Consider the following 55,170-nt stretch of genomic DNA (forward strand, 5'->3'; position numbering starts at 1 on the left):
GCTCGCCCTGTCGGTCGAGTTCACGGGGGGCACGGTCATGGAAGTGGCCTACGAGCAACCGGCCGACCTGTCTGCCGTGCGCCAGGTGGTCGAGTCGCTGGGCTACGCCGATGTGCCGGTGCAGAACTTCGGCACCTCGCGCGACGTGTTGCTGCGCCTGCCGGTGCAGGCGGGCAAAAGCTCGGGCCAGCAGAGCGAGGCGGTGCTGGCCGCGCTGAAAGCGCAAAACCCGGCGGTGGAGCTGCGCCGCACCGAGTTTGTGGGCCCGCAGGTGGGACGCGAACTGGTCGAGGACGGCCTGAAAGCCCTGGGCTTCGTGATCGTCGGCATCATGATTTACTTGGCGATGCGCTTCGAATGGAAGTACGCGGTCTCGGCGATCATCGCCAACCTGCACGATGTGATCATCATCCTGGGCTTTTTCGCCTTCTTCCAGTGGGAGTTTTCGCTGGCGGTGCTGGCGGCGGTGCTGGCGGTGCTGGGCTACTCGGTGAACGAATCCGTGGTGATTTTTGACCGGATTCGCGAGAGCTTTCGCCGTTACCGCAAGAAGACCACGCCCGAGATCATTGACAACGCGATCACGTCCACCATCAGCCGCACCATCATCACCCACGGCTCGACCCAGATCATGGTGCTGTCGATGCTGTTGTTTGGTGGTCCGACCTTGCATTATTTTGCGCTGGCCTTGACGATCGGTATCCTGTTTGGTATCTACTCATCGGTTTTCGTCGCAGCGGCCATTGCGATGTGGCTGGGCATCAAGCGCGAAGACCTGATCAAAGGTGGCACCAAGAAAGAAGAAGGCGACCCAGACGACCCGAACGCCGGCGCTATGGTGTGAAGCCAAATATCAGGGCTGATGGCATCGGGTACCGGCCCGGGTATCCCTAAAATCAGGTTCTTTCGTGTCATACTGAGTCCATTGTGGCGTCACCCGATCAGCACGTTTCCTCTCTGGCCAAACAGGCGCGTGAACTCTTCGTGGTTCACGTGGGTCGTGCGCTTCCCGAGTTGATCAAGGCGTGCGACACGCGGTTGACAGCCATCCTGGACCAGGCTGGGCCAGCGCGTGACATGCAGATACGCCGAGATGCATGGACCGCCTTTCAGAAAAACCAGACCACGTGGCTCAACCAGAGCCGCAAAGCCTTGCAGCGCACCCTGCTGCCCCGTTTCTCCACCAGCGGCAACAGCACCTTGAGCATGCCCGGCCGGCTCGAACTGGTGGCCGAGGGCGCTATCGACGACCAGATCATGGCGTCTCGCCTGGCCATGCGGGTGCTCGACGCGGCCTCCACCGAACTCAATGAATTGCGCTTGCGCGTACAGCACCTGGAAAAGCGCCAAGAGCTGCCGCGGGGTGACGTGTTGCTGCCTGACGTGATGGCGCGCATCTTGGTCGATCAATGGCTGGATGCACAAATTCCCCGTGAAGCCTGGCCACTGATCCAGGATGCTTTGGCGCCCGTGCTGGCCAACAAAATGCTGGGGGCTTACAAAGCCGCCAATGAGTTTCTGGTGTCCAGCGGCGTCATGAAGGAAATTGACCTGCAGGCTTTGGTCAAGCGCACGCCAGGCACCCAGACGGGCCGGGCTGCCGATCTCAAACCAGGTCAGACAAGTTCAGGCACAGGTTCAGGCACGGGCACAGGTTCGGGTTCGGGTTCGGGCGGCTCCGAGGGTGGGTCTGCCGGTGGTTCGCGAGCTGGCTTTGGGCAGGGCCACGGTGGCATGGCGTCATCGGTCATGGGTGTGAACGACGAAACCCGGCTTTTGACCAGCTCGACGCCGCTGGCCCGTGCGCGCATGCGCGCTCAGGGTGTGGTCGGTCGTCTCAAGCGCATGCTGATGGAGAAGGTCGGCGGTGACTTTGAAGCCACGCAATTGTTGCCGCCCTCGCCGGCGCTGCAGCAAGCCATGCAGCAATCGATGGCGGTGGTTCGTACCGATGCCGGATTTTCTCTGTCTGGTGGGTCGGGTGCCGGGGTGGTGTATGTCGACGCCTCGCACGTCGACCGGGCCGCCTCCGCGTTGCGCGAGCGCACGGCTGAACTCAAACAGGCCGCTTCCACGCCGACCGAGAAGGCCACGATCGAGGTGGTGGCCCTGATGTTTCAGAGCATTCTGGCCGAGGAGCGCATTCCGCCCAGCGTTCGGGTGTGGTTCGCCCGGCTGCAGATCCCGGTGTTGCGGGTTGCGCTGGCCGAGCCCGAGTTTTTCAGTGCCTTGCAGCACCCAGCGCGGCGCCTGATTGACCGCATGGGTTCCTGCGTGCTGGGCTTCGAGTCCAACGTGAGTTCGGCCGCACTGGAAGCTGAAATCAAGCGCGTGGTGCAGGTGATCGAGCAATACCCCGAGACCGGCCGGCGCGTGTTTCAGCTGGTGTTTGACGAATTCCAGAAATTTTTGTCGACCTACCTCAGCGAACAGGGCAGCGCCAGCCGGTTTGTGACGGTGGCGCAGCAAGTTGAGCAGAAGGAAACGCTGTCGGTTCAGTACACCATCGAGCTGCGCAAGCTGCTCAACGACATGCCTGTGCGCGACGAGGTGCGCGATTTTCTGTTCAAAGTCTGGGTCGATGTGCTGGCGGTGGCCAGCGTCAAGTACGGGCTGAAGCACGAGGAAACCGGCTCGCTGAAGCAGGTCGCGTCGGATTTGCTGTGGGCGGCCAGCGCCAAGCCCAACCGCAACGACCGTGCGCGGGTGATCCAGCAGTTGCCGGGCTTGCTGCAGCGCTTGCGCCAGGGCATGGGTTTGCTGGGCTACCCGCCAGGCATGCAAGACCAGCACATCAAGTCGGTCAGCGACACGCTGGCCGATGCCTTCATGTCGCGCACCGAAGCGATATCGCAAGAGAGCCTGGACAATTTGTCAGAGCGCCTGGCCCATCTGGAAGACTACCTGCCGGAGAGCGGTGTGGGCGATCTGGACCTGGACAACGACAGCATCGAGATGATCACGGGCGTGGACGCCAGCAACATCGAGGTGATCAACCAAGGCGGCAGCCAGCCCAACGAGGCCATGCGCGCCTGGGCTGTGGAGCTACAGATTGGTTCGTGGTTTGGTCTGGACCACAACGGAAAGCTCAACAGCGTGCAGTTTGCCTGGCGCAGCGACCGCGGCCAGCTCTACATGTTTGTGTCCAACACGGGGCGGTGCTTCCTGATCCAGGCCAACCGCGTGGCGTCCTACTTGCAGGCCGGCTTGCTGGTGCCGAGCGAAGAGGAAGCGCTGACCGTGCGCGCCACGCGCGACGCGCTGGCCAAGCTCGACGCCAACCCCGAACGACTTTTGGGCTGACCCCCGCCACGCTGCGCGCGCGCCCCTTGAAGGGGGCCTGCGAGTGGCACGGTGAGCCGGTTACACCGCATCCCTGGTGGGGCCCTTCGTCCGGGATGCCCCAGTTGTGGCCCGATCTTGATCAGCCTTGGCCGAGTCGTTGCAGCAGGCCACCGGGCATGCGGCTCACCCGGCCATCGAGTTCCAGCTCCAGCAAACGCGCCTGCAGGGTGGCGGTGTCCAGGCCCGTGCGTGCTTGCAGGGCATCGAGGCTCACGGGGTCGAAGCCCATGGCGTCGAGCAGGGGGTCGGGCTCTGTGGGTTGGTCTGTGGCTGCGTCTGCTGAACCCCGGTCTGCGCTCGCGCCCGCCGGTGCAACCGTGATACGCAGGTCTTCCAGAATGTCTTGAGCCGACTCCACCAACTTGGCGCCCTGGCGTATCAGGGCGTGGCAGCCCCGGGACTGCGGCGCATGGATGGAGCCTGGAATGGCGAACACGTCACGGCCCTGTTCGGCCGCCAGCCGCGCGGTGATCAGTGAGCCCGACTGCACCGCAGCTTCCACCACCAGCGTGCCCTGCGACAGCCCGGCGATGATGCGGTTGCGCTGGGGGAAGTTGGCGGGCAGTGGCGGTGTGCCCAGGGCGTATTCGCTCACGATGGCGCCGCGCACCACGATGCGGTGGGCCAGTGACAGATGGCGTTTGGGGTACACGCGGTCCAGGCCGGTGCCCACCACCGCGATGGTGGGAGCATCTGCGTCAAGCGAGCCTTCGTGGGCTGCGCCGTCAATGCCCAGTGCCAGCCCCGACACCACGCACACGCCGGCCTCGCCAAGCGCACGGGCGAATTGCCGGGCATTGGCTTCACCTTGCGGGGTGGGGTTGCGGCTGCCCACGATGGCCAGCCTGCGCGGGTGATGCAGCGCCTCCAGCTGCCCCATCACATAGAGCATCAATGGTGGGTCGGCCATTTGCAGCAGCTCGGGGGGAAAGCGGGCGTCGCCCAAGGTGAGCACGTGTCGGTCAGGCGCCGCGGCCAGCCAGGACACCAGGCGGTCCACCGATGCGTCCAGGTCGACCGGGGGGCTCAGCAGGGCCAGCGCCGGTTTGGGACCCACGACCGCCCTCAGTGCGGGCGGGCTTTGCCTGAAAACGTCTTCAGGCAGGCCAAAAGTGGCCAGTAATTTGCGGGCGGACTCGTTGCCCACGCCGGGCGTGAGCAGCAACCGGAGCCAGCTGGCAAGTTCGTCGCTGGCCATGGGCAAATGCAGCGGCTGCGATCAGGGGTTGGTGAAACGGTCGCCGACTTTGACACCGTCGGTGATTTGCAGCACCAGTGCGTAAGACACTTTGTCAAAAGTGCGGAACACCATCATCAAGCCGTTGCGCTCACCGGGCAGACGCATCTGAGGACGTGCGTCGTCGGTTTTGTCGGTCACAAGGTGGCTCTCGCGCTGCAGCGCCAGCACGTGGCCGCGCTCCAGGCCGTGGGCTGTACCCCGGTTGATGGCCACGACCTGATTTTGAGCTGCAAAGGTCACGGCGTTGCCGTACACCGAAACGATTTGCCCCGCTTGGGCGCTGGTGGGCGCACTGGGCACGTAATTCGGCAGTTCGCGGGGCGGCTCCGGCAGCAGACGGTCTCCCACACGCATTTCTTCTTTGGCCACCACGATGTCGATGGTGGCGGGCACCAGTTCGGTTTGTACTTTGCCCTTGGCGTCGGTGACCTCGCGGGTGCTTTCGCCGCGTTCCAGCAGCGCCTTGCCGACGTACTGCGCTTCGAAGCCCAGGATCTCACCGGTGGTGGGATCTTTCAGTGGCACGGCATTGCGGAACACGCGGAAATCGCGGGACTTGCCCGGGCTGTCGGTGAGCGCCTCACCGGCTGCGCCCGAGCTGTACTGACCACGAGCGTAGGCACGGTCACCGCGGCTGAGCAGCACGCGGGTTTCCTGCGTGGCCACAATGCGCGGCGCGCGCGCAAAGGTGGCTTCGTCCACGATCATCGGTTCGGTCAGAAACGCTTCAATGGCTTGCAGGGAAATGGGCGGGATGCCGGAGTCGCCGAGGCTCTCAAAGCGGGTGCGCGGTGAAACGCGCACGGTGTCTGGGTCGCCGCCACTGGCGCCCGGTGGGCGGGTGCTCAGGCGGGCGCGGCCGTTGGATTTGTCCAGGTAAAGCACCTGGCCGGGAAAGATCAGGTGCGGGTTGCGAATGTCTTGCAGGTTCATGCCCCACAGCTCGGGCCAGCGCCACGGGCTTTTCAGGAACAGGCCGGAAATGGCCCACAGCGTGTCGCCGCGTTTCACGGTGTAGCTGTCGGGTGCGTTGGGCGCCAGTTCTGACAACGCAACGCCGGCCTGCGCCACTTGGCCCGCCGTGGCGCGCTGTTCAGCGGTGATGGGGAAGTTTTGTGCGCTGGCGTTGCCGGCTGCTAGCACAGCAAGCAATGCGCCGGCGCAAGCCAGCGGACGCAGCGGGAAAGAAGCGGTGGACTTGCAGGTCTTCAATGGCATGTAGGGGCCCCTGGGGCAGGCATGGCTGGTTTCGGGAACCCCAGACCGCAGCGGTCAGAGGCGGGATTGCAGCGCAGCTTTTTCTTGACAATTTGCATTTGATTTTGCGCCCAAGCCATTGATTAGGCAATGTATACGGGGAGGCGCAACCACAGCCGTGGACAAAAGTGGCGAAAATAGCGACAAACGGGCAAGCTTGTCACTGCGGCGCCTCTTTAGGACCGTCGGGCTGCCCCCACTTATTTGATTCTTCTGTGGCTACTCTGACCATGAACACGTCCACCCTGCTCGAAATTTTGTGTTACCCGGACCCCCGCCTGCACACCGTGGCCCGCCCGGTGGCCGCGGTGGACGACCGTATCCGCGGCCTGATTGACCGCATGTTTTCCACCATGTACGACGCCAGCGGCATTGGCCTGGCGGCCACGCAGGTGAATGTGCATGAGCGCCTGGTGGTGATCGACGTCAGCGAAGAGCGCAACCAGCCCATGGTGTTGATCAACCCTGAAATTGAATGGGCCAGCCCGGAAAAGCGCAAGGGCGAAGAGGGCTGCTTGTCGGTGCCGGGGATTTACGACGGCGTTGAGCGTTCGCTGGCGGTTCGCGTGCGCGCGCTGGACGCAGAGGGCAAAGCCCGGGTGATTGAGGCCGAGGGCATGCTGGCGGTGTGCATTCAGCACGAAATGGACCACCTGATGGGCAAGGTGTTTGTGGAATACCTGTCTTCGCTCAAGCAAGGGCGCATCAAGTCCAAACTGGCGAAAGCCCAGCGCGAGGCGATGCGTTCGTGAAACCCGGCTTGCGGTGGGGTCCTCGCGCTTGGGTGTGGGCCGGGTTGCTGGCGCTGGCCGGGTGCACAGGCATGCCGGAGCGCTTGGCGCAAGGCACGCCGCGAAGCGACATTGAAACCCGCCTCGGCCAGCCCACGGCGGTGGTTGCGCTGGCTGACGGCACGCAGCTCCAGTATTCGCGCCAGCCGGCCGGGCAGCAGGTGTACAACCTGACGCTGGATGCCGACGGCCGCTTGCGCCAGGTGGACCAGGTGATGGACCTGGCCTGGTTTCACCGCATCGGCATCGACACCTGGACGCGACGCGAGGTACAGCAACAGTTCGGGCCACCGGCCCTGGTGGAGCGGGTGGCCCTTTTCGATGGCGACATCTGGACCTATCGGTTCCTGGAAAACGGTTGGTCGCGCCAGGCGCACGTGCACCTGGACCCGGCGGGCGTGGTGCGGCGGCTGATGTTCACCGATGAACCCCTGCCCGACGATTCCGCGGACCTGGACCACTGAGAGGCTGAGCGGTAGACCGGCCTTATCCCGCGCGTGAGGCGCGGGGAATTTTGTTCAAATAAGACCCATGAAAATCATCTTTGCGGGCACGCCCGAATTTGCCCGCGTGGCACTGGAGCGCTTGCACGCCGCCGGTTTTGACGTCGCCCTGGTGCTGACCCAGCCGGACCGGCCAGCAGGCCGCGGCATGAAGCTGCAGGCCTCGCCGGTGAAGCAGTTTGCGCTGGACCACCAGATACCGGTAGCGCAGCCGCACAGCCTGCGGCTGGACGGCAAATACCCCGACGAAGCTGCCGCTGCACGAGACACGATTGCCGCAGCCCAGGCCGATGCCATGGTTGTGGCGGCCTACGGGCTGATCTTGCCGCAGTGGGTGCTCGACGCGCCGCGTCTGGGGTGCTTCAACATCCATGCGTCGCTGTTGCCGCGCTGGCGGGGTGCTGCGCCCATTCACCGCGCCATCGAGGCCGGTGACGTGCAAAGCGGCGTCACCATCATGCAGATGGACGCCGGGCTGGATACCGGCGACATGCTGCTGGTGGAGCGCCTGCCGATCGCCACCACCGACACCACCGGGCAGCTGCATGACCGCGTGGCCACCTTGGGCGGGCGGCTGATGGTGGAGGCCCTGGAGCTGGCGGCCTGCGGAGGCCTCAAGCCGGTGAAGCAGCCTCCTGAAGGCGTGACCTACGCCCACAAAATCGACAAGACCGAGGCCGCCATCAACTGGCGGTTGCCCGCCGCTGTGATCGCCCGGCGGGTGCGTGCGTTCAACCCCTTTCCAGGCGCTGCCACGGCGCTGGCGGGCGAAGCGGTCAAGGTGTGGATGGCCGATGCCGAACCCTCTGATGCCGCCCAACCCGGGGCTTTGCCCGGGGTGGTGCTTGCTGTGGCGGCCGACGGCATTCGGGTGCAGACGGGTGATGGCGTGCTGGTGCTCACCGAGCTGCAGCGCGCCGGCGGCAAGCGCTTGCCCGTCGCCGACTTTCTGCGTGGCTTTGTGATCGCGCCGGGTCAGGTGCTGGACAGCGCGCCGGCGCAGAAAGCTGCTGCCTGATGTTCTTTCTGGCTGAACACCGCCGACAAGCGGAATTTTGGGAAGGCGTGCGCGACCAGGCCACCGTGGCCATGGGCATTGCCGCCTGGGGCCTGATGACCGGCGTCGCCATGGTCAAGTCGGGTTTGTCGGTGCTGGAGGCGGTGTTGATGACGCTGATCGTCTACGCCGGCAGCGCGCAGCTGGCTGCCGTGCCCATGATCGCGGCAGGCGCGCCGCTGTGGGTGATTCTGGCCGCTGCGTTTTGCGTCAACCTGCGGTTTGTGGTGTTTTCAGCCCACCTGCGGCCTTACATGATGCACCTGCCGCGCTGGCAGCGCATGGTGTCGGGCTACGTCACCGGTGACCTGAGCTACGTGTTTTTTGCCCGCCGCTTCCCCAAGCCGGGCCACACGCCGGACGAGCTGGCCCGCCAACAGGCTTACCTCATGGGCAATTGCGCGGTGAACTACATCGCCTGGATGATGGCCAGCCTGGTGGGCATTGCGCTGGCCAACGCCATTCCCACCGAGTGGGGCCTGGGCTTTGCGGGCATTCTGGCTCTGTTGGGTGTGCTGAGCTCGCTGGCCAGTTCCAAGCTGCGCATGGTGTCGGCGGGCGTGGCGGGCGCGGCGGCGGTGGTCGCTTTTGCCTTGCCGCTCAAGCTCAACATTCTGGTGGCCATTGCCAGCGCCGTGGCCATCTGTCTGGTGCTGGAAAAAATGCCCCGGAGCCACCCACCGGGGGGAGCCAGCCATGTTTGATGTCGATCCCTGGACCCTGCTCACCATCCTGGCGCTCGGCGTCATCACCGTGGTCACCCGCGGGTTTTTCTTCATGTCCAGCAAACCCTGGACGCTGCCCGGCTGGGCTCAACGCGGCCTGCAGTACGCGCCCATCGCGGCGCTGTCTGCGGTGGTGGTGCCCGAAATTGTGATGACCCAGGGCGCGCTGATCCAGACCTGGCAAGACGCCCGCTTGTTTGCGGTGGTGGCCGGGCTGTGCTGGTTTGCCTGGCAGCGCGGCGTGCTGGGCACCATCGTGGCGGGCATGGTGGTGTATTTGCCGCTGAAGATTGGGCTGGGCTGGTAGGGTTCAGCGGTGCAGTTGTTCCCGGTAGGCCATCTGGGCGTACAGCGCATGAGCCACCGCTTTTTCCAGCAGTGCCGGGTTGCTGCCCGCATCGGGCTGCAGCCGCCCATTGGCGTAGCGCATCAGGCGGGGTGCCTGGTCGGGTTGCAGCAGCACCACCTGCGGGCCTTCCATGTAGGCCTGGATTTTGTCGAACTGCATGATGGCCCGGCCGGGTGCGTTGGGCGCAGCAGGCAGGCTCAGATCGCGGCCGATCAGCGGGTGTTCACCGCTCAATCCCATCAGGGAAATGAGGGTGGGCGCCAGGTCGATCTGGCTGGCCACCGGCTCGATGCGGCGGGGTGCTTTGATGGTGCCACCCAGGATCAAACCGGGAATATGAAAGCGCTCTACCGGTAGCAGCGACGGGCCGTAGACGCGGGAGTTGTGGTCGGCCACGATCAGGAACACCGTGTTGTTCCAGTAGGGTGCGGCCTTGGCCTGTTCGATGAACCGGCCCAGTGCTTGGTCGGCGTATTTCACCGCGTTGTTCACGGTTGACTTGGGCTGGTCGTAGAGCGTGATTTGGCCGTCCGGAAATTCGAATGGCGCGTGGTTGGACGAGGTGAAGATGAGACCGAAAAACGGCTTGTCTGCGGGCTGCGCGCTGAAGTGGCGGTGGGCTTTGTCCATCACGTCGCCGTCTGCTGCGCCCCAGGTGCCCACGAAAGCTTCAGGGCCGAAGTCTTTTTGCTCGATGACGCGGTCAAACCCGTTGCCCATGAAGAAGCCGCGCATGTTGTCGAAGTGGGACTCGCCGCCGTAAAAGAAGGTCGATTCGTAGCCCTTGTTTTTCAGGAAGCTGGCCAGCGTGAAGAAGTCGCGTTGCGACTTGGCCAGCTTCACCGTGCTGACCGCTGAGGTGGGCGGGTAGCCTGCCACCACCGCCTCAATGCCCCGCACCGAGCGGGTGCCGGTGGCGTAGAGCTGCTCGAACCACAGGCCCTCATCCGCCAGGCGGTCCAGGTTGGGCGTGAGCGGCAAGCCGCCCAGGCGCCCTACAAATTCAGCACCCAGACTTTCTTCGAGCACGATCACCAGGTTGAGGGGGCGCGGGCGTGGGTGTGCGCTGACCTGGTGGTGGCGCAGGGGCACCTCGGGGTGCTGAAATGCGTGGGCAGGCAGGCCGGTTTCCTGGCGCACCAGCTCGATCACCCGCTCGCGCGGCAGCCGGGCGTAGGTGATGCCGCCGTCCTCAGACTTGCGCGACAGGTGCACCGCAAACAGCAGCGTGTAGGCCGAGCTCAGCGGCAGTTCGTTCACCAGGTGGTCGGCCGTGACCGCCGCTGAAGAGGGGTTGGCCGGGCGGTGCCCCACCGCACCGCGCGCGCTCAGCGCCAGCAGTGCCAGCAGCAACAGCGACCAGGGCAGCGCATGGCGCAGGCGGACCGACTGGGTGGTTGGCCCGGTGTGGGTCAGGCGCCAGTACAGCGCGGTCAGCGTGGGCAGCAGCAAGGCGGTGGCCAGCAGGTTGGGCCAATGGTCTTTGAGCAGCGTGCCGCCCACTTCTTTGGCGTAACCCAGGTACTCCACAAACAGGTAGTTGGGGCGGCTGTCGTATTGCGCGATGAAGGCCGGGGTGGACAGTTCCATGAAGGCCACGAACACCAGGCCGACCAGTCCATACACACGCAAGACCGCCCGCCAGGGGCGCCAACTGGCCTGGCCCAGTGCCATCCAGGGTGTGAGTGTCGCGGGCAGCACCCACATCAGCCCCAGCAGCACGCCGTCAAACCGCAGGCCTTGCAGCACCACATGGGACCAGGCGGCGGTGTCGTCGATGCGCTGGGACTGCCACAGCGCCAGCCCCAGCCGAGACAGCCACAGCACCGCCAGCATGGCCGCCATGGGCAGCAGCAACGGCTTGAGCAGGGTGAGGCTGTCGGTTTGAAAGCGCGAAGTGAGCGCGCGCGCGTTGGCAGAAGACTTGGGCATGTGCGGCACAGCAACCCAGCCGGGCGCTGGTTGCTCCGTCAAAAAGAGCCCGAGTGTTGGCGCTGAACATTAAGCGCGCCTTATCCCTTGTCGCACCCGGCCGGCGCGGTGCCAGGGTTAAGGCACGCTTAAGACGGCGCCGGATAATCGGCTTCTTTGTTTTTGCGGGCCCTGGGCCTGTTCCCGACATGCGCGCTTTGGTGGTGGAAGACGATCCCGGTATTGCCAGCGGGCTGGCGGCCTCGCTGCGCCGCACGGGTTACGCGGTGGACGTGTGTGGCACTTTGCAGGCGGCCTGGGCGGCGTTGTCGGTGGAACCGTTTGACGTGATGCTGCTGGACCTGGGCCTGCCCGATGGCGACGGGCTGGACCTGCTGGTGCGGCTGCGCCGCCAGGCCGAGCGGCCCGCTGGGCGCGAGCACTTGCCGCATGCCAACATGCCGGTGCTGATCATGACCGCGCGCGACGGCGTGAGCGACCGCATCAGCGGACTGGACGGCGGTGCCGACGACTACATCGTCAAACCTTTTGATGCCAACGAAATGCTGGCGCGCCTGCGTGCCATGCTGCGCCGTGCCAGTGGGCGCAGCAAGCCGGTGATCGAACACGGCGACCTGGTGCTCGACCCGGCCGAACACACCGTGCAGCGGGCCGGCGTGCCGGTGGCGCTGGGCGCCAAAGAGTTTGCGCTGCTGCTCACGCTGCTGCAGGCGCGTCCGCAGGTGTTGTCCAAATCGCGGCTGGAGTCGGCGCTGTACGGTTTTGGTGAGGCGCTGGACAGCAACGCCATTGAAGTGCACGTGCACCACCTGCGCCGCAAGCTCGGCGAATCGCTGATCAAGACGGTGCGGGGCGTGGGCTACTTCATTCCGCGCGAAGCCGATGCGCCAGCGCCCTCGCCATGACGCCCGCGACCGCTGCCCGCCCACGCCAGAAGCTGCTGTGGCGCCACCTCTGGGGCTTGACGCTGAGCGCGCTCACACTGGTCTGGCTGACGCTGATGGCGGCGGCCTGGTACACCGGGCACCACGAAACCGAAGAGCTGAGCGACGGCCACATGGTGGGTGTGGCCCGGCTGTGGCTGGCCGTGTCGCCCACTGAAGTGGGCGCGCTGAGCGAGCCGCTGGCGCGCCAGGGTCTGCGCAGTTATGTGCAGGACCTGGCGGTGATCGAGTGGCAGGGCGACCGGGTGGTGACCGACACGCACCGCCTGGCCGCTGGCCTGGGGCTGACCGCTGCCCCCCTGCCCGGGGCCTCGGTGCGCCAGTACGAGGGGGCCATGGGCAGCGGCCCCTGGCGCATGGTGGTGGAAGAGGCCGCAGACCCGCCAGCCCATGCACCGCGCCGGCGTGTGGCGGTGCTCATGAACATGGACCAGCGGGTGGACCTCGGCGGTGATGTGGCCAAGCATGTGGCGCGTCCGGCGCTGCTGGTGTTGCCGCTGGTGGCGCTGGGTTTGTGGTGGACCATACGGCGCGGTTTGCGCCCGCTGGACCGCCTGTCTCGGGAAGTGGCCGAACTCGATGCGTTTGCAGGCCAGCGGCTGGGTGACCAGCACCGGTTTCGCGAATTCTCCAGCACCGTGCAGGCCATCAACACACTGGTGGACACCTTGCAGACGCGGGCGCAGCGCGAGCGCGCGTTTGCGTCCGACGTGGCCCATGAGCTGCGCACGCCGCTGGCGTCCATCGCGCTGCAGGCGCGGGCTGCGCAGGGTGATGCGTCGGCAGAACAGCTGGCCGCTCTGGAGCAAGAGGCACTGCGCGCGGGGCGCATTTTGGCGCAGCTGCTGGACTTGGCCCGCGCACAGCGCACCGGTGTGGCTGGGCTTGCGGGCGAAGCGGCGGCACCGATCGAACTCGGCGCCCTGGCTGCCGAGCTGATCTCGCGCCACGCACAAATGGGCCACGAAACCGGACACGAGCTTTCGCTGGTGCAGCCCGATGCACCGGTGCAGGTGCACGCCCAACCCATGCTGCTGGAGCTGGCCCTGCGCAACCTGCTGGAAAACGCTTTGCGCCACACGCCGGCAGGCACCCAGGTGTGTGTGCAGGTGTGGCAAACGCCGCAGGCCGTGGGCTTGTCGGTGAGCGACGACGGGCAGCGCGGTGCCGACGCAACGCAGCCCCCACCCGCAGTGCCCGTGGCGTCGGCCGACACCGCCGGCTTGGGCTTGGGGTTGCGACTGGTCGAGCGCATTGCCGAGCAACTGGGCGCCGAATTTCTGCGTGACCAGGGCGACAGCCCCATGACCACGCGCTTCACGCTGCGCTGGCCGCGCTGAATCTGCTGCGCCACGCAGCTGGTTGGCTGGCTGCCCCGGGGTTGGGCTTAAGGCCGGTTTAATCCCGGGTTTTTAAGCTGCCTCAGCCAGGCTGTTCTGGCCTGTGAGGTGCTGGTGTGTTGATCTTTCCTTCGGTTGTATGGGCGCCGCAGCGGGTCGCTGGCGCTGTGCGTCGCACCCCAGCGGCGATGGGCCAAACCCCGTGGCGCGCGGTGTGGCCGCTGGCATGCTGGTTGGCTCTGGCGGGCAACGTGCCCTTGTGGCAGCGGGTGGCTGCGCTTGATGGGTCGATGGGCCAAACGGCTGTGTTGCTGGCCGGTCTGGGTCTGCTGGTGTGGGGCGCCACGGCAGCGCTGCTGTCCTTGATGGTCTGGCCTTTTGCCTACCGGCCGCTGGCCTCGGTGCTGGTGCTGGTGACGGCCTTCAACACCCACTTCATGCTGCAGTACGGTGCCGTGATCGACCCCACCATGCTGGCCAACGTGGTGCAGACCGATGCGCGTGAAGTGCGCGACCTGTTGTCGCCCGCGCTGCCGTTCACCGTGCTGCTGGTGGCCGGTGTGCCGCTGTGGTGGATCTGGCGCCGGCCCCTGCGCTCGCGCCACTGGCTGGCGCAAACCGGACGCAACGCCGGCGGTGCGGCACTGGGCTTGCTGGTGGCCGTGCTGGTGGCACTGCTCACCTACCAAAACCTGGCCTCGCTCATGCGCAACCACAAAGACCTGCGCTACATGATCAACCCGCTCAACAGCGTCTATGCCGCCACGCGCTTGGCCGCTGACCAGTTGCCCCGCCAGGTGAAAGCCCTGCAGCCGGTGGGCGAAGACGCCCACTTGGGAGCCAGCTACGCGCAGCAGGCTCGGCCCCCGCTGCTGGTGCTGGTGGTGGGCGAAACAGCGCGCGCGCAAAACTGGGGCCTCAGCGGTTACGCCCGATCCACCACGCCCGCGCTGGCGCGCTGGCAGGCCCAGGGCGACTTGGTCAATTTCAGCCAGGTGCAATCGTGCGGCACCAACACGCAGGTGTCTGTGCCTTGCCTGTTTTCGCCGCTCACGCGCGCGCACGGTGGCGACCAAACCGCCGAACACGAAAACCTGCTGGACGTGCTGCAGCGTGCCGGCCTGGCCGTGCTGTGGCTCGACAACCAGTCGGGCTGCAAAGGCGTGTGCGACCGCGTGCCCAGTGCCAGCACGCGCGAGCTGAACCTGCCCGGTCTGTGCGAGGGCGGGGAGTGCTACGACGTCGCGATGCTCGACGGACTGGACGAACGCATCGCCGCGCTCGACCCGCAGCGCCGCGCGCGCGGCGTGGTGCTGGTGATGCACCAAATGGGCAGCCACGGCCCCGCGTATTTCAAGCGCACACCGGCCAGCCGCAAGCCGTTTCAGCCCGAATGCGCCAGCAACACACTCTCGGACTGCGCGCCCGACCAGTTGACCAACGCCTACGACAACACGATCGCCTACACCGACCATTTTCTGGACCAGACCCTGAACTGGCTGCAGCAACGCGCGACCGCTCGCACCAACGACACCGGGCTGATCTACCTGTCGGACCACGGCGAGTCGCTGGGCGAAAACGGCCTGTACCTGCACGGCGTGCCCTACGCGTTTGCGCCGCAGCAGCAAACCCATGTGCCCATGGTGACGTGGATGTCGCCCGGGTTGCAGCAGCGCACGGGGGTGCGTTCGGGTTGTCTGCGCGCGCGCGCCGACCAGGCCTTGTCACACGACCACCTGTTTCATTCCGTGCTGGGTCTGATGGATGTGGCCACCCGAGCTTACCAACCCGCCCTGGATGTGTTTGCGCCTTGTGCTGCGCCGCACCAGGCCGAGGGCTTCACGCCGCCGTTGCGGGCAAGCTGAGCTCGGCCCGCAGCCCGCCCAGCGCCGACTTGCCCAGGCTCAGCTGGCCGCCATACAACTGGGCCAGCTCGTCCACGATGGCCAGTCCCAGGCCGGAACCGGGCACGCTTTCGTCCAGCCGCAGGCCGCGCTGCAGCGCGGTGGTGCGGGCCTGTTCGCCAATGCCGGGGCCGTCGTCTTCCACGCACACGTGCAGCCTGCCCAATGCGCCGCTGGCGCTCACGCGCACCGCGCTGCGCGCCCATTTGCAGGCGTTGTCCAGCAGGTTGCCCAGCATCTCCTGCAGGTCTTGCGCTTCGCCCGCAAAGGCCAGCGCCTCGGGCAGCTCGGTGCTGTCCATATCGAGGGCACGCGCCGCATACACCCGCTGCATCACCCGCACCAGGCTCTGTGCCACCGGGGCCACCGGCGTGCGCTGGCCCGGCAGCCGGTGGCTGGCCGCAGCGCGCGAGCGGGCCAGGTGCCAGTCCACCTGGCGCCGTGCGGTGTCCACCTGCTCTTGCACCAGCTGCGCCAGCGGCTGCTCGGGGTGCACTTGCAGCGACTGTGCCGCCGCCTGCCCCAGCACCGCCAGCGGTGTCTTGATGGCATGGGCCAGGTTGCCCGCCTGCGTGCGGGCGCGGGTCACCACCTCGGCGTTGCGGTCGAGCACGCCGTTGAAGTCGTCAATCAGCGGCTGCACCTCGGCGAGGAACGCGCCGCTGAGCCGCGCGTCCTGGCCCTCACGCACCCGGCCCAGCGCGTCTTGCAGCGCGCGCAAGGGCGACAACCCCACCGCCACCTGCGCCAGCGCTGCCAGCACCAGCAGCGTGCCCAGCACCAGCAGCGAGGCCGTGAGCACCCCTTTGAAATCGGCCACCGCCCGCAGGCTGTCTTGCGTGTCGGCGGCCACGATCAGGCGCCAGCGCGCTGCGCTGGGTTCCCCCAGGCGCACGGTGCGTTCCAGTATCAGCACCGGCGCGCCCTGTGGGCCTGTGCCTTCGTGCGCATGCACGGCGCCATCGGCCAGCGCATCGGTGCTGAGCGCCAGGCTGCTGTCCCACAGCGAGCGCGAACGCAGCACGCCGCTGCGCGCCTGTCCGTCGGCGCTGACCCGGTCGAGCTGCCAATACAGGCCGGAATACGGTTTTTGCCAACGGGGATCGGACAGCGCCCGCGCATCAATGGCGGGCTGGCCGGACGCGTCGATGTCCAGCTGCGCGGTCAGCTGATCGAGCTGTTGCGTCAGCGTGGTCTGAAACTGGCTCAGCACATGGGCCCGAAACAGGCTGCTCAGCACCATGCCCGCCAGCAGCAGCGCCAGCGCCAGACCCGCCAGGGTGGCCACCAGCAAACGCCAACGCAACGAATGGCGCCACGACAGCGCCCAGCGGCCAAACAGGTTCATGCACCAAGCTTAGCTGGGTACACCGCTTGGTGGCGCGAGCCGGTAGCCCATGCCGCGCACGGTTTCAATCAGCTCGGGTGGTAGCTTCTTGCGCAGGCGCCCCACAAACACCTCGATGGTGTTGGAATCGCGGTCGTAGTCCTGCGCGTAAATGTGTTCGGTGAGTTCGGTGCGCGAGACCACGGCGCCAGGCCGGTGCATCAGGTAGTCCAGCACCTTGTGTTCGTGGCTGGTGAGCGCCACCGGTTGGCCGTTCAGCGTGACGCGGCCGCTGCGCGTGTCCAGCGCCAGCGCGCCGCACTGCAGCACCGGTGAGGCCTGCCCGTTGGCGCGGCGGATCAGCGCGCGCAGCCGCGCCAGCAGCTCTTCCATGTGGAAGGGTTTGGTCAGGTAGTCGTCGGCGCCTGCGTCAATGCCAGCCACCTTCTCGCTCCAGTTGTCGCGAGCCGTCAGTATCAACACCGGCAGGGTGCGGCCACTCTGGCGCCAGCGCTTGAGCACGCTCAGGCCGTCCAGCACCGGCAGGCCCAAGTCGAGCACCACGGCGTCAAACGCCTCGGTGTCGCCCAGAAAATGCGCGTCCCGGCCGTTGTCGGCATCGTCCACCGCATAGCCCGCAGCGGCCAGCGCCGTGCGCAACTGCGCGCGCAGCGTGGGTTCGTCTTCAACCAGGAGGATCCGCATGGGGTCAGTCTCTCAGCGCTTGGGGTGGCGGTCTTTGCGCTGGATCAGTTCGGCGGTGCGCGCGTCCAGCTTGAGCTTGACCCGCTGGCCACCCGGCTGCAGCAGCTTGACCTCGTAGATCCAGCGCCCGTCGTCCCGCTCCAGCTCCACCTCCAGCACCTGGCCGGGGTGTTCGCGTTCCAGGCGCTCCAGCACGGTCTTGAGCGGCAGCACCTGGCCGGCCTGCACCGCGTCGCGGGCACGGTCGTGGTCGCTGCTGCCCTGGGCACCCGTCGCGGCCATGGCCGCGGCCAGCACCAGGGCAAATGCAGCGGTGCGGAACGTGAAGGGACGGCTCTCTGGGGGCATGGACGGGATTGTGGTGTCCCGATTCTGAACGCCCGATGAACGCGCGCTTCAGGTGGCGTTCAAGCGCCGCTGGCCACACTGACTCCATCGCCTTCCGAAACCCTGTCCAACCACCCCGTTCACGGAGCCCGACCGCCATGAAACCCACCCTCTCCTCGCTGCTGCTGGCCGCCACCCTGATGGGCAGCGGTCTTGGCATCGCCCAGGCCGCCGACACCACACCCGCCGCCCAGCAAGCGCATTGGAGCGCCCAGGCCGGCAGCCCCGGCAACGCCGCACGCGGCCAAAGCTTCTTCAATGCCAAACACGGCGGCGAATGGTCGTGTGCCTCGTGCCACGGCACGCCCCCCACGAAAGGCGGCAAGCACGCCAACACCGGCAAGGTGATCCCGCCGCTGGCGCCCGCCTTCAACGCCAAGGCCTTCACCGACACAGCGAAGGTCGACAAGTGGTTCAAGCGCAATTGCAACGACGTGCTCAGCCGCGAATGCAGCGCCGTTGAGAAGGCCGATGTGCTGGCCTACCTGAACAGCCTGAAGTGAGCGCCGTCCTTTTCATCTGAATCACCTGGAGCAACCCATGACACTTTCTTCCACCTTCCTCCGCTGCCTGCTGGCCGTGGCCGCCGGGCTGTCCCTGGCCTCTGCCGCCCAGGCCGACAGTGGCCGTGTGCTGCTGCGCAACGTACCCGCTGCCTACACCCAGGAATGCGCGGCCTGCCACACCGGCTATCCGCCGGGCATGCTGCCCGCTCGCTCCTGGCAACGCATCATGACCGGGCTGGACAAGCACTACGGCACCGACGCGTCGCTGGACGCCGCCACCGTGCAGCAGATCAGCGGCTGGCTGCTGGCCAACGCCGGCACCTACAAGCGGGTGGCCGAGGCGCCGCCCGAAGACCGCATCACCCGTTCGGCCTGGTTCGTGCGCGAGCACGACGAGGTGGCGCCATCGGTCTGGAAGCTGGCCAGCGTCAAGAGCGCCGCCAACTGCGCCGCCTGCCACACCGGCGCCGACCAGGGTGACTACAGCGAACGCACCCTGCAGGCCCCGGCCGGGCTTGACGCGCGCCAGCGCCGCGCCTGGAACGACTGACACCCAACCCCTTCAGGAGCCGCCACCATGCAAGCCTCACCCACCCTCGACAGCGCCCCCGGCAACGCCGCTGCACCGGCCGCGTCCAGCGCGTCCGCCCCCCGCCGCCTCGTCACCGATGCGCCCACGCGCATGTTCCACGGGCTGTTCGCCCTGAGCTTTCTGGGCGCCTACCTCACCGCGGACGGCGAACACTTCCGCCTGCTGCACGTCACGCTGGGCTACACCATGGCCGGGCTGCTGGTTTTTCGCGTGCTGTACGGCCTGTTCGGCCCGCGTCAGGCCGGACTGGGCCTGCTGTGGCGCAAGCTCACCGGTCTGCCGGCCTGGCTGCGCTCGGTGCGCAGCGCTCCATCGCTGTCGGCCATCAACTGGCGGCAGGCGCAGAACCTGCTCATGGCGCTGGCCGTGTTCGCCCTTCTGGTCATGGTGGTACCGCTCACGCTCAGCGGATACGGCACCTACAACGACTGGGGCGACGTGCTGGGCGGCGACTGGCTGGAGGAGGTGCACGAGTTCTTTGGCGAAGCCTTCCTGTTCGTGGTGCTCGCCCACCTGGCGCTGATCGCGGGGCTGAGCCTGCTGCGCCGCAAGAACCAGGCGGCGCCCATGTGGAACGGCCGGGTCGATGGTCCCGGGCCGGATCTGGTGCAAAACAACCGCGTCTGGCTGGCCGCGCTGCTGTTGATCGCGGTGCTGGCCTACGGCGCCTGGGAGTGGCAGCAGTCGCCCAACGGGCTGGTATCAACCCAATCGCTCAGCGGTATGGCCACGGGCGACGGTGAAGACCGCGACCGCGACGACGATTGACGACCTCGCCGCCAAGGTCAGGACCGGTTTCGGGGTGGCGTCTGTCGCTTCCATGAACGCCAGCTGAACGGCCTGTTCAGGTCGAATTCAGCACCACTTTTCAACAATGCCCACACGGTCGATTTCAACCGTGTTTCTTCAAAAAGGTCTTCATCATGCGCACGTCTCAAATCCTTTCTTCTCTGGTGGTGGCTTCGGTTCTCGCGACCGGTGTTGCAACGCTTCTGCCCGCCGTGGCACAAACCTCGCAGCCGCCTGCCGCGGCCGTGGACGCAGCGCCAAAAGGCAAACCGCTGACGATCGCCCAAGTCCTGGACAAACTGGAAGCTGCCGGCTATCGCAACATCCAGAAGGTCGAAGCCCAGCGCAACGGGTTCGAGGTCTATGCCACGAACCGCGAAGGCCAGCGCGTGGAACTCGATGTGGACAGCATCACCGGGCAGGTGAAGCGCTCCAAGGCGAAGGACCAGGACGACAAAGACCGCAGCAACAAGGGCTCCAGGAGCGAGACCGGCACCGGTCCGCGCTGACCGCGTTGCGGACCCGCAGCGCCTGGCCCTGGCCGATGAATGAAAAGGAAAACGACATGAACTGTTATCTCTGCGTGGTCTGCGGACTGGTGTACGACGAAGCGGCGGGCTGGCCTGAAGAAGGCATTGCGCCCGGTACCCGCTGGGCCGATGTGCCGGCCGGGTGGCGTTGTCCGGAGTGCGGCGTGGGCAAGGCCGACTTCGTGATGGTCCCGGCCTGACGGCGCCTGTCGGGCGGTTTCCTACAATCAGGGGGTTCGATCCCGGCGGCTCGCGCCAGCCGGGTTTGCCTTCCACCGCCCAACCGGACCCGCCATGTCATTCATCCGCTTCTCCGACCTCTGTGCCCAGGGCAAAGCCCGTGGCCAACGCGTCTTCATCCGCGCCGACCTGAACGTGCCGCAGAACGACGCGGGCGAGATCACCGAAGACACCCGCATCCGAGCCAGCATCCCCGCCATCCAGATGGCGCTGGACGCCGGCGCAGCCGTGATGGTGACCAGCCACCTGGGGCGGCCGGTCGAAGGCGAGTTCAAGCCCGAAGACTCGCTCGCCCCGGTGGCCGCCCGCATGGGCCAGCTCATGGGCCGCAGCATCCGCGTGGTCGCCAACTGGGTGGAAGGCGATTTTTCCGTCGCGCCCGGTGAGGTGGTGATGCTGGAGAACTGCCGCCTGAATGTGGGCGAGAAAAAGAACAAGCCCGAACTCGCGGCCAAGCTCGGCAAGCTCTGCGACATCTTCGTGCACGACGCCTTCGGCACCGCGCACCGCGCCGAAGGCACGACCTACGGCATCGCCGAGACCGCGCCGATCGCCTGCGCCGGCCCGCTGCTGGCGGCCGAGATGGACGCGATTTCCAAGGCGCTGGCCAACCCGAAACGCCCGCTGATCGCCATCGTCGCCGGCAGCAAGGTCAGCACCAAGCTGACCATCCTGCAGGCGCTGGCCAAGAACGTCGATGGTCTGATCGTCGGCGGTGGCATCGCCAACACCTTCATGCTCGCCGCGGGCCTGAAGATCGGCAAGAGCCTGGCCGAACCCGATCTGCTGGGCGAAGCCACGGCGGTGATCGCGGCGATGAAAGCGCGCGGCGCCGAGGTACCGATCCCCGAGGACGTGGTCTGCGCCAAGGCCTTCAGCGCCGACGCCGTGGCCACGGTCAAAGCCGCCACCGAGGTGGCCGACGACGACCTGATCCTGGACATCGGCCCCAAGACCGCCGCGAAGCTGGCCGAACAGCTCAAGAAGGCCGGGACGATCGTCTGGAACGGCCCGGTGGGCGTGTTCGAGTTCGCGGCGTTCGAGAACGGCACCAAGGTCATTGCCCAGGCCATCGCCGAGAGCAGCGCCTTCAGCATCGCGGGCGGTGGCGACACGCTGGCCGCCATTGCCAAGTACGGCATCGAAAAGGACGTGGGCTACATCTCCACCGGCGGCGGCGCTTTTCTGGAAGTGCTGGAGGGCAAGACGCTGCCGGCGTTCGAAATCCTGGCCCGGCGCGCGGGCTGATCCAGCTGGGCGAAAAAAAGGGCGGCCAACTGGCCGCCCTTTTTTCATGGTCCCACGCGATCCGTCTTCAGGACGTCTTGGCCTTTTGCAGCAGCGCGCGAGCCTCTTCGCGTCGGCCCTGGTCGGCCAGGGCGCGGCCGGGTCGGTCGGGTGCGGCCAGGGCTTTCTGCAGGAGCGCGGTGGCCTCGGGCGCCTGGCCGTTCTCCAACAGAAATTCGGCGTAGAAGAAGTTCGGGTCGATGCCCTGCGGATTGATCGTCAGTGCTTTTTGCAGCAGCTCGGCGGCCTTCTTCTTGTCTCCAAAACCGATCGGCCAGCCCGGCACCTTGTAGTACAGCACGCCCAGGCTGTTGTAGGCTGAACCGTCCAGAGCCTTGCCGTCGATCTGGATCGCCTGCTCGTACAGAGACTTGGCCTGCTTGACCAGCGGCAGCGCGCCCAGGCCGCCTTTTTCGCCCGCCCACGAGCTGACGATGATGCCTTCCCAGATCAGCGTTTCGGCCTTGCCGGCGTGGGCCTTGCTCAGGGCGCTGGCGCGCGCGGCCAGGGCTTCAAAGCGCTTTTCGCGCTCGGCGGCGGGCGCCTGGTAGCGGATGTTTTCCCAGCCTTGCTGCAATTCCTGCACCGCGTCGTCCACGCCGGCGGCGTGGGCTGGCAGGGTGATGGTCAGGCCCAGGCTGGCGCTGGCCAGCAGGGCGGCGGCGGCGCCGATCCAGCGGCGGCGTTGGAGATGCAAGGTGTTCATGTGGCGTGTCCTTTCAGTGGGGTGATGTCGTTCGGTATCGATGTTGGGGTGGGGGTGGGCAGGCTGTCGCGGTGGCGGCGGAAGCTGCCGTCCAGCCACTGCGGCACCAGGGCGTTCAAGCGCACAGCCAGCTTTTCGGGAAAGCCGAGAAAGCGTTCGGCCGTGCCGTCCTGCAGCAGCCGCAAGATCTCGCTGGCCACCACGTCGGGCGTGTCCTGCGCGGTGCCGGTGGCCTGGTTGTAGTGGCGCACGGCCGGGTCGTTGAAGCCGGTGTCGGTGCTGCGCGGTCCGATGTACTGCACCCGCACCTTCGTGCCCGTGAGTTCTCGGCGCAGCGCCTGCGCAAAACCGTGCAGGCCGAATTTGCTGGCGCTGTAGACGCTGAAACCCGGCAGGCCGATGCTGCCGAGCACCGAGCCCACAAACACCACCTGCGCGGCGGGCAGGCTTTGCAGCCGGGGCAGCAGGGCTTGCGTGAGCAGCATGGGCGCGAGCAGGTTGGTTTGCAGCACGGTGCCGATCGCGTCCGCGTCCTGTGCGTCCAGGCGGCCAAACGCGGGCACGCCGGCGTTGTGGATCACCACGTTGCAGTCCAGCCGCTGGGCTTCGCGGGCCAGCAGGGCGCGGTCATCGGCCCGGTTGATGTCGGCTTGTGTCCAGCGCACGCGGCGGGTGTCCGCGCCGGCCTGCACCAGCTGCTGGGCCTGTTGCTCCAGGCGTTCGGCCGAGCGTCCCACCAGCAGCACGGCCGCGCCGGCGTGCAGCAACGCGCGGGCGGTGGCCTGGCCAATGCCGCCGCTGGCGCCGGTCAGCAGCACCCGGGCTTCGGTGGGCTTCATGCGGGCACTCCCTGGGCGGCCGTGTGTGTGGCGGTGGTGGCCACCTGCGGCAGCGGCAGACCCCGGAACACGTCGGCGTACAAGCGGAAGAACGCGCGCGCCGCGTGCACGATGGCGGCCTGGTCCTGGGGGGCTTCGATGCGCTCCATCAGCATCGCGAAATGGGCCGTGTGTTCCTGGTCCAGCGTGCCGTGCGAGCGCAGGTAGCTGAACGCGGCATCGGGCAGGCCCAGCCCGCTCTGGATGCGGTCGGCCGCCATCAGCGCCAGCGCCACGCTGGTGCCTTCGAGCACATGCACCATGCCAAAAAAGCCCAGCGGGTTGCCGCGCGCGATGGTGTCGTAGGCGTAGGCCACCATCACCTCGGTGGCGTGGCTGGGGCGGCCGTGGCGCACCGACTCGGCGTCCACACCGCAGGCGCGCAGGTCGTCCAGGATCCACTCGTCATGACCCTGTTCTTCTTCCACGTATTCGTCCATCGCGTCGTACAACCACACGTGGTGCGCCGGCAGTGCGGCCTTGCAGGCCTTGAGCAGCGGCACCGTGTGTTTGACGTGGTGGTAGGCCTCGGTGAGGAAGGCGATGTAGCTGGGCAGCGAAACCTGGCCTTGCAGCGCGCCCTGGATGATGGGCACGCTCAGCAGGCCAGCGCGGGCGGCCTCGGTTTGTTGCAGCAGTTGGGTGTGGAAGCTCATGGGTTCTCCTGAAAATCAAGTGGCGGCGGGGGCCGGGCTGTCGCTCGTCAGGGCGTTCAGCGCATCGGCGTGGTGGTCAAAAATGGCGGGGCGCTGCGGCCGCCCATTGGCGGTGGCCAGGCCGGTGGCGGGGCTGAATTCGGCCCGTGCGCGCACCCAGTGGCCCAGGCGGGCGTAGTCGGGCAGCGTGGCGTTGGTGGCTTGCACGGCGGCGTGCAGTTGCGCGTCGGTGGTGTCGGGTCGCAGCGGCCAGAGCACGGCGCTCAGCGCGGGCTGCGCCTCGCCAAACACCACCGCCTGGGCAATGGCCGGGTCGCTGCGCAGCGCGGTTTCCACCCATTCGGGCGACACGTTGCGGCCGTAGGCGGTGATCAGCACATGGCGCAGACGGCCGCGCACCCACAGGTAGCCGTCGGCGTCCAGCTCGCCCACGTCGCCAGTGGCCCACTCGGCTGGCGCGGGTGTGGCGCTGCCCAGGTAGCCGCTCATCAGGCTGCCGGCCACGTGGATCTGGCCGTGTGCGTCCACGCGCAGCCGGGTGTGTGGCAGGGCGCGGCCGGCGCTGCCGGGCCGGTCGGCGCCGGGCAGGTTGAGCGTCTGCACCGAAGCGCCTTCGGACAGGCCGTAGCCCTCATAAGCCGGAATGCCCACCGCCCGCGCGCTGCGCATGAGCCGCTCGCCCACCGCCGCCCCACCCACGGCGACCATGCGCAGGCTGGCCGGTGCGCGCTGGCCGGTGGCCGCCAACCAGCCGGCCCAGGCGCGCAGCATTTGCGGCAGCAAGATCAGGCTGTGGGGTGCGTGCTGCACCACGGCGGCGTGGAAGGTGGCGGGATCAAAGCGCGACGAGCCTTGCAGGCCCAGGCTGGCCAGCGGCAGCACCACGCATTCGGCACCGCGTGCCAGCGGCGCCATCACGCCAGCGATGTTTTCCAGCAGCACCGCCAGCGGCAGCGCGCACAGGTGGCGGCGGATGTCCAGCGGTGCCAGCGCCTGCACCAGGCCCTGGGCCACGCGGTCCATGGCGGCCCCGCTCAGGCACACGCCCTTGGGGTTGCCGGTGGTGCCCGACGTGAACGTGATCTTGCGCGTGCCCGGTGGCATGGGCACCGCGCTGCCGGGCAGGCGCAGCAGCACCAGCGCATCCGGCCCGACCGGCAGCGGCATCGCGGGCGCTGTGGGCCAGTGAGCGGCCAGGGCCGGGGTGGCGACCAGTACGTCAGCGCCGCAGGCCTGCAGCGCGTGGCCCATTTGTTCGGGCGTGAAAAACACCGGCAGCGGCACATGCACCAGGCCGGCCTGGGCCAGCGCCCGGTCCAGCAGCACCCAGGCGGCGCCGTTGTCCAGCAGCGTGGCCACGGTGCGCAGGCCTTGGGCGTGCAGGGTGTCGGCGAGCCGGGTGGTGTGTTCGTGCAGTTCGGTGTGGGTCAGCTGAAAGCCGCCCTCGGTGAGGGCGGGGCTTTGCGATGAAAGCGGCGTGTTCATAACGTGGTTTCCCCGGCGCCAGGTTGGCTGGCGCGGCGGCCCATGAGCCGCAGCGCGGCTTGCAGCCGGCCAGCCAGCACCACCGGGCGGTGTTCGTAGTAGCGGCCCCAGGCGCCTAGGTCGTCGCCTACCGCAGCCGGGTCGGCCTGGCCCAGCGCCAGTGGCGTCACACCCAGTCGCACGAACAGGTGGCGCAGCTCCTGGGTCAGGGTGCTCACCACCCATTCGGTCACGCGGTGGTCCGGTTGCTGTGCCAGGTGCTGGCCCAGCAACAAGATCAGGTGGCGGCCTTCGCCGGCGCGGTCGGCTGCCAGGTGGCCCACTTCCACAACGGAGCGCCGCGCCACCGGCGCGCCGTGTTGTGCGCCCAGCAGGTCTTCGATCGGGGCGCTCAGGTAGCGCTCCAGGAACAGCGGACCGGCGTCTGCAAAGCGGTAGCCTGCCGCAGCTACGATGTCACCGCTGAGCGGGTCATGCAGGCTCACCAGGCAGGGCGCAAACTGCTGCACACAAGCGCCGAAGCGTTGCGCATAGATGCGGGCAATGAAGGCCTGCACCGCGCCGCGCCCGGGGTCGTCTGCACCGTGCACCTGCAATGTATTCACGCCAGCGCGGTGCGTGGGGCATTCGGGCGCCGCGTGGCGCAACAAGGAAAGGGTCATGGCAAACGCTCCAGGGTCGTTTCCCCGTCCTGGCGGGATGGGGTCTGGGAGCGATGGTGGTGACGCTGGCTTAAGGGATCCTTAGGCCGGTTGTTGGGGCGGATCGGTGCATGCGAAGTGGGTGATCACCGGGGGCCAAGCTTGCCTTTGTCAGCCCATCAGCGTTTTCGTGTGGGCATGCGCAGCACCACCCAGGCACCGACCGCGGCTGTGGCCAGCAGCACCAGCTGTATGGCCACGCGCCCGTGAAAACTCCAGATGGACAAGCTCACCATCACCGCCATCGACAGCACCGCCACCGTCTTGCTGCGCCGCGTCAGGCTGCGGTCGCGTTCCCAGTCGCGCAGCATCGGTCCCATCCAGCGGTGGTTCAGCATCCAGCGGTGCAGGCGCGGCGAGGCCTTGGCGTAGCAGGCCGCTGCCAGCAGCATGAAGGGGGTGGTGGGCAGGCCCGGCAGCAGCACCCCCAGCAGCCCCAGAGCGAGTGACAGCGAGCCGGCCAGCCACAGCAGGCCGCGCACCACACGCGAGCGATGCCAGGGATCCGGGTTCAAAGGCGCCACCAGCCGAGCGGATGCCGTGACAGCGCCACCGACGCCATGAAAGCCAGCACCGTGAGCGCCAGCAGGCCAAAGGCGAACTTGTGCCCCCGCGTGCGCCCGCGCTTGAGTGCGAACGTGCCCAGCCCGATGTAGACCACCAGCAGGCCCAGTTTGGTGCCCAGCCAGGGCTGGTGCAGCGGGTGCAGTTGCAGCAGCCACCACAAGGCGATGCCAGCGCCCAGCAGCGCTGTGTCGATCACCACGCTCAGCCGGCGCGACAGGCGCTGCATGGGCCAGCGCAAACCCGCCAACACACCCAGCCAGCGCAAGAAAAACAGGCCAGCGCTCAGCGTGACCAGACCGATGTGGGCGTGGAGAAGGCCAGGGTAGAGGGTGCCGAAGAGTGAAGCCTGCATGGGTGGGCGCGGGTCGTGGGGCGGTGGTGAGACGGCATTGTCCGCCAACCCGCCAACCCGCTGACGCGCCCGGTGCACCGGGCGCCTGGTTCAGAGAATCTTCTTGCGCAGCGCTGAGTCGCTCCACCAACACCACGAGCGCAAAGATGGCCAGGATGAGGGTGGCGGCTTCGTCGTTGTGGAACAGATCCATCGCCACCGTCAACGCAATGCCGATCCCACCAGCCCCCACCAGACCGAGCACGCCCGCGGGTACGCGCCGCACGATGGCCGCCGCAGGGCGGACGCGATTCAGTCGGTGAGGGTCGGGTAGTCGGTGTAGCCTTCAGCGCCGCCACCGTAGAAGGTGTTTTTGTCCGGCGTGTTGAATGGGCCACCGGCCTTCAACCGTGCCACCAGATCCGGGTTGGCGATGTAGGCCTTGCCAAAAGCCACCAGGTCGGCACCGTCGGCCAACGCCTGCTCGGCCAGCGGCAGGTCGTAGCCGTTGTTCACCATCCAGGCACCTTGGCCACCCGCTGCGCGGTAGGCGGATTTCAGTGCCGCGTAGTCGAAGGGGCGCTCGGGCAGTTCGCGCGGGCCGCCGGTGGCGCCTTCGATGATGTGCACATAGGCCAGGTGATGCGGAGCCAGTTTGCGGACCACGTACTCGAACAGCGGCTGCGGATCGGCGTCCACCACGTCGTTGGCCGGCGTCACCGGCGAGAGGCGGATGCCGGTGCGTGCGCCGCCGATGGCGTCCGTGACGGCGGCCACCACTTCGAGCAGCAGGCGTGCGCGGTTGGTGATGCTGCCGCCGTAGTCGTCGGTGCGCTGGTTGCTGCCGGTTTTCAGGAACTGGTCGATCAGGTAGCCGTTGGCGGCGTGGATCTCCACCCCGTCGAAGCCGGCGGTGATGGCGTTCATCGCGGCGTGGCGGTAGTCCTGCACGATGCCGGGGATTTCTTCGGCGTCGAGCGCGCGCGGCTCGGAGGTGTCGACGAAGGTCGGCACGCCGTCCTTGATCAGCACGGTCTTGGTGTGGGCGCGGATGGCCGAGGGCGCAACCGGCTTCTGGAAGTGGGGCTGCAGGTCGGTGTGCGAGACGCGGCCCACATGCCAGAGCTGGGTGACGATTTTGCCGCCAGCGGCGTGCACCGCTTTCGTCACGCGCTTCCAGCCATCGAGCTGCTCGGTGCCATACAGGCCGGGCACGTCGGCGTAGCCCTGGCCTTGCTGGGTGATGGCGGTGGCTTCGGTGATCAGCAGGCCGGCACTGGCGCGCTGCGCATAGTACTCGGCCATCAGCGGCGTCGGGATGGCGTCGGGCGCGCGGTTGCGGGTGAGCGGCGCCATGACGATGCGGTTGGCGAGGTGCAGGCCGCCGGCTTGTAGGGGGTCGAAAAGGGTGGTCATGGTTCAACAGAAAATGGAAACGAAGGGTACAGCCTACGGCCAAACCGGCGCGCCTGCCAGCAACCGCTGGACAAGGCCCGGGCGCGGGACGGTTTTGTGGCCGCCGCGCTGCACGCCCTGTGCTTCAGGTCTGCCAACGGATGCGTGAAGGCTTTGCAAGAGGTTCGCCTTTCTGTTGGATCGGCTGCCGTCCCGGTCACGAGGTCACGGGTTGACGATCCGCGAAAAGCAGGGGCGGCTAACGAAGGTGCGGCGGTGTGCGCATCTGCTCGGGCGTGGTGAAGTAGGCTGAAGACGCGCCCATGCGCGCGCGTGCCCGCTCCAGTTCGTGGCGCGCCACGCTGCGCAGGTGGACTTCGTCGGGCCCGTCGAGCAGGTGCAGGGCGCGGCCCCAGGTCCAGAACTGCGCCAGCGGCGTGTCGGGCGAGAGGCCCATGGCACCGAAGATCTGCATCGCGCGGTCCACCACGCGGGTCTGCAGGCCCGCGGCCACCACCTTGATCGCGGCCACCTGCGCGCGCAAGGCCGCGGGCTCGGTGCGCTCCGGGTGGTCGAGCAGCCAGGCGCAGCGCAGCACCAGCAGGCGCGCCTGGTCGATCTCGATGCGCGACCGTGCGATCCACTCCTGGACGTTGGCGTAGTCCGCCAGGTATTTGCCGAAGGTCTGGCGCTCCAGCGCGCGTTCGGTGGCGAGTGCCAGCGCCAGCTCGCACTGGCCGATGGTGCGCATGCAGTGGTGCACGCGGCCCGGCCCCAGCCGAGCCTGCGCCATCGCAAAGCCTTCGCCCCAGCCGCCGAGCAGGTGGTCGGCCGGCACGCGCACTTGGCGGAACACGATCTCGCCATGCCCCTCGGGCGCGTGGTGGTGCACCACGCTGATGTTGCGCACCACGTCCACGCCCGGCGTGTCCAGCGGCACCAGCACCATGCTGTGCTGGTGGTGCCGGGTCTCGGCCGCGGCGCTGTGATCGGGCGCGTTGCGCGCCATCACGATCAACAGCCTGCAATGCGGGTGCGCCACGCCGGTGATGAACCACTTGCGGCCGTTGAGCACGAGGTCGTCGCCCTCGCGCCGCACCGTGGTCTGCAGGTTGGTCGGGTCCGACGAGGCCACGTCGGGTTCGGACATGGCGAAGGCGGATCGGACCGTTCCATGGAGCAGCGGCGTGAGCCACTGCGTGCGCTGCGCGGATGTGGCGAAGCGGTGCAGCAGCTCCATGTTGCCGGTGTCGGGCGCGCTGCAGTTGAACACCTCGGCCGCCCAGTGCAGTTGGCCCATGGCCTCGGCCAGCGGCGCGTAGTCGAGGTTGCCCAGCCGGGTGCCGGGCTCGTCTTCGCGCAGCCCGGGCAGGAACAGGTTCCACAGCCCTTCCTCGCGCGCCAGGGTCTTCAGGTCTTCGAGGAAGGGTGGCGGGTAGTCCCCCTGCTGCACCGCCTGGTGCCAGGCCGCGTTGTGCGGCAGCAGGTAGGTGTGCATGAAGGTCTCCAGCTGCTGCTGGAGCGCCTGCGCCCGGGGGCTGTGATCGAAGTCCATGCCGGGATTCTTCAGGCTCAGCGCGGTCCTGTCAGAACGCGCGTGACAGCCGCACCCGGTTGACGCAGATCAAGCCGGTGAAAGGCCTGAAACGGCGTTGGAAGCTGCGTCGACCTTGCGTCAAATCAAACTACCTATGGTGTCTGGCGGGTATCTTGAACACCATAGGTAGTGTTTTTGATCCAGGAGGCGAGAGCTATGAAAGATGCGATGGTGGTCAGTCTTCCAAGGGAGGTGATCAAGCGTTCGGGCCTGCGCGAGGCCTTCGATGCCGACAAGATCCGGTCCGCGCTGGCGCGGGCCGGCCAGGCCAGCGGCGAGTTCGACGGCGCCGAAGCCGCGCTGTTGTGTGCCCAGGTGGTCAAGGTGCTGATCCACCGCTTCAAGGGTGCGCCGCCCGGCATCGAGCCGATCCAGGACGTGGTCGAACAGACGCTGATCGCGGCCAACCACCTCCAGACCGCGCGCGCCTACATCGTCTACCGCGAGCAGCACGCCACGCTGCGCGCCGACCAGCAGACGCTGGTGGATGTGGAATCGTCGATCAACGAGTACCTCACGCGCGCCGACTGGCGCGTGAACGCCAACGCCAACCAGGGTTATTCGCTGGGCGGGCTGATCCTGAACGTGGCCGGCAAGGTCACGGCCAACTACTGGCTTTCGCACGTCTACACGCCCGAGATCGGGCAGGCGCACCGCGAGGGCGACCTCCACATCCACGACCTCGACATGCTCAGCGGCTACTGCGCGGGCTGGTCGTTGCGCACCCTGCTCAACGAAGGCCTCAACGGCGTGCCGGGCAAGGTGGAGTCGGGGCCGCCGAAACACATGTCCTCGGCCGTGGGGCAGATCGTGAACTTCCTGGGCACGCTGCAGAACGAGTGGGCCGGCGCGCAGGCCTTCTCGTCGTTCGACACCTACATGGCGCCCTATGTGCGCCAGGACGGCATGGATTACGCGGCCGTGCGCCAGTGCATCCAGGAGCTGATCTACAACCTCAACGTGCCCTCGCGCTGGGGCACGCAGACGCCCTTCACCAACCTCACCTTCGACTGGGTCTGCCCCGACGACCTGCGCGAGCAGGTGCCGGTGATCGCCGGGCAGGAAATGCCGTTCTGCTACGGCGATCTGCAGGCCGAGATGGACCTGATCAACCGCGCCTACATCGAGGTGATGACCGAGGGCGACGCCAAGGGGCGGGTCTTCACCTTCCCCATCCCCACCTACAACATCACGCCCGATTTCCCCTGGGAGAGCGAGAACGCGCGGCGCCTGTTCGACATGACGGCCAAGTACGGCCTGCCGTACTTCCAGAACTTCATCAACTCCGAGCTGCAGCCGAACATGGTGCGCTCCATGTGCTGTCGCCTGCAGCTTGATCTGCGCGAGCTGCTCAAGCGCGGCAACGGCCTGTTCGGCAGCGCCGAGCAGACCGGCAGCCTGGGCGTGGTCACGGTGAACTGCGCGCGCCTGGGGCATGTGCACGCGGGCGACGAGGCCGGCCTGCTGGCCGCGCTCGACCGCCTGCTGGCGTTGGGCCAACAGAGCCTGGAGACCAAGCGCAAGCTGATCCAGCGCCTGATGGACCAGGGCCTGTTCCCGTACACCAAACGCTACCTGGGCACGCTGCGCAACCACTTCAGCACCCTGGGCGTGAACGGCATCAACGAGATGGTGCGCAACTTCACCGGCGACGCGCACGACATCACCACCGACGACGGCCACGCCTTCGCGCTGCGCTTCCTCGACCACGTGCGCGAACGCATCGTGGCCTTCCAGGAGGAGACCGGCCACCTGTACAACCTGGAGGCCACGCCCGCGGAGGGCACCACCTACCGCTTCGCCCGCGAAGACCGCAAGCGCTGGCCCGCGATCCTGCAGGCCGGCACGCCCGAGCAGCCCTACTACACCAACTCTTCGCAGCTGCCCGTGGGCTTCACCGACGACCCGTTCGAGGCGCTGGAGCGCCAGGCCCCGCTGCAGCGCAAGTACACCGGCGGCACCGTGCTGCACCTGTACATGGGTGAACGCCTGACCAGCGGCGAGGCCTGCCGCGCGCTGGTGCAGCGCGCGCTGACGAACTTCCGCCTGCCCTACATCACCGTCACCCCCACCTTCTCCATCTGCCCCACCCACGGCTACCTCGCGGGCGAGCACCCGTTCTGTCCGGTCTGCGACGCTGAGAAGCTGGCCGCCAAACGCCAGCTGCAGGCCGCTTGATGCCCCGTCTTTCAACCACCCCAAAAGGAAACACCCATGAACACATCCACCCCATCGGCCGTCAGGTCAACGGCCGCTGACATGTCCCTGCGCGACGACGAACGCCAGCCCTGCGAGGTCTGGACCCGCGTCATGGGCTACCACCGGCCGGTCAGCAGCTTCAACCGGGGCAAACAGGGCGAACATGCCGAACGCCGATTCTTTGCCGAGCCGGCCGACCGCGCCTGAGGTCGCGGGCACCGCCGCACCACCACCCGCGACCCGTGGTGCGCAGGCGCTGCGCATCGGCGGACTCACGCGGCTGACCGGGGTTGATTTCCCGGGCCGGCTGGCGGCGGTGGTGTTCCTGCAGGGCTGTCCGTGGCGCTGCGTGTACTGCCACAACCCGGGGCTGCTCGACGCCGCGGTTCCGGGGGCCCTGTCGTGGCAGGCGGTGCACGGCTTCCTGCGGCAGCGCCGCGGGCTGCTCGACGGCGTGGTGTTCTCGGGCGGCGAGCCCACGCTGCAGGCGGCGCTGGGCCCGGCCCTGGCCGAGGTGCGCGCGCTCGGTTTTGCCACCGGCCTGCACACCGGCGGCATGTACCCCGAGCGACTGCAGCGGGTGTTGCCGCAGCTGGACTGGGTCGGGCTGGACATCAAGGCGCCGCAACACCGCCACGACCAGGTCACCGGCACACGCGGCGGCGGCGCGCGCGCGGCACGCAGCCTGCGCCTGCTGCAGCACAGCGGGGTGGCGCTGGAGTGCCGCACCACCTGGCACGCCGGCCTGTTCGGGCGGGATGACCTGTTCCGCCTGGCCGACGCGTTGGCCGCGCAGGCGGTGTCGCACTGGGTGCTGCAGACCTGCCGCAGCCCGGGCCTGGCTGCCCCGGTGCTCGACGCGGAGGACCTGGCCGCCCTGGCCGCGCGGTTTGCCCGGTTCGAATGCCGCTGAAGCGCCGCCCTGGCGGGTGGCTCAGCCCAGCACGACCCAGTGGTTGTCGGGCGTCATGGCGCCGGGCCAGGCCAGCATGGCCGGTGGCAGGGCCGGGTGCCAGAAGCCGACCCCGCGGCTCGCGCCCATCAGCACCCCGCCGCTTCCCGGCCAGGGCGCCAGCGCGCAGGGTTCGGTGAGCCGTGCGATGGTGGTCCAGCGGTCCGGTGCGTCGGGGTGCCAGAGCAGGCCTTCGTGGCTGCGCTGGCCGCTCACGATGAAGCCACCACCGGGACCGGGCGCGATGTCGCCCGCGTAGCCATTCCCGGCGATGCCGCGGCTGGCCAGCCGCAGGTCCTGCCCGTCCCAGAGCGCCAGCACGGGCGCGTCGCGGCGCTGGGCGGCCTCGTCGTGTTCGGCCTGCAGCGCGATGCCCAGCAGCGGCGCGCGCGCCGGTGTGCCGTCGCCGGGGCCCACCGGCAGGCCCCAGGCCACATGGCGCAGGCTCAGGCGCGGGTCGCCCAGCCGCCACTGACCCAGCAGCGCGCCGCTCCGCGGCTCCAGCCGCACCAGCGACGGGTCCATGGCCTCCAGCCGGGTTTTCTGGCCGCTGGCGGTGCGCGGAATGCCCCCGTTGACGACCAGCAGCGCCCCGCCAGCGTCCAGTGCCATGTGGTGCGGGTCCAGGCCGTGGCTGGGCCATTGCGCGACCCGTTGCAGCGTGCGGTGGTCGCGCACACCGATCCAGCCACGGCCGTCGCGGGTGTCGGTTTCGGTGGTGTAGAGCCACTGCCCGTCGGCGCTCGCCAGCACGTGGCCACCCAGGGTGCGGTGCGGGGTTTCGGCGTCGATCAGGTGCCGGGTCTGCAGCTCACCCAGTGGGTCGCAGCGCAGCAGCCAGCGGCCGGGCCGGGTGGCGACGGCGAGGAAACCGCCGCCGGGCTCGGGCAGCAGACCGTGGGCACGCCCCTGCACCGGCAGGTGGGCGGCCACGCGCACCTCGCGCGCAGCCCAGTCGAGTTCAAGCACACCCACCTGGTCGCAGTCGCGGCCGCAGTCGGGGGTGTTGCCGTGGCTGCGCCAGGCGGCGGCCAGGCGCACCCGGGATGGCAGGGGTGGGGCCCCGATGATGTCGGAAGGGGCGGTGTCGCTTTGCGCCAGGGTCGGGGCGCTGACGGCGCCCGAGGCCAGCAGCCAGGCGGTGTGGCGCAGCAGGGTGCGGCGGTGCAGGTCGGTGCTCATGGAGGCAGGCAGAAGTGAGGGGAGGGGCCGGACAACAGCGTCCGTGAGCATCTTGGTCATGGGCTCCGGCCGGAACCTTGATGTGGGTCAATTGAATGATATTGATTCTTGTTTAGCATCGCCCTGCATTCAGCCATCGGGCTGTCTCACCACCTTAAGGATCACCACATGAACCACCCGTTGCTCGCGATCGCCCTGGCGGGCGCTGTCCTGTTCTCCCTGCCGTCCCATGCCAAGGAATTCCCGATCGGCACGCCGCACAAGGTGGCCGGCATGGAGATCGCCGCGGTCTACCTGGCACCGGTCAAGATGGAGCCCGAGGGCATGATGCGCAAGGCCGAGGCCTCGGACATCCACCTGGAAGCCGACATCCACGCGCTCAAGGACCACCCGAACGGCTTCGAGGAAGGGGCCTGGATGCCCCACCTCAGCATTCATTTCGAGCTGGTCAAGCTGGGCACGACCGAGAAGGTCAGCGGCCACTTCATGCCCATGGTGGCCTCCGACGGCCCGCACTACGGCGACAACGTCAAGCTGATGGGTCCCGGCAAATACAAGCTGACCCTGCGCATCAGCCCGCCCGGCGGCCACGCGGCGCATTTTGGCCGCCACACCGACAAGGAAACCGGCGTCGGCCCGTGGTTCAAGCCCTTCGACGTGAGCTACGAGTTCACTTTTGCGGGCACGGGCAAGAAAGGCGGGTACTGATGCACCCCCCGCGCCGCTTCGCGTCACCCCCCTCAAGGGGGGCGATGCCAGTGGCCCGGCGAAGCCGGTTCCACGGCATCCTGGGGGGAGGCACGCGCTCCGGGAATGTTGCGAACGCCAGGAACACCGGGAATGGCCGTGGTGCCTCGCTGCTGGCGGCGTTGCTGATGGGGTCGGCCCTGGGTCTGGCGCAGGCGGGCGACATGCCGACCTACCGGCTCACGGCGCGGGAGGGGCGGTTCGAGCCGGCGGAGCTGGCGGTGCCGCAGGGGGCGAAGTTCCGGCTGGAGATCACGAATGCCGGGCGCGATCCGGTGGAGTTCGAGAGCCTGGAGCTGCGCAAGGAAAAGGTGCTGGCGCCGGGCGTGACCTCGTCGCTGGTGTTCCGTCCGCTGGACGCGGGCCGCTACCGCTTCTTCGACGACTTTCACCAGACCACGGGGCAGGGCGCCATCGTGGCGCGCTGACACCCACAGGAGCACGCCATGGGCGAGGTCATCTTCATCACCTGGCGCGAAAGCGTGGAAGCGCTGCTGGTGGTCGGCATCCTGCACGCCTGGCTCAGCGAGCGCCCCGACCGGGCCTGGGGCCTGCGCTGGCTCTGGGCGGGCGTGGCGCTGGGCCTGGCCGCCGCGCTCGGGCTGGCGCTGCTCATGCTGGGTGCGGCCAGCGTGCTGGACGGCGAGTCCGGTGAATGGTTCCAGGCCGCGATGGTGCTGAGCGCGGCGGCGCTGATCCTGCAGATGGTGTGGTGGATGCGCCGCCATGGGCGCGCCCTGCGCCAGGACCTCGAACAGCAGGCCGCGGGCCAGCTCGCGCGTGCCAGCGGCTGGGGCATCGCGCTGCTGGCGGCGCTGGCCATCGCGCGCGAGGGCAGCGAAACCGTGATCTTTCTCTACGGCGTGGCGGGCCGGCACACCGGCGCCGGCCAGCTGGGTTTCGCCGCCTCGGCGCTGCTGGGCCTGGGGCTGGCGCTGGCGAGCTTCTGGCTGCTGCGGTCGGGCCGGCGCTGGCTGTCGTGGCGCCGCTTCTTCCAGATCAGCGAGGCCCTGCTGCTGTTGCTCGCCGCGTCCCTGTGGGTCAACGCGGTGGACCGGCTGATCTCGCTGGACGTGTTGCCCACGCTGGTGGACCCGCTCTGGAACAGCGCGGACCTCCTGGACGACAGCGGCGCCGTGGGCGGCCTGCTCGCGGCGCTGACCGGCTACCGGGCGCAGCCCGCGCTGACCACGGTGCTGGCCTACGCCGGGTTCTGGCTCGGTGTGGTGGCGCTGTTGCGCGCCGGCCAGCCGGCGCGGGTCCGTCCGGTCGCGGTGGCTCCATGAGCGCCGCACCGGGCCGCCCCGTGGGCGCGCTGGCGGCGCTGGGCCACACCATGCGCCGCCACGGGCGCCTGATCCGCGGCATCCAGTGGGCGATCGTGGTGTTCTACGGCGTGCTGGTGGTGTTGCCGGCGTTCCTGCCGCTGCCCGACGACGAAGCGCGCATCCTGAACCACCTCGGCCTGTTCGCGCAGTTCCTGTTCTGGGGCGTCTGGTGGCCCTTCGTGCTGCTGAGCATGGTGCTGTTGGGGCGCGTGTGGTGCGGGGTGTTCTGCCCGGAGGGCGCGCTCAGCGAGGCCGTCAGCCACCACGGGCGCGGGCGCGGCATCCCGCGCTGGATGCGCTGGGGCGGCTGGCCCTGCACGGCCTTCGTCATCACCACGGTCTATGGCCAGCTGGTCAGCGTCTACCAGTACCCCCAGGCGGCGCTGCTCGTGCTGGGCGGCTCCACGGTCGCGGCGGTGGTGGTGGGCCTGCTGTACGGGCGCGGCAAGCGGGTGTGGTGCCGCCACCTGTGCCCGGTCGGCGGGGTGTTCGGCCTGCTGGCGCGGCTGGCGCCGTTGCACTTCCGGGTGGACCGCGCGCGCTGGGAGGCGCGCACCGGCGGCATCGTCGCCCTGCCCAACTGCGCCCCCCTGATCGACATCCGCCGCATGGAGGGCGCGTCGGCCTGCCACATGTGCGGGCGCTGCAGCGGCCAGCGCGACGCCGTGGCGCTGGCCCTGCGACCGCCGGGGGTGGAGATCTCGGTGAACGGGCAACGGGCCGCCGGGGGCTGGGACACGGTGCTGCTGCTGTTCGGCCTGATCGGCGTGGCGATGGGGGCCTTCCACTGGGCGGCCAGCCCCTGGTACGTCACGCTGCGCGTGGCGGCCGCCGACTGGCTGATCGAACACGGCGGCGTGTGGATGCTCGCCGACAACGCGCCGTGGTGGCTGCTGACGCACTACCCCCAGAACCACGACAGCTTCTCGTGGCTCGACGGCGCCCTGATCGCCAGCTACATCCTGGCCACGGGCGTGCTCCTGGGCGCGGCGCTGTACGCGCTGTGCGTCGCCGGCGCGCGGCTGCTGGGGCGCCCCGGTGCCCGGCACCACCTGGCCCTGGCCTACGTGCCGCTGGGCGGCTGCGGGGTGTTTCTGGGGCTGTCGATGACCACCCTGTCGATGCTGCGGCACGAGGGCGTGGCGCTGCCCTGGGTGGGCACGGCGCGCGCCCTGCTGCTGGCGGGCGCCGCCGCCTGGAGCCTGTGGCTGGCGTGGCGCTGCACGGCCCGGTACGGCGCGTCGATCCCCCGCCGCCTGGCGGCCCTGGTGCCGATGACCGCAGGGGCGCTGCTGATCGCCGGCGGCTGGGGCCTGCTGTTCTTCTGGTGGTGACGCCCGCCGCCGGGGCGGCCCGCGCGGGCCTACAGCCCCAGCTGTTCGCCCAGCCGGTCCATGCGCTCGCGCACGGCCGGGTCCATGGCCATCACGCGGCCCCATTCGCGCTGCGTCTCACCGGGCCACTTGTTGGTCGCGTCCAGCCCCATCTTGCTGCCCAGGCCGCTCACGGGTGAGGCGAAGTCGAGGTAGTCGATGGGCGTGTGTTCGATGGTGAAGCTGTCGCGCGCCGGGTCCATGCGCGTGCTCATGGCCCAGATGACGTCGCCCCAGTTGCGCACGTCGATGTCCTCGTCCACGACCACGACGAACTTGGTGTACATGAACTGGCGCAGGTGGCTCCACACGCCCATCATCACGCGCCGCGCGTGGCCGGCGTAGGCCTTGCGGATCTGCACCACCGCCATGCGGTAGCTGCAGGCCTCGGACGGCAGGTGGAAGTCGGTGATCTCGGGGAACTGGCGCTGCAGCAGCGGGACGAACAGCTCGTTCATCGCCAGCGCCAGCACGGCCGGTTCGTCGGGCGGTTTGCCGGTGTAGGTGGAGTGGTAGATCGCGTCGCGCCGCAGCGTGATCCGCTCGACCGTGAACACCGGGAACTCGGCACGTTCGTTGTAGTAGCCGGTGTGGTCGCCGTAGGGGCCTTCGAGCGCGTGCTGGAAGCCGCTGGCGTGCGATGCATCCGGAAGGATGTGGCCTTCGAGCACGATCTCGGCCGAGGCCGGCACGCGCAGCGGCACGCCCAGGGCGCGCACGAGGCCGGTGCGCGCGCCGCGCAACAGGCCGGCGAACTGGTATTCGGAGAGGCTGTCGGGCACTGGCGTGACCGCCCCCAGGATGGTGGCCGGGTCGGCGCCCAGCGCCACCGCCACCGGGTAGGGCTGGCCGGGGTGCAGCCGGCCGTGGTCGCGGAAGTCGAGCGCGCCGCCGCGGTGCGCGAGCCAGCGCATGATGAGCTGGTTGCGCGAGAGCACCTGCTGGCGGTAGATGCCCAGGTTCTGGCGCGGCTTGTGCGGCCCCTGCGTGATCACCAGGCCCCAGGTGATGAGCGGGGCCACGTCGCCGGGCCAGCAGTGCTGGATCGGCAGGCGCGCCAGGTCCACGTCGGCGCCTTCCCACACCACGTCCTGGCAGGGCGCCGACGCGTGCTCCTGCGGCGTCATGTGCCAGAGCTTCTTGAGCAGGCCGGCCATGCCCACCATGTCTTTCAGGCCACCCGGTGCCTGGGGTTCCTTGAGCGCGGCCAGCACCTCGCCGAACTGCCGCAGATCGGCCAGGCTGTCCACGCCCATGGCGCGCGCCACGCGACCGGTGGTGCCGAACAGGTTGCCCAGCACCGGCATGCGGTGGCCGGTGGGCCGCTCGAACAGCAGGGCCGGGCCGCCCGCGCGCAGCACGCGGTCGCACAGCGCGGTCATCTCCAGGTGCGGCGAGACCGGTTCGCCGATGCGCCGCAGCTCGCCGGTCTGCTCCAGCTGGGCCATGAAGTCGCGCAGGTCCCTGTAAGTCACGCGGGCACCTTGTCCATGCCCTGCCAGCGTTCGCTCAGCGCGTGCGGCACGTCCAGCAAATCCAGCACGCGCGCCACGCTGGCGTCCACGATGTCGTCGAGGCTCTGGGGGCGCAGGTAGAAGGCGGGCATGGGCGGACAGACGATGGCGCCCATCTCGGTCACCGCGGTCATGTTGCGCAGGTGGCCCAGGTGCAGCGGGGTCTCGCGCGTCATCAGCACCAGTCGGCGGCGCTCCTTGAGCATCACGTCGGCCGCGCGCGTGACCAGGTTGTCCGACAGGCCGTGCGCGATGGCCGCGAGCGTGCGCATGGAGCAGGGCGCGACCACCATGCCGCTGCAGCGGAACGAGCCGCTGGCCGGGCCGGCGCCGAGGTGGGCCGCGTCGTGCAGCGTGTGCACCAGCGGGCGCAGCGTGTGCGGGCCGGCGTGCAGTTCGTGCCGCAGAGTCTGCCAGCCGGCGTCGGAGACGACCAGATGGACCTCGGTGTGCTGCACCTGTTGCAGGGTCTGCAGCAGGCGCAGGCCGTAGACGGCGCCGCTGGCGCCGGTGATCGCCACCAGCAGGCGGCGCGGCTCAGGCGGAGTCGGGTTCATGCGCGGTGGGCGCAGGCGCCGTCAAGGTTTGCAGGCCGCAGCGCACGCGAAACAGCACCGCCTCGGCCTGATCGGGGTCGAAATCTTCGTGCAGGCGCTTGCGCACGCCATAGAGGTGCAGCTGGTGGTGCTGCGTGGGCGCGATGCCGTGGCGCTGCAGGCAGTGGCGCGCACATTCGAGAGGGCAGCCGTCGAGCACCACGATGGGTCGCCCCGACTGCGCGGTCTTGAGCAGGTGCGGCACGTCGCCGCCCACGCCGGCGATGCACGACATCTCGGCCGCGCCCATGCGGTCCAGCCGCACCGCCACGTGGTTGGCCAGTTGCGCGGCGCTGGAGCAGCCCGAGCAGGCGTAGACGATGGGCAGCGCCGTGCGGTCAGCGGGGTTCATGGGCGTTGCCGAAGGGGCGCAGCCGCTGCAAGCGCGCGAACACGGCCGACGGCGTCCATGGCGCGAGGTCGAGCACCGGCAGCTCCAGCGCGTCCAGTGCGTTCTTGACCACCAGGCCCAGCTCGGTATCGCCCTCCATGCAGAGGCGACGATTGAAGAACAGGGTGTCGGGATCATCCAGCCGCTGCGCCAGGCGCAAAAAGTCGTGCGCGTTGGCGCTCAAGGTGAGCTCGGTGGCGGGCTGTGGCGCGCTGGCTCGGAACGCCGTGCCTTGCCACGCAAAGTCAAACTTCAGGCCGGCGTCGCGCACCTGGATGCGAATGCGCTGGCCTTGCAGGCGTTCGGCCACATCGGCCGGCAGCTGGCGCGCCAGCACCAGGTTCAGCCCGGTGACCAGCAGCAGCGAGCCAGGGTAAGGTGGCAGGCGCGAGAGCACGGCGGCTACCGGCGGGGGGACGGTGTGGCGCGGGATGGGGGTAGCGGTGTGGTTCATGGGGGTTGTGGCGTTCAGGCCACGTACAGCAACAGGGTGAAGAAGTGGCAGGTGCTGCCGGCCAGCACGAACAGGTGCCAGATGCCGTGGCCGTGGCGCAGCTTGTGGCCGGCGGCGTAGAAGCCGATGCCCAGGGTGTAGAGGGCGCCGCCGGTGGCCAGCCAGGCAAAACCGGCCGGGCCCAGGGCGTGCCACAGCGGCACCACCGCCACCAGCACCAGCCAGCCCATGAGCAGGTAGATCACCAGCGACACCACCCGCGCGCCGCGCGCCAGCCAGATCTCTTGCGCGATGCCCAGCACGGCCAGCCCCCAGACCACGCCCAGCAGCGACCAGCCCCAGGGGCCTTGCAGCGAGACCAGCGCAAAGGGTGTGTAGCTGCCCGCGATCAGCAGGTAGATGCTGCTGTGGTCCAGCTTCTGAAACACGGCCTTGGCGCGACCGCCCAGCGCGTGGTACAGCGTGGACGCCACATACAGCGCCACCAGCGTGGCGCCGTAGACGCTGAATCCCACGATGCGCCAGGGGTCGCCCTTGAGCGCCGCACTGGTGATGAGCACCACCGCAGCGGCCACGGCCAGCACCGCCCCTACCAGGTGGCTGATGCTGTTGAAGCGTTCGCCGACAACCATGGCTTCAGGCGGTGGCGAGCGCCGCGGGTTCGATGCGCTCCTGTCCGGGCTGGCCGTGCCAGTAGCCATTGCAGTCGCGGTCGCGGTCGGGCAACAGGGGCAGCAGGGCGGTGCGGGCCGATCGCCCATCGAGCGCAGCGCGGCGCACCGCGTCGTACAGCCCGATCACGTCAGCGGTGTGCTGCGACTGCGGGCTGATGCGCGCCACATCCACGCCGAGCGCCGTCAGGTCGCCCCAGGCGTCGATCAGGCTGTGCACGCGGGCCGACTGGGTCTGGATGCCGTTGAGCACCAGGAACGCTGCTTGCTCACGGGTCTTGAGCATCAGGCCGTCGGGGTGGTCAAGGCAGCTGAAGCGGCAGTCGTCCTTGGGCAGGTCGCGGTGTCGCGCGGTGAAGCAGCGGGCCGAAAACGCGAGCGGCAGGCGGCCATGCACGAACACCTCGGTCTGCAGGCCCGCCGGACGAGCCTGCTGCAACAGGGTCAGGTCTTTGCGCGGCATCTCCAGCGGTGCGACCCAGCGCAAAGCGCCCATGGAAGCCACCCATTCCAGGGTGGGCCCGTTGTAGATGTTGAGGTGGGGCCCCGCGACGAACGGTCGTTGCCCGGACAGCGCGCCCACCGCGCCCATGTCATTGGCCTCGACCAGGAAGCCGGTGTTCGCCACCACCTTTTGCATGGCGCTGACGTCGGAGCCCGACTCCAGCAGCACCTGGGTGGACAGCACGGCGGTCTTGCCCGCCGCGCGCATCAACTCGGCCACGTCCAGCCAGTCAGACAGGCGCAGCTCGTGGCGGCGCGAGCAGGTGACCTCGCCGAGGTAGACGATGTCCACCGCGGTCGCTGCCATGGCCTCGTAGAAGTCGAACACGGTCTGGCGGGGCCAGTAGTACTGCAAAGGTCCGAGAGAGAGTTTCATGGAGGTGTCTTGTTTGTCGCTGTTGCGCGTGTCTTGTGGCGCGTTTGCCCTTCACCCCAGAGGGGCGAGGGAGCCAAGACCCAGTCGCCGGGGCGCGTGCCCCATCCAGGGCACCCGTGGAACCGGCTTCGCCGGGCTACAGGGGTGCGTCCCCCTTGGGGGAAGCCGCGCAGCGGCGCAGGGGGGCATCCCAAGCTCACTTCCATTTGCGGTGGTAGGCGCCCAGCGTGTGCTGCTGGCCTTCGGCCACCTGGTCCAGCGAGACCATCCATGCGCTTCTGGGCGTGTAGTGCTGGGGCTGGGCCAGGCAGTCGTCGATCGCTTCGCGCCACACCTTCGTCACCTGCGCCACATAGGCCGGGCTGCGCTGGCGTCCTTCGATCTTGATGGCACGCACGCCCATCTGCAGCAGCTGCGGCAGCAGCGACAAGGTGTTGAGGCTGGTGGGTTCTTCGATGGCGTAGTCGCTGTGCTCGTCTTCCACGTCGAAGCGGCCCTTGCACAGCGTCGGGTAGCTGGCGCTCTCGCCGGCGGCGTAGCGGTCGATCAGCACCCCGTTGAGCCGCGACTCCAGGCCCTGCGGGGTTTCCTGCCAGCGCACCGCCTTGGCGGGCGAACACACGCCGTGCGTGTTGGGCGATTCGCCGGTGACGTAGGACGACAGCGCGCAACGACCTTCCACCATGACGCACAGGCTGCCGAAGCCGAACACCTCGATCTCCACCGGCGTCTTCCCCACCACCTGGCGCACCTGATCGAGCGAGAGCACGCGTGGCAGCACCGCACGCGAAATACCGAACTGCCGGTGGTAGAGGTTGATCGCCTCGGGGTTGGTGGCCGAGCCCTGCACCGACAGGTGCAGCCGCAGCTTGGGGTGGCGCTGCGTGGCGTATTGCATGAGGCCGGGGTCGGCCAGGATCACCGCGTCCACGCCCAGATGCACAGCCTTGTCCATCGCCTCGCGCCAGCGTTCCGGGTGTGCCGCCTGGGGGTAGGTGTTGAGCGCCATGAACACCTGGCTGCCGCGCGCGTGGGCGTAGGTCACGCCGCTGGCGATGGCCGCGTCGTCGAAGTTCAGGCCGGCGAAGTTGCGCGCGTTGGTCGCGTCGCGCAGGCCGAGGTAGACGCAGTTCGCGCCGTTGTCCACCGCGGCCTTGAGCGCGGGCAGGCTGCCGGCGGGGCAGACGAGGTCCATGGCGGCGGATCCGGGTGTCTTGGTGTCAAGGGCCATGGCTTGTCGAGTGGATCCGTTTTCGATCGTGCCGCCATCCGCTGATGGAGCGGACATCAAGTTACCAGCGGCACCGCCTTGAAACCTTGACCCACGTCAAGGTGCTCATGGCTTGATCTGGCGCAAGCGGCTTGTTCTCAGGGGCAGCAGGCGGTCGCCTGGGGTTCAAACTGCGGAAACAGCAGGTTGTTTTCCAGGTGGATGTGGTTGATCAGGTCGTCCGACAGCTGGGCGATGCCGGCGTAGAGTGCGCGCCAGGTGTTGCAGGCTCCTGCAGGGGGTGTGGCGTCGCGGCTCAGGGCCATCAGGCGTTCCAGCTGTTCGCCGTGGCTGGTGTGCTCGTCGCGCATCACGGCAATGGGGTGCCGCACCATGGGCGTGCCGCCGGCCTTGAGCATGGGAAACAGCACGGTTTCTTCCTTTTCCATGTGCTCCAGCAACTCGGCCTCCATGGCCTCCAGGTGCGCGGCCAGGCCCACCGGCACGTCGGGACTGTCGCGGTGCACAGCTTCCACCCGGCGCGCCATGCGGATCAGTTCGGGCAGTTGCTCGCGGTGCACCGCGTGGTAACGCGCCAGGATGTGGTCGATCATCGCGCCGGGCGCCTGCGGCGCCGCTTGTGCCGCCGGGCGGTCGAGCTGCGCGAGTTCGGCCAGCACCGCGTCCAGTGGCAGGCCCTTGGCTTCGCAGGCCGCTTGCAGCGCCACCTGGCCACCGCAGCAGAAGTCGAGCTTCAGGCGGCGAAACACGGCGGTGGAGCCGGGCAGGTTGACGGCGATCTGCCCGATGGCTTGCTGGGCGCGGTCGTCGGTGGGGTGGTCCAGGGTGGCGGCGTGGCTCATGGTCTGTGTTCCTTAAAGGTTCATTTGGTGTGAATATATTAGCGCATAAAATCCATCAAACATGCATGTTAAGAAACGGCAAAAGACCATCGGTCATTGGGAGGATGCGGCGTGCGTTTGACGAACTGGACCGACTACAGCCTGCGGGTGCTCATGTACTGTGCCGCCTGCGCGCAGCGCGAGCAGCCCGCCACCATCAGCGAAATTGCCGAGGCCCACGGCATCTCGCGCAGCCACCTCACCAAGATCGTGATGACGCTCTCGGGCATGGGCCTGCTGGAAACCACGCGCGGGCGCGGCGGTGGCCTTCGTTTGCTCAAACCCGCCAAGGACATTGTGCTGGGCGACGTGGTGCGCCAGACCGAAACCGACTTCACGCAGGTGGAATGCTTCGACGCCGAGCACAACAGCTGCCGTCTCGACGGCTATTGCCGGCTCAAAGGGGCGCTGCAGCAGGCCATGGCGAGCTACCTGCAGGTGCTGGACGGTGTGACGCTGGCCGACCTGGTGGCGCCCATGGCGCAGCCCCAGGGCGCGCGGCTGGGCCAGCCCATGCGCGTGGTGCCCGGGTTGCCGCGTCTGGCGTTGCTGTGACGGTGGTTCGGGCCGGTGCCGTGAGCCCGGCACGTGTATCCGGACGCCAGGAAAGCCGCTAACCTATGAACATGCCATCTAGCGCCTCCCTGTCCACCAAACTGGTTCGCCTCGGCGCCGGTTTTCTCATCGTGGCGCTGACCTCCATCGGGCTCACGCTGTGGGTCACCTGGCAGCTCGAAGGCGGCGCGGCCGCGGTCAACGAGGCTGGGCGCATGCGCATGCAAACCTGGCGCATCACCAGCGCGGTGCAGGCCCAGGCGCCACCGGCCGACGTGGTGGCCCTGGTGACCCAGTTCGATGAAAGCCTGGCCTTGCTGCGCAGCGGCGACCCGAGCCGCCCGCTGTTTGTGCCCTGGGAAGCGGGCGTCAGGCGCGAGTTCGCGTCGGTGCAGTCGCTCTGGCAGGTGCAGCGCAGCCTGTGGCTGCAAGGTGACGTCACCACCGAATCGGCCCAGCAGGGCGTGGGCGTGTTTGTGGACGCGATCGACCGCTTTGTGCATGCCATCGAAGACGAGCTTTCGGGCCTGACCGCCATCCTCAACCTGTTTCAGTTCCTCATGATGGCGCTGGCCATCGGGGGTGCCGTGCTCATGCTCTACACCGGCTACCGGTTTGTCATCAACCCGCTGGCCAACATGCGACAGGGTCTGCGCCAGCTGGAAGCGGGTGAGTTTTCGGTGCGGGTAGCGGTGAACACGCACGACGAATTTGGCCAGGTCGCGGCCGGCTTCAACCGCATGGCCGCCACGCTGCAGTCGCTGTACGAAGGGCTGGAGAGCAAGGTGGAGCTGAAGACGCGCCGCATTGAAGCGCAGCGCGCCCGGCTGGAGGCCTTGTACGAAGTGAGTGCATTTTTGGCCAGCGCCAACACCATCGAGGAGCTTTCGCGCGGGTTTTCGCAGCGCGTGCGCCAGGTGATGAAGGCCGATGCGGTGGCGGTGCGCTGGTCGGACGAAGCCAACCAGCGCTACCTGATGCTGGCGTCCGACTGCTTCCCGCAAGAGATGATGGAAGAAGAGCGCAGCCTGCTGGCCGGGGCCTGCGCTTGCGGCAACTTGCAGCCCGACGCGCGCACCCGCGTGATCCCCATCCACAGCCACGACGCAGCGCCCATGCGGCACTGTGCCAAGGTGGGCTACCAGAACGTGGTGAGCGTGCCGGTGCGCCTGCAGCAGCGGCTGATCGGCGAAATCGATCTGTTCTTTCGTGGCGAGATCGCGCTCAATGCCGACGAAACCGAACTGCTGGACGCGCTGGCCAGCCACCTCGCCAGCGCCCTCGAGGGCCTGCGCGCTGCGGCCCTGGAGCGCGAGGCGGCGGTGGCTGAAGAGCGTGCCCTGATCGCCCGCGAGTTGCACGACTCGATCGCCCAGTCGCTGGCGTTTCTCAAAATCCAGGTGCAGTTGCTGCGCACGGCGGTCCAGAAAGAGCAGCCGGTGCAGGTGCAGACCACGCTGGACGAGCTGGACGTGGGCCTGCGCGAAAGCATCCACGACGTGCGCGAGTTGCTGGTGCACTTTCGCACCCGCACCAATACCGACGACATCGAAGCCGCGCTGCAGGAAACCCTGCAGAAGTTCCAGCACCAGACCGGCCTGCCCACCCGCCTGCAGATGGACGGGCAAGGCCTGCCACTGCCGCCCGACGTGCAGGTGCAGGTGCTGCATGTGATTCAGGAAGCCCTGTCCAATGTGCGCAAGCACGCGGACGCCAGCCACGTCAGTCTGGAAGTCGCCAAGGGCGCCCGGTGGCGTTTCACCGTGCGCGACAACGGAACCGGTTTTGACGCCGCACACGTCCATGGCCCGACCCACGTGGGCATGAAAATCATGCGCGAACGCGCCGAGCGCATCGGTGCCCAGGTGGAGGTGGCTTCTGCCCCCGCCGGCGGCACCGCCGTGACCCTGACCCTGCCGCCGTACCCCGTGGCCGCCAACGGCACGAGCACGCTGGGCCTGAACCTTCTGGCCAGCACCCTTGCTGTACCTGCCGCTCCTGAGAACCGGATACCCACCCCATGACCCAGCCCCACACGCCCCGTATCCAGCTGCTGCTGGTGGACGACCACACCTTGTTTCGCCGTGGCCTGCGCGCCCTGCTGTCGCAAGACGAGCGTTTTGAGGTGGTCGCCGAAGCCGCCGATGCGGGCGAGGCCCTGCGCAGCGTGGAGCGCTACCGGCCCGACGCGACCCTGTTGGACAACCACCTGCCCGGTGTGCGCGGGGTGGACGCGGTTCGTGGGCTCAAAGAGGCCGCGCCCAACATGCGCATCCTGATGCTCACCGTGAGCGAGAACGAAGACGACCTGGCCGCAGCCTTGCAGGCCGGCGCCGACGGCTACCTGCTCAAAACGGTGGAGTCCGACCAGCTCGGTGACGCCATTGTCAAGGTGCTCGACGGTGAGTCGGTGATCAGCCCGGAGATGATGACCAAGCTGTTCAAGGCCTTTCGCAACCAGGCGCCCCGCCAGCCCAGTGCGCAGGACGGTGATGTGCCCACGGCAGCGGCGCCCCTGCAAGCGCCCGCCGCCAGCAAGGCCGACGGCCTGGCCCTGCTGTCGGCTCGCGAGCGCGAGATCCTCAGCTTGATCGCGCGCGGTGACAGCAACAAACTGATCGCCCGCGAGCTCGACATCGCCGAAACGACGGTCAAGATCCATGTGCAGCACATCCTGCGCAAGCTCCACCTCACCTCGCGGGTGCAGGCGGCGGTGTACGCCGTGCACCAGGGTCTGCGCGGCTAAGGCGCCACCCGCCCGCCGGGTTCCTGCGTGGGCATCGCACCGGTGGCATCACATCCCCTTGAGCGGCTGAATAGTTCTTTAGGAGCATGGCCACGCGCGGGCCATCGTCCGTGTGGAACGCGTCCGCGTGCCAAAGAAGGATGTTCAGGCGGGCGCTGCCGCCGCACAGTTGAGCGGTCACCCTGGTCCGAATAGGGCTATTGCTCGCCGGGTTCCGTGTCACCCGGCGACAGACCGCCGCCGCGTGGCGGCGTGCCGGGTCACGACATGGCTGATCCGTCCGTATCCACTGGAGAAAAAAACATGGAAGTCATGCTGGCTTACGACCATTCGCGCAATGCGCGCATCGCGCTCGACGTCGTCAAGCGGCTCTTTGCCCAAGAGTTGCCCACCGTTACGCTCATTTCCGTCATCGAGGAACCCGGCAGCACCACCAGCGCGGGCGACGAGATGTTCGACGCGCAGTTCAAGGAACAAAAAGCCGGTGCCGAGGCCGCCGCCGCCGAGCTGTCGGCCGCTGGCTTCCCCGCCAAGGTGCTGTTTGCCGAGGGCGATGCCCGAAAAATGATCTTGCGCGCCACCGAAGAGCGCCGCCCCGACGTGCTGGTGATGGCGCGCCATTCCTACAAGCCCGACGGCAACTTCATCACGCGCCGGCTGGACGCGCTGGTGGAAGAGTTCGACCACATGACCTTTGGCTCGGTCAGCGCCTTCCTGGCGCGCCGCGTCATGTGCCCGCTGCTGATCGTCCCCACCCACGGCGACTGAGCGCGCTGAGCTAACGAGGTTTCATCATGCAAGTCAGTGACATCTTCCGGTTCAAGAACCGGGAAATCAAGGCGCTCCACCTGACGTGGATCGCGTTCTTCATCTGCTTCTACGTCTGGTTCAACATGGCGCCGCTGGCGTCGTCCATTCTCAAGTCGGCCAACTGGCTGACCAAAGACGACCTGCGCCTGTTTGCCATCGCCAACGTGGCGCTCACCATACCGGCCCGCATTCTGGTGGGCATGGCGCTGGACCGCTTTGGTCCACGCCGCGTGTTCTCGGTGCTGATGGTCACCATGGCGGTGCCCACCCTGTTCTTTGCTTTCGGTACCACCAAAGAACAGCTGTTCGTCTCGCGCCTGGTGCTGAGCTCGGTGGGTGCCAGCTTTGTGGTCGGTATCCACATGACGGCGCTGTGGTTCAAGCCACGCGACATCGGCTTTGCCGAAGGCTTCTACGCCGGCTGGGGCAACTTCGGTTCGGCCGCTGCCGCCATGACGCTGCCCACCATCGCGCTCACCATGTTTGGTGGCGACGATGGCTGGCGCTACGCGGTAGCACTGTCCGGCGTGATCATGGGTCTTTATGGTGTTTTCTACTGGTTCGCCATCACCGACGGCCCCACCAAAGACACGCACAAGAAGCCCCGCAAGACCGCCGCGCTGGAGGTGTCTAGCTACCGCGACCTGGTCTTGCTGCTGCTGTTCACCGTGCCCATGGTCGGCATCCTGGGCTTGCTGGTGTGGCGGGTGCAAAACACCGGGTTCATCGACGACTTCACCGCCTGGATCTGTTACGTGTCGATTGCCTTTGTCATCGTGTACCAGCTGGTGCAGGTGCTGCGGGTCAACCTGCCCATTCTGAAAAAGGGCGTGCCCAAGGACGACCGCTACCCGTTCAAATCGGTGGCCGCGCTCAACACCACCTACTTCGCCAACTTCGGCGCCGAACTGGCGGTGGTCTCCATGCTGCCCATGTTCTTTGAAGAAACCTGGGGTCTGTCGGCGGCCATGGCCGGCCTGATCGCCGCGTCCTTTGCCTTCGTGAACCTGTTTGCGCGCCCCATGGGCGGCCTGGTGTCCGACCGCTTCGGCAACCGCCGCTTCGTGATGCTGTCCTACATGCTGGGCATTGCCGTGGGCTTCGCGCTCATGGGCATGATGAACAGCAACTGGCCGCTCATCATTGCGGTGGCCATCACCATCGGCTGCTCGTTTTTTGTGCAAGGTGCCGAAGGCGCCACATTCGGCATCATCCCGTCCATCAAGCGCCGTCTCACCGGCCAGATTTCGGGTATGGCCGGTGCTTACGGCAACGTGGGCGCGGTGTTCTACCTGTTCCTGTTCATGTACGTCACGCCCTCGCAGTTCTTCTTTGTGATCGCGGGCGGCGCCTTGCTGAGCTGGGTGGCTTGCCTGGTCTGGCTCAAAGAACCTGAGGGTGGTTTTGGCGACGAATACATCATCTCGTCGGTGGACCATGCGATTGCCCAGGAAGTGCAGCAAAAACGCGATACCGAGGCCGAGATTGCCCGTCTGTTCGCAGGCAGTGGCCGCGTGGAGCTGCAGGAAAAAGGCGAGGGCCTCATGCTCACCGCCCGTTTCAAGAGCCTGGAAGACCTGCGCGTGATCCTGGCCCGCGCGCAGCAGCAAGGCATGGCGCCCAAGTAAGCCCGGGCGCGTTGTCACCAACCACCAACGCCGTGAACACCACGGCCTTTTTTCATGGTCGGCGGGCCATTGCGCAGCATGCTGGCCGTGTAGTTCTTTTGGACGATGGCCAGGCGCCAGCCCATCGGTCTTTCAGACCGGTGCTGGCGCCCCTTTGAAGGATGTTCGCCGCAGCCGGGCTGCCGCACAGTCATGGTCACACCTCGCCGAGCGTTTCGCACGCTGGCAGCAGCCCTGAAAACCCAACGCTGCGCCACCCCGGCCACACGCCTGGCGAACCGATTTTTCCCCACAGGAGTCCCTGTCATGAGCAACAAAAACACGCGCACCGCCACCGCTGGTGAAGGCGCGAACCTGCAGACGTACTCGGGAGCCGACATCGTCGACTGGCGGCCCGAAGACGCCACCTTCTGGGCCGCCAAAGGCAAGTCAATCGCCACCCGCAACCTGTGGATTTCCATCCCCAACCTGCTGGTCGGTTTCGCCGTCTGGCTGATGTGGGGCATCGTCACCGTGCAGATGCTCAACCTGGGCTTTCCCTTCGCCCCAGCAGAACTGTTCACGCTCACCGCCATTGCCGGCCTGATGGGTGCGACCTTCCGCATCCCGGCCTCGTTCTTCATCCGTCTTTCGGGTGGGCGCAACACCATCTTCCTCACCAGCACACTGCTCATCATCCCGGCGGTGATCACCGGCTTTGCGCTGCAAGACCAGAGCACCCCACTGTGGGTGTTTCAGCTCTGCGCCTTCCTCTCAGGCATTGGCGGCGGCAACTTTGCCTGCTCCATGTCCAACATCACCGGCTTCTACCCCAAGAAGCAGCAGGGCACGGCGCTGGGCCTGAACGCAGGTCTGGGCAACTTCGGCGTGACCACCATGCAGGTGCTGATTCCCCTGGCCATGACGGCTGCGGTGTTTGGCACCTTCGCCGGTGAGTCGATGACGCTGATCAAAGACTCGGGCTGGATCCTGGGCAAGATCACCGCCGGCACCGAAACCTGGATCCAGAACGCCGGTTTCATCTGGGCTGCCATCCTGGTGCCACTGGTCTTCGCCGCCTGGTTCGGCATGAACAACCTGCTGCCGCTGTCGCCCAACTACGGCGGCACCCTGGCAGCGTTTGCCAAGATCATTTACCTCTGGGTCCTCACCAGCATCATCGGCTTGATTGGCCTGTACCTCTACCTGCCTGCGCCCACGGGTCTCGGTCTGCTCAACATGTGGGTGGCGCTGCCCCTGATCGTGGTGGTGACCGTGGTGGTGATGAAGCTCGCCGCCTTCGGTGAGATGAAGGCCAACATCGGCAAGCAATACGCGATCTTCAGCAACAAGCACACGTGGTCCATGACCGCGCTGTACATCGTGACCTTTGGCTCCTTCATCGGTTTTTCGATGGCGCTGCCGCTGTCCATCACCGTGATCTTCGGCTTCCAGCACGTGGTGGACCCGGTCACCGGTCTGATGACGCACACGCTGAAAAACCCCAATGCGCCGTCGGCCCTGACCTACGCCTGGATCGGCCCCTTTGTGGGCGCGCTGATTCGCCCGGTGGGTGGCTGGATTTCCGACAAGCTCGGCGGCTCCATCGTCACGCAAGTGATCTCGGCTGTGATGGTGTTCGCCTCGGCCGCTGTGGGCTACGTGATGCTGCTGGCCTACAAGTCGGCCACACCCGAAGAATATTTCTTCCTCTTCATGGTGCTGTTCATCGTGCTGTTTGCCGCCAGCGGCATCGGCAACGGCTCCACCTTCCGCACCATCGGCGTCATCTTTGACCGCCAGCAAGCCGGCCCCGTGCTGGGCTGGACCTCGGCCATCGGCGCCTACGGTTCCTTCATCGCCCCGGTGGTGATCGGTCAGCAGATCAAGGCCGGTTCGCCCGAATACGCCATGTACGGTTTTGCCATCTTCTACGCCGTGTGCCTGGTGCTGAACTGGTGGTTCTACCTGCGCGCCGGGTCCGAAATCCGCAATCCATGAACGCGCGCATTCACGAAGCCAAGTCCTCTTTTTCCGGAGACCCACGATGAGTCACTTTCTCGACCGCCTCACCCATTTCACCCTGCCCAAGGAAGCCTTTTCGGGCAACCACGGCCTGACCACCAACGAAGACCGCACCTGGGAAGACAGCTACCGCAACCGCTGGGCACACGACAAGATCGTGCGCAGCACGCACGGTGTGAACTGCACGGGCTCTTGCTCGTGGAAGATTTACGTCAAGGGCGGCATCGTCACCTGGGAAACCCAGCAGACCGACTACCCCCGTACCCGCTGGGACATGCCCAACCACGAGCCGCGCGGCTGCGCGCGTGGGGCGTCTTACAGCTGGTATTTGTACAGCGCCAACCGCGTGAAGTACCCCATGGTGCGCGGCCGCCTGCTGGAGCGCTGGCGCGCAGCCCTTACCGTGAGCAAGAGCCCGGTGGACGCCTGGGCGCTCATTCAGCAAGACCCTGAAGCGCGCCGCGATTACCAGCAGGTGCGTGGCATGGGCGGCTTTGTGCGCAGCACCTGGGACGAGGTGAACCAGCTGATTGCCGCCGCCAACGTCTACACCATCAAGCAGCACGGCGCCGACCGCATCATCGGCTTCTCGCCCATCCCCGCCATGTCCATGGTGAGCTACGCCGCGGGCTCGCGCTACCTGTCGCTGATTGGCGGCGTGTGCATGAGCTTTTACGACTGGTACTGCGACTTGCCACCCGCCAGCCCGCAGGTGTGGGGTGAGCAGACCGACGTGCCCGAGTCGGCCGACTGGTACAACAGTTCGTTCATCATTGCCTGGGGTTCCAACGTGCCCCAGACCCGCACGCCTGACGCCCACTTCTTCACCGAGGTGCGCTACAAAGGCTGCAAGACCGTGGCCGTCACGCCCGACTACTCGGAAGTGGCCAAGCTGTCCGACATCTGGCTGCACCCCAAGCAGGGCACCGACGCTGCGCTGGCCATGGCCATGGGCCACGTGGCGCTGAAAGAGTTTTATTTCCCAGACGGCGGCAAGCAGCGTAGCAGCTATTTTGACGATTACGCTCGCCGCTACACCGACCTGCCGCTGCTGGTGATGCTGAAAGAGCACACCCTGCCCGACGGCTCGGTGACCATGGTGCCCGACCGCTACCTGCGCGCCAGCGACTTCAACGGCAAGATGGGCCAGAAGAGCAACCCCGAGTGGAAAACCGTGGCGTTTGACACCGCAGGCAAAGCGGTGCTACCCAACGGCTCGATCGGCTTCCGCTGGGGCGAGCCCGGCCGCGAAGACGAAGGCAAGTGGAACCTCGAAGCCAAAGAAGCACGCGGCAACACCGACGTGAAGCTCAAACTCTCGGTGATCGAAGATGGCGAGCAAGAGACCCAGGTGGTGGATGTGGGCTTCCCGTATTTCGGTGGCCGCGACACCCCCAACTTCACCGCCAACGCACAAAACGGTGAGATCAACCACGCCAAGGTGCCGGCCGTGCGCCTGCGCTTGGGCAAGGCCGGCGAAGAGCGCTACGCCATGGTGGCCACCGTGTTTGACCTGCAGGTGGCGCAGTACGGTATTGACCGGGGTCTGGGATCAGGCGCCAAGAACTTTGACGACAACGCCGCCTACACCCCGGCCTGGCAAGAGAGCATCACCGGGGTGCCGCGCGAGCAGGTCATCACCGTGGCGCGGCAGTTTGCCGACAACGCCGACAAGACCCATGGCAAGTCCATGGTGATCATCGGTGCGGCCATGAACCACTGGTACCACGCCGACATGAACTACCGCGGCGTCATCAACCTGCTGATGATGTGCGGCTGCATTGGCCAGAGCGGCGGCGGCTGGGCGCACTATGTGGGCCAGGAAAAGCTGCGCCCGCAAACCGGCTGGGTGCCGCTGGCATTCGCCACCGACTGGGTGCGCCCACCGCGCCAGATGAACAGCACCAGCTTCTTCTACGCCCACACCGACCAGTGGCGCTACGAGAAGCTCGGCATGGAAGAGATCGTGTCGCCCACGCTGAGCGAAGCCGACAAAACCGCCTTCAGCGGCAGCATGATCGACTTCAACGTGCGCGCTGAGCGCATGGGCTGGCTGCCCAGCGCACCGCAGCTCAAGACCAATCCGATGCAGGTGGTGAAGGACGCGCAGGCTTCTGGTCTGGATGCCAAGGACTACGTGGTCAAGGCGCTCAAAGACGGCACGCTGGAGATGAGCTGCGAAGACCCGGACGCACCGCAGAACTGGCCGCGCAACATGTTTGTGTGGCGTTCCAACCTGCTGGGCTCCAGCGGCAAAGGCCATGAGTATTTCTGCAAGCACTTGCTGGGCACCGAAAACGGCGTGCAGGGCAAAGACCTGGGCAAAGACGACGCCAAGCCGGCTGAAGTGAAGTGGCACAAGGACGCGCCGCAGGGCAAGCTGGACCTGCTGGTCACGCTCGACTTCCGCATGAGCACCACTTGCCTGTACAGCGACATCGTGCTGCCCACGGCCAGCTGGTACGAGAAGAACGACCTGAACACCAGCGACATGCACCCCTTCATCCACCCGCTGAGCGCAGCCGTGGACCCGGTGTGGCAATCGCGTTCAGACTGGGAGATTTACAAGGGTTTCGCCAAGACCTTCAGCGAGGTCTGCGTGGGCCACCTGGGCGTTGAAAAAGAGGTGGTGCTCTCGCCCATCATGCACGACACCCCCGGTGAAATGGCACAAGCCTTTGAGGTCAAGGAATGGAAAAAAGGCCACTGTGAACTGATCCCCGGCAAGACCGCGCCGCAGATTGCCGTGGTGGAGCGCGATTACCCCAACACCTTCAAGCGCTTCACGGCCCTGGGCCCCCTGCTCGACAAAATGGGCAACGGCGGCAAAGGCATTGGCTGGAAGACCGGTGTTGAAGTGGAACAGCTGGGCCAGCTCAACGGCAAGACGCTGGAAGAGGGCGTGTCGCAAGGCATGCCGCGCATCGTGACCGACATCGACGCCTGCGAAGTGATCTTGCAG

Annotated in this window: 53 protein-coding genes and 1 pseudogene (2 of these 54 only partly in view); 30 read left to right on the plus strand and 24 right to left on the minus strand. The window is 67.4% G+C overall.

Features of this window, described 5'->3' with window-relative positions:
- Together secF and AC4QBL_RS18770 are read left to right on the plus strand one after the other, a co-directional pair.
- A protein-coding gene (gene secF / locus AC4QBL_RS18765) for a protein translocase subunit SecF (protein ID WP_472907722.1) crosses the window boundary here: on the plus strand, positions 1-844 show its 3' portion. The gene continues 113 nt to the left of window position 1, outside the view; 844 of the gene's 957 nt are visible here — the last part of the coding sequence; its start codon lies beyond the left edge, outside the window; the stop codon is at positions 842-844.
- A gap of 83 nt (positions 845-927) precedes the next feature.
- Positions 928-3,303: a DUF1631 family protein gene (locus AC4QBL_RS18770; RefSeq protein WP_472907721.1), complete on the plus strand. Its 2,376-nt coding sequence runs from the start codon at positions 928-930 to the stop codon at positions 3,301-3,303.
- Between the two features lie 121 nt (positions 3,304-3,424).
- Here AC4QBL_RS18770 and dprA read toward each other — a convergent pair whose 3' ends face one another.
- Together dprA and AC4QBL_RS18780 are read right to left on the minus strand one after the other, a co-directional pair.
- Positions 3,425-4,543: a DNA-processing protein DprA gene (dprA, locus tag AC4QBL_RS18775; RefSeq protein ID WP_472907720.1), complete on the minus strand. Its 1,119-nt coding sequence runs from the start codon at positions 4,541-4,543 to the stop codon at positions 3,425-3,427.
- 21 nt (positions 4,544-4,564) lie between these two features.
- Positions 4,565-5,803, minus strand: coding sequence for a LysM peptidoglycan-binding domain-containing protein (locus AC4QBL_RS18780; protein ID WP_472907719.1), 1,239 nt, complete (start codon positions 5,801-5,803; stop codon positions 4,565-4,567).
- A 269-nt stretch (positions 5,804-6,072) separates the two neighbouring features.
- Between AC4QBL_RS18780 and def the strand changes: the two genes are divergently transcribed.
- From def to AC4QBL_RS18805, 5 genes are all read left to right on the plus strand, one after another.
- Positions 6,073-6,594: a peptide deformylase gene (gene def / locus AC4QBL_RS18785; protein WP_472907718.1), complete on the plus strand. Its 522-nt coding sequence runs from the start codon at positions 6,073-6,075 to the stop codon at positions 6,592-6,594.
- 71 nt (positions 6,595-6,665) lie between these two features.
- Complete coding sequence (locus tag AC4QBL_RS18790) at positions 6,666-7,097, plus strand: hypothetical protein (RefSeq protein ID WP_472907717.1); 432 nt, start codon at positions 6,666-6,668, stop codon at positions 7,095-7,097.
- Between the two features lie 67 nt (positions 7,098-7,164).
- On the plus strand, positions 7,165-8,154 hold the full coding sequence (fmt, locus tag AC4QBL_RS18795; protein ID WP_472907716.1) for a methionyl-tRNA formyltransferase: 990 nt from the start codon (positions 7,165-7,167) through the stop codon (positions 8,152-8,154).
- Entirely contained in the window at positions 8,154-8,897 is a 744-nt protein-coding gene (locus AC4QBL_RS18800; protein ID WP_472900432.1) for an AzlC family ABC transporter permease, read from the plus strand. The genes fmt and AC4QBL_RS18800 overlap by 1 nt, the downstream gene beginning before the upstream one ends.
- The gene (locus AC4QBL_RS18805) at positions 8,890-9,225 is read left to right on the plus strand and encodes an AzlD domain-containing protein (protein ID WP_472907715.1); all 336 of its coding nucleotides are present in this window, start codon (positions 8,890-8,892) and stop codon (positions 9,223-9,225) included. Before AC4QBL_RS18800 ends, AC4QBL_RS18805 begins: the two co-directional genes overlap by 8 nt.
- Positions 9,226-9,228: 3 nt before the next feature.
- On the opposite strand, the gene AC4QBL_RS18810 is transcribed toward AC4QBL_RS18805, so the two are convergent.
- Positions 9,229-11,199, minus strand: coding sequence for an LTA synthase family protein (locus AC4QBL_RS18810; protein ID WP_472907714.1), 1,971 nt, complete (start codon positions 11,197-11,199; stop codon positions 9,229-9,231).
- A gap of 188 nt (positions 11,200-11,387) precedes the next feature.
- Between AC4QBL_RS18810 and AC4QBL_RS18815 the strand changes: the two genes are divergently transcribed.
- From AC4QBL_RS18815 to AC4QBL_RS18825, 3 genes are all read left to right on the plus strand, one after another.
- On the plus strand, positions 11,388-12,104 hold the full coding sequence (locus AC4QBL_RS18815) for a response regulator (RefSeq protein WP_472907713.1): 717 nt from the start codon (positions 11,388-11,390) through the stop codon (positions 12,102-12,104).
- Positions 12,101-13,483, plus strand: a complete 1,383-nt coding sequence (locus tag AC4QBL_RS18820; protein ID WP_472907712.1) for a sensor histidine kinase — start codon at positions 12,101-12,103, stop codon at positions 13,481-13,483. The genes AC4QBL_RS18815 and AC4QBL_RS18820 overlap by 4 nt, the downstream gene beginning before the upstream one ends.
- 188 nt (positions 13,484-13,671) lie before the next feature.
- Entirely contained in the window at positions 13,672-15,348 is a 1,677-nt protein-coding gene (locus AC4QBL_RS18825) for a phosphoethanolamine transferase (RefSeq protein ID WP_472907711.1), read from the plus strand.
- Here AC4QBL_RS18825 and AC4QBL_RS18830 read toward each other — a convergent pair.
- From AC4QBL_RS18830 to AC4QBL_RS18840, 3 genes are read right to left on the minus strand one after another with little or no spacing between them, the layout of a single operon-like run.
- Positions 15,323-16,735 (minus strand): ATP-binding protein, encoded by a 1,413-nt coding sequence (locus tag AC4QBL_RS18830; RefSeq protein WP_472907710.1) that lies wholly within the window; start codon positions 16,733-16,735, stop codon positions 15,323-15,325. The genes AC4QBL_RS18825 and AC4QBL_RS18830 overlap by 26 nt on opposite strands.
- A gap of 9 nt (positions 16,736-16,744) precedes the next feature.
- Positions 16,745-17,419: a response regulator transcription factor gene (locus AC4QBL_RS18835; RefSeq protein ID WP_472907709.1), complete on the minus strand. Its 675-nt coding sequence runs from the start codon at positions 17,417-17,419 to the stop codon at positions 16,745-16,747.
- 12 nt (positions 17,420-17,431) lie between these two features.
- Complete coding sequence (locus tag AC4QBL_RS18840; protein WP_472900423.1) at positions 17,432-17,767, minus strand: PepSY domain-containing protein; 336 nt, start codon at positions 17,765-17,767, stop codon at positions 17,432-17,434.
- Positions 17,768-17,904: 137 nt separating this feature from the next.
- Between AC4QBL_RS18840 and AC4QBL_RS18845 the strand changes: the two genes are divergently transcribed.
- The 6 genes and pseudogenes from AC4QBL_RS18845 (at position 17,905) to AC4QBL_RS18870 (ending at position 21,711) form a co-directional block, all read left to right on the plus strand.
- Positions 17,905-18,309, plus strand: a complete 405-nt coding sequence (locus tag AC4QBL_RS18845) for a DUF1924 domain-containing protein (RefSeq protein WP_472900422.1) — start codon at positions 17,905-17,907, stop codon at positions 18,307-18,309.
- Positions 18,310-18,346: 37 nt separating this feature from the next.
- A complete protein-coding gene (locus tag AC4QBL_RS18850; RefSeq protein ID WP_472900421.1) occupies positions 18,347-18,862 on the plus strand; it encodes a diheme cytochrome c in 516 nt (171 codons plus the stop codon).
- 27 nt (positions 18,863-18,889) lie between these two features.
- On the plus strand, positions 18,890-19,672 hold the full coding sequence (locus AC4QBL_RS18855; RefSeq protein WP_472900420.1) for a cytochrome b/b6 domain-containing protein: 783 nt from the start codon (positions 18,890-18,892) through the stop codon (positions 19,670-19,672).
- Between the two features lie 155 nt (positions 19,673-19,827).
- Positions 19,828-20,202 (plus strand): PepSY domain-containing protein, encoded by a 375-nt coding sequence (locus AC4QBL_RS18860; RefSeq protein ID WP_472900419.1) that lies wholly within the window; start codon positions 19,828-19,830, stop codon positions 20,200-20,202.
- A 71-nt stretch (positions 20,203-20,273) separates the two neighbouring features.
- A pseudogene (locus AC4QBL_RS18865) lies at positions 20,274-20,423 on the plus strand (rubredoxin); the annotation flags it as partial.
- Positions 20,424-20,517: 94 nt separating this feature from the next.
- Positions 20,518-21,711: a phosphoglycerate kinase gene (locus AC4QBL_RS18870; protein WP_472900418.1), complete on the plus strand. Its 1,194-nt coding sequence runs from the start codon at positions 20,518-20,520 to the stop codon at positions 21,709-21,711.
- Positions 21,712-21,778: 67 nt separating this feature from the next.
- Here the strand turns inward: AC4QBL_RS18870 and AC4QBL_RS18875 are convergent, their stop codons facing one another.
- The 9 genes from AC4QBL_RS18875 to AC4QBL_RS18915 form a co-directional block, all read right to left on the minus strand.
- On the minus strand, positions 21,779-22,456 hold the full coding sequence (locus AC4QBL_RS18875; RefSeq protein WP_472900417.1) for a tetratricopeptide repeat protein: 678 nt from the start codon (positions 22,454-22,456) through the stop codon (positions 21,779-21,781).
- Entirely contained in the window at positions 22,453-23,295 is an 843-nt protein-coding gene (locus AC4QBL_RS18880; protein WP_472900416.1) for an SDR family oxidoreductase, read from the minus strand. Before AC4QBL_RS18880 ends, AC4QBL_RS18875 begins: the two co-directional genes overlap by 4 nt.
- The gene (locus tag AC4QBL_RS18885) at positions 23,292-23,990 is read right to left on the minus strand and encodes an iron-containing redox enzyme family protein (protein ID WP_472900415.1); all 699 of its coding nucleotides are present in this window, start codon (positions 23,988-23,990) and stop codon (positions 23,292-23,294) included. Before AC4QBL_RS18885 ends, AC4QBL_RS18880 begins: the two co-directional genes overlap by 4 nt.
- A 15-nt stretch (positions 23,991-24,005) precedes the next feature.
- Positions 24,006-25,475, minus strand: a complete 1,470-nt coding sequence (locus AC4QBL_RS18890; protein WP_472900414.1) for an AMP-binding protein — start codon at positions 25,473-25,475, stop codon at positions 24,006-24,008.
- A complete protein-coding gene (locus AC4QBL_RS18895) occupies positions 25,472-26,137 on the minus strand; it encodes a thermostable hemolysin (protein WP_472907708.1) in 666 nt (221 codons plus the stop codon). The genes AC4QBL_RS18890 and AC4QBL_RS18895 overlap by 4 nt, the downstream gene beginning before the upstream one ends.
- 158 nt (positions 26,138-26,295) lie before the next feature.
- On the minus strand, positions 26,296-26,691 hold the full coding sequence (locus AC4QBL_RS18900) for a YbaN family protein (protein WP_472907707.1): 396 nt from the start codon (positions 26,689-26,691) through the stop codon (positions 26,296-26,298).
- On the minus strand, positions 26,688-27,095 hold the full coding sequence (locus AC4QBL_RS18905) for a SirB2 family protein (protein ID WP_472907706.1): 408 nt from the start codon (positions 27,093-27,095) through the stop codon (positions 26,688-26,690). The genes AC4QBL_RS18900 and AC4QBL_RS18905 overlap by 4 nt, the downstream gene beginning before the upstream one ends.
- 291 nt (positions 27,096-27,386) lie before the next feature.
- Positions 27,387-28,490, minus strand: a complete 1,104-nt coding sequence (locus AC4QBL_RS18910) for an alkene reductase (RefSeq protein ID WP_305334926.1) — start codon at positions 28,488-28,490, stop codon at positions 27,387-27,389.
- Between the two features lie 238 nt (positions 28,491-28,728).
- Entirely contained in the window at positions 28,729-30,024 is a 1,296-nt protein-coding gene (locus AC4QBL_RS18915; protein WP_472907705.1) for an acyl-CoA dehydrogenase family protein, read from the minus strand.
- A gap of 198 nt (positions 30,025-30,222) precedes the next feature.
- On the opposite strand from AC4QBL_RS18915, the gene AC4QBL_RS18920 reads away from it, so the two are divergent.
- From AC4QBL_RS18920 to AC4QBL_RS18930, 3 genes are read left to right on the plus strand one after another with little or no spacing between them, the layout of a single operon-like run.
- The gene (locus AC4QBL_RS18920) at positions 30,223-32,244 is read left to right on the plus strand and encodes a ribonucleoside triphosphate reductase (RefSeq protein WP_472900411.1); all 2,022 of its coding nucleotides are present in this window, start codon (positions 30,223-30,225) and stop codon (positions 32,242-32,244) included.
- Between the two features lie 36 nt (positions 32,245-32,280).
- A complete protein-coding gene (nrdD, locus tag AC4QBL_RS18925) occupies positions 32,281-32,472 on the plus strand; it encodes an anaerobic ribonucleoside-triphosphate reductase (protein WP_472900410.1) in 192 nt (63 codons plus the stop codon).
- Entirely contained in the window at positions 32,429-33,178 is a 750-nt protein-coding gene (locus AC4QBL_RS18930; protein ID WP_472900409.1) for an anaerobic ribonucleoside-triphosphate reductase activating protein, read from the plus strand. Before nrdD ends, AC4QBL_RS18930 begins: the two co-directional genes overlap by 44 nt.
- Positions 33,179-33,199: 21 nt before the next feature.
- Here the strand turns inward: AC4QBL_RS18930 and AC4QBL_RS18935 are convergent, their stop codons facing one another.
- Positions 33,200-34,399, minus strand: a complete 1,200-nt coding sequence (locus tag AC4QBL_RS18935; RefSeq protein ID WP_472900408.1) for a DUF1513 domain-containing protein — start codon at positions 34,397-34,399, stop codon at positions 33,200-33,202.
- Positions 34,400-34,567: 168 nt separating this feature from the next.
- Between AC4QBL_RS18935 and AC4QBL_RS18940 the strand changes: the two genes are divergently transcribed.
- From AC4QBL_RS18940 to AC4QBL_RS18955, 4 genes are all read left to right on the plus strand, one after another.
- Entirely contained in the window at positions 34,568-35,107 is a 540-nt protein-coding gene (locus AC4QBL_RS18940) for an iron transporter (RefSeq protein WP_236962719.1), read from the plus strand.
- 167 nt (positions 35,108-35,274) lie between these two features.
- The gene (locus AC4QBL_RS18945; RefSeq protein WP_492131614.1) at positions 35,275-35,574 is read left to right on the plus strand and encodes a cupredoxin domain-containing protein; all 300 of its coding nucleotides are present in this window, start codon (positions 35,275-35,277) and stop codon (positions 35,572-35,574) included.
- An 18-nt stretch (positions 35,575-35,592) separates the two neighbouring features.
- The gene (locus tag AC4QBL_RS18950; protein WP_472900407.1) at positions 35,593-36,432 is read left to right on the plus strand and encodes an FTR1 family iron permease; all 840 of its coding nucleotides are present in this window, start codon (positions 35,593-35,595) and stop codon (positions 36,430-36,432) included.
- Entirely contained in the window at positions 36,429-37,808 is a 1,380-nt protein-coding gene (locus AC4QBL_RS18955; protein ID WP_236962716.1) for a 4Fe-4S binding protein, read from the plus strand. Before AC4QBL_RS18950 ends, AC4QBL_RS18955 begins: the two co-directional genes overlap by 4 nt.
- Before the next feature lie 29 nt (positions 37,809-37,837).
- Here AC4QBL_RS18955 and ubiD read toward each other — a convergent pair whose 3' ends face one another.
- From ubiD to ytfE, 8 genes are all read right to left on the minus strand, one after another.
- The gene (gene ubiD, locus AC4QBL_RS18960) at positions 37,838-39,322 is read right to left on the minus strand and encodes a 4-hydroxy-3-polyprenylbenzoate decarboxylase (RefSeq protein WP_472900405.1); all 1,485 of its coding nucleotides are present in this window, start codon (positions 39,320-39,322) and stop codon (positions 37,838-37,840) included.
- On the minus strand, positions 39,319-39,918 hold the full coding sequence (locus AC4QBL_RS18965) for a UbiX family flavin prenyltransferase (protein ID WP_472900404.1): 600 nt from the start codon (positions 39,916-39,918) through the stop codon (positions 39,319-39,321). The genes ubiD and AC4QBL_RS18965 overlap by 4 nt, the downstream gene beginning before the upstream one ends.
- On the minus strand, positions 39,899-40,309 hold the full coding sequence (locus tag AC4QBL_RS18970; protein WP_472907704.1) for a putative zinc-binding protein: 411 nt from the start codon (positions 40,307-40,309) through the stop codon (positions 39,899-39,901). Before AC4QBL_RS18970 ends, AC4QBL_RS18965 begins: the two co-directional genes overlap by 20 nt.
- Positions 40,296-40,802: a ubiquinone anaerobic biosynthesis accessory factor UbiT gene (gene ubiT / locus AC4QBL_RS18975; protein ID WP_472907703.1), complete on the minus strand. Its 507-nt coding sequence runs from the start codon at positions 40,800-40,802 to the stop codon at positions 40,296-40,298. Before ubiT ends, AC4QBL_RS18970 begins: the two co-directional genes overlap by 14 nt.
- 14 nt (positions 40,803-40,816) lie before the next feature.
- Complete coding sequence (gene trhA / locus AC4QBL_RS18980) at positions 40,817-41,434, minus strand: PAQR family membrane homeostasis protein TrhA (protein WP_472900401.1); 618 nt, start codon at positions 41,432-41,434, stop codon at positions 40,817-40,819.
- 4 nt (positions 41,435-41,438) lie between these two features.
- On the minus strand, positions 41,439-42,353 hold the full coding sequence (gene ubiV / locus AC4QBL_RS18985; protein WP_472900400.1) for a ubiquinone anaerobic biosynthesis protein UbiV: 915 nt from the start codon (positions 42,351-42,353) through the stop codon (positions 41,439-41,441).
- A gap of 196 nt (positions 42,354-42,549) precedes the next feature.
- On the minus strand, positions 42,550-43,584 hold the full coding sequence (gene ubiU, locus AC4QBL_RS18990; protein WP_472900399.1) for a ubiquinone anaerobic biosynthesis protein UbiU: 1,035 nt from the start codon (positions 43,582-43,584) through the stop codon (positions 42,550-42,552).
- 137 nt (positions 43,585-43,721) lie between these two features.
- Positions 43,722-44,426, minus strand: a complete 705-nt coding sequence (ytfE, locus tag AC4QBL_RS18995) for an iron-sulfur cluster repair protein YtfE (RefSeq protein ID WP_472900398.1) — start codon at positions 44,424-44,426, stop codon at positions 43,722-43,724.
- Between the two features lie 111 nt (positions 44,427-44,537).
- Here ytfE and AC4QBL_RS19000 point away from each other — a divergent pair, with 111 nt between their 5' ends.
- The 7 genes from AC4QBL_RS19000 to AC4QBL_RS19030 form a co-directional block, all read left to right on the plus strand.
- Positions 44,538-45,020, plus strand: a complete 483-nt coding sequence (locus tag AC4QBL_RS19000) for an RrF2 family transcriptional regulator (protein WP_472900397.1) — start codon at positions 44,538-44,540, stop codon at positions 45,018-45,020.
- A 65-nt stretch (positions 45,021-45,085) separates the two neighbouring features.
- Entirely contained in the window at positions 45,086-47,044 is a 1,959-nt protein-coding gene (locus AC4QBL_RS19005; RefSeq protein WP_472907702.1) for a type IV pili methyl-accepting chemotaxis transducer N-terminal domain-containing protein, read from the plus strand.
- The gene (locus tag AC4QBL_RS19010) at positions 47,041-47,766 is read left to right on the plus strand and encodes a response regulator (RefSeq protein ID WP_472907701.1); all 726 of its coding nucleotides are present in this window, start codon (positions 47,041-47,043) and stop codon (positions 47,764-47,766) included. Before AC4QBL_RS19005 ends, AC4QBL_RS19010 begins: the two co-directional genes overlap by 4 nt.
- A gap of 303 nt (positions 47,767-48,069) precedes the next feature.
- Positions 48,070-48,534 (plus strand): universal stress protein, encoded by a 465-nt coding sequence (locus AC4QBL_RS19015; RefSeq protein ID WP_472907700.1) that lies wholly within the window; start codon positions 48,070-48,072, stop codon positions 48,532-48,534.
- Positions 48,535-48,560: 26 nt separating this feature from the next.
- Positions 48,561-50,204: an MFS transporter gene (locus AC4QBL_RS19020; RefSeq protein WP_472900393.1), complete on the plus strand. Its 1,644-nt coding sequence runs from the start codon at positions 48,561-48,563 to the stop codon at positions 50,202-50,204.
- 306 nt (positions 50,205-50,510) lie between these two features.
- Positions 50,511-52,184, plus strand: coding sequence for an MFS transporter (locus tag AC4QBL_RS19025; RefSeq protein ID WP_472907699.1), 1,674 nt, complete (start codon positions 50,511-50,513; stop codon positions 52,182-52,184).
- 46 nt (positions 52,185-52,230) lie between these two features.
- Positions 52,231-55,170, plus strand: partial view of a nitrate reductase subunit alpha gene (locus AC4QBL_RS19030; RefSeq protein WP_472907698.1) — the 5' portion only. Its footprint extends 888 nt past the window's final position; the window shows 2,940 of its 3,828 coding nt (coding positions 1-2,940); its start codon is at positions 52,231-52,233; the stop codon falls past the right edge of the window.

The organism is Hydrogenophaga sp. L99 (genome assembly GCF_058731905.1).

What these genes read in the sequence shown, in the direction of transcription:
- AC4QBL_RS18780 (WP_472907719.1), bottom strand. Translation starts at nt 5,803, where the DNA reads ATGCCATTGAAGACCTGCAAGTCCACCGCTTCTTTCCCGCTGCGTCCG.
- AC4QBL_RS18860 (WP_472900419.1), top strand. Translation starts at nt 19,828, where the DNA reads ATGCGCACGTCTCAAATCCTTTCTTCTCTGGTGGTGGCTTCGGTTCTC.
- ytfE (WP_472900398.1), bottom strand. Translation starts at nt 44,426, where the DNA reads ATGAGCCACGCCGCCACCCTGGACCACCCCACCGACGACCGCGCCCAG.
- fmt (WP_472907716.1), top strand. Translation starts at nt 7,165, where the DNA reads ATGAAAATCATCTTTGCGGGCACGCCCGAATTTGCCCGCGTGGCACTG.
- AC4QBL_RS18935 (WP_472900408.1), bottom strand. Translation starts at nt 34,399, where the DNA reads ATGAGCACCGACCTGCACCGCCGCACCCTGCTGCGCCACACCGCCTGG.
- AC4QBL_RS18800 (WP_472900432.1), top strand. Translation starts at nt 8,154, where the DNA reads ATGTTCTTTCTGGCTGAACACCGCCGACAAGCGGAATTTTGGGAAGGC.
- AC4QBL_RS18815 (WP_472907713.1), top strand. Translation starts at nt 11,388, where the DNA reads ATGCGCGCTTTGGTGGTGGAAGACGATCCCGGTATTGCCAGCGGGCTG.
- AC4QBL_RS18965 (WP_472900404.1), bottom strand. Translation starts at nt 39,918, where the DNA reads ATGAACCCGACTCCGCCTGAGCCGCGCCGCCTGCTGGTGGCGATCACC.
- AC4QBL_RS18830 (WP_472907710.1), bottom strand. Translation starts at nt 16,735, where the DNA reads ATGAACCTGTTTGGCCGCTGGGCGCTGTCGTGGCGCCATTCGTTGCGT.
- trhA (WP_472900401.1), bottom strand. Translation starts at nt 41,434, where the DNA reads ATGGTTGTCGGCGAACGCTTCAACAGCATCAGCCACCTGGTAGGGGCG.
- AC4QBL_RS18915 (WP_472907705.1), bottom strand. Translation starts at nt 30,024, where the DNA reads ATGGACTTCGATCACAGCCCCCGGGCGCAGGCGCTCCAGCAGCAGCTG.
- AC4QBL_RS18825 (WP_472907711.1), top strand. Translation starts at nt 13,672, where the DNA reads ATGGGCCAAACCCCGTGGCGCGCGGTGTGGCCGCTGGCATGCTGGTTG.
- AC4QBL_RS18920 (WP_472900411.1), top strand. Translation starts at nt 30,223, where the DNA reads ATGAAAGATGCGATGGTGGTCAGTCTTCCAAGGGAGGTGATCAAGCGT.
- AC4QBL_RS18840 (WP_472900423.1), bottom strand. Translation starts at nt 17,767, where the DNA reads ATGCCCCCAGAGAGCCGTCCCTTCACGTTCCGCACCGCTGCATTTGCC.
- ubiT (WP_472907703.1), bottom strand. Translation starts at nt 40,802, where the DNA reads ATGAACCACACCGCTACCCCCATCCCGCGCCACACCGTCCCCCCGCCG.
- AC4QBL_RS18870 (WP_472900418.1), top strand. Translation starts at nt 20,518, where the DNA reads ATGTCATTCATCCGCTTCTCCGACCTCTGTGCCCAGGGCAAAGCCCGT.
- AC4QBL_RS19015 (WP_472907700.1), top strand. Translation starts at nt 48,070, where the DNA reads ATGGAAGTCATGCTGGCTTACGACCATTCGCGCAATGCGCGCATCGCG.
- AC4QBL_RS18855 (WP_472900420.1), top strand. Translation starts at nt 18,890, where the DNA reads ATGCAAGCCTCACCCACCCTCGACAGCGCCCCCGGCAACGCCGCTGCA.
- dprA (WP_472907720.1), bottom strand. Translation starts at nt 4,543, where the DNA reads ATGGCCAGCGACGAACTTGCCAGCTGGCTCCGGTTGCTGCTCACGCCC.
- AC4QBL_RS19025 (WP_472907699.1), top strand. Translation starts at nt 50,511, where the DNA reads ATGAGCAACAAAAACACGCGCACCGCCACCGCTGGTGAAGGCGCGAAC.
- AC4QBL_RS18885 (WP_472900415.1), bottom strand. Translation starts at nt 23,990, where the DNA reads ATGAGCTTCCACACCCAACTGCTGCAACAAACCGAGGCCGCCCGCGCT.
- def (WP_472907718.1), top strand. Translation starts at nt 6,073, where the DNA reads ATGAACACGTCCACCCTGCTCGAAATTTTGTGTTACCCGGACCCCCGC.
- nrdD (WP_472900410.1), top strand. Translation starts at nt 32,281, where the DNA reads ATGAACACATCCACCCCATCGGCCGTCAGGTCAACGGCCGCTGACATG.
- AC4QBL_RS19020 (WP_472900393.1), top strand. Translation starts at nt 48,561, where the DNA reads ATGCAAGTCAGTGACATCTTCCGGTTCAAGAACCGGGAAATCAAGGCG.
- AC4QBL_RS18805 (WP_472907715.1), top strand. Translation starts at nt 8,890, where the DNA reads ATGTTTGATGTCGATCCCTGGACCCTGCTCACCATCCTGGCGCTCGGC.
- ubiU (WP_472900399.1), bottom strand. Translation starts at nt 43,584, where the DNA reads ATGGCCCTTGACACCAAGACACCCGGATCCGCCGCCATGGACCTCGTC.
- AC4QBL_RS19010 (WP_472907701.1), top strand. Translation starts at nt 47,041, where the DNA reads ATGACCCAGCCCCACACGCCCCGTATCCAGCTGCTGCTGGTGGACGAC.
- AC4QBL_RS18820 (WP_472907712.1), top strand. Translation starts at nt 12,101, where the DNA reads ATGACGCCCGCGACCGCTGCCCGCCCACGCCAGAAGCTGCTGTGGCGC.
- AC4QBL_RS18930 (WP_472900409.1), top strand. Translation starts at nt 32,429, where the DNA reads ATGCCGAACGCCGATTCTTTGCCGAGCCGGCCGACCGCGCCTGAGGTC.
- AC4QBL_RS18845 (WP_472900422.1), top strand. Translation starts at nt 17,905, where the DNA reads ATGAAACCCACCCTCTCCTCGCTGCTGCTGGCCGCCACCCTGATGGGC.
- ubiV (WP_472900400.1), bottom strand. Translation starts at nt 42,353, where the DNA reads ATGAAACTCTCTCTCGGACCTTTGCAGTACTACTGGCCCCGCCAGACC.
- AC4QBL_RS18910 (WP_305334926.1), bottom strand. Translation starts at nt 28,490, where the DNA reads ATGACCACCCTTTTCGACCCCCTACAAGCCGGCGGCCTGCACCTCGCC.
- AC4QBL_RS18790 (WP_472907717.1), top strand. Translation starts at nt 6,666, where the DNA reads ATGCCGGAGCGCTTGGCGCAAGGCACGCCGCGAAGCGACATTGAAACC.
- AC4QBL_RS18875 (WP_472900417.1), bottom strand. Translation starts at nt 22,456, where the DNA reads ATGAACACCTTGCATCTCCAACGCCGCCGCTGGATCGGCGCCGCCGCC.
- AC4QBL_RS18835 (WP_472907709.1), bottom strand. Translation starts at nt 17,419, where the DNA reads ATGCGGATCCTCCTGGTTGAAGACGAACCCACGCTGCGCGCGCAGTTG.
- AC4QBL_RS18945 (WP_492131614.1), top strand. Translation starts at nt 35,275, where the DNA reads ATGGGGTCGGCCCTGGGTCTGGCGCAGGCGGGCGACATGCCGACCTAC.
- AC4QBL_RS19005 (WP_472907702.1), top strand. Translation starts at nt 45,086, where the DNA reads ATGAACATGCCATCTAGCGCCTCCCTGTCCACCAAACTGGTTCGCCTC.
- AC4QBL_RS18950 (WP_472900407.1), top strand. Translation starts at nt 35,593, where the DNA reads ATGGGCGAGGTCATCTTCATCACCTGGCGCGAAAGCGTGGAAGCGCTG.
- AC4QBL_RS18890 (WP_472900414.1), bottom strand. Translation starts at nt 25,475, where the DNA reads ATGAACACGCCGCTTTCATCGCAAAGCCCCGCCCTCACCGAGGGCGGC.
- AC4QBL_RS18880 (WP_472900416.1), bottom strand. Translation starts at nt 23,295, where the DNA reads ATGAAGCCCACCGAAGCCCGGGTGCTGCTGACCGGCGCCAGCGGCGGC.
- AC4QBL_RS18940 (WP_236962719.1), top strand. Translation starts at nt 34,568, where the DNA reads ATGAACCACCCGTTGCTCGCGATCGCCCTGGCGGGCGCTGTCCTGTTC.
- AC4QBL_RS18895 (WP_472907708.1), bottom strand. Translation starts at nt 26,137, where the DNA reads ATGACCCTTTCCTTGTTGCGCCACGCGGCGCCCGAATGCCCCACGCAC.
- AC4QBL_RS18905 (WP_472907706.1), bottom strand. Translation starts at nt 27,095, where the DNA reads ATGCAGGCTTCACTCTTCGGCACCCTCTACCCTGGCCTTCTCCACGCC.
- AC4QBL_RS18955 (WP_236962716.1), top strand. Translation starts at nt 36,429, where the DNA reads ATGAGCGCCGCACCGGGCCGCCCCGTGGGCGCGCTGGCGGCGCTGGGC.
- AC4QBL_RS18810 (WP_472907714.1), bottom strand. Translation starts at nt 11,199, where the DNA reads ATGCCCAAGTCTTCTGCCAACGCGCGCGCGCTCACTTCGCGCTTTCAA.
- AC4QBL_RS18970 (WP_472907704.1), bottom strand. Translation starts at nt 40,309, where the DNA reads ATGAACCCCGCTGACCGCACGGCGCTGCCCATCGTCTACGCCTGCTCG.
- AC4QBL_RS18850 (WP_472900421.1), top strand. Translation starts at nt 18,347, where the DNA reads ATGACACTTTCTTCCACCTTCCTCCGCTGCCTGCTGGCCGTGGCCGCC.